Source organism: Flaviaesturariibacter aridisoli, assembly GCF_004343705.1.
GTDB lineage: Bacteria > Bacteroidota > Bacteroidia > Chitinophagales > Chitinophagaceae > Flavisolibacter > Flavisolibacter aridisoli.
Window position 1 is genome coordinate 1 of the sequence record NZ_SKFH01000023.1, and the last position, 57,358, is coordinate 57,358.

Below are 57,358 nucleotides of genomic sequence, written 5' to 3' on the forward strand. Positions count from 1 at the left end.
CCCCGAGATTGCTCTCAGGGCTTTTGTCGGGATGACTGGATTCGAACCAGTCCCGCCGCTGGCGGGATCCCGAACGAAGCGCCCCGCCGGCGGCGGGGCTACATCCCTTTTAACAAGCTTTGAAAAGCAGCTCCACCTTTGAATGCCTTGATCTGACGCTCCCGGAGCAAAGCAGCCTGCTTGTTGCTGAAACGCTCCACATATACCAACTGAAACGGTATCCGGTTTTTTGTAGATCGTTGGAAACCGGCATTATGAAATGCAAGTCTTGCCGCAACATCGGAGGTAGCGCCGATGTAAAAACGATTGTCTTTCAAACTTTGCAGGATGTAAACAAAATAGTCCACAACGCAAGTTCGATACCACCCGTTAAAATACCCTGTTGAAAAACACAGACCGAATTGGGAAAATTCCCATCAAAAAAACAAAGCCCCGAGATTGCTCTCAGGGCTTTTGTCGGGATGACTGGATTCGAACCAGCGGCCTCTTCGTCCCGAACGAAGCGCGCTACCGGGCTGCGCTACATCCCGATCGATGACCTTCGCCGAAGCGAATTTCACCCCGGCCCTGCTGGCAACGCACGTGTTGCAGGAACCGGTTTCGGAGCTGCAAAGTAAAGGAATTCAGGTAATTATTCCATAAAAAAAATTGCGTCGGCGCACCGAAATGAATTACCCGGCGCTGGCGGAACCCAAACCGGAAATCGCTTCGTCGAAACCCTCCCCTCCTTCTTATCTTAGCCGCGTCATGGAACTCCTTCTCCGGCAAGTGACCGTTGTCGACCCTGCGTCGCCGCTCCACCATCAGCTTACCGATATCGCTATCGAAAGCGGTCGCATCCGCAGTGGCAGCGACCTGCAACCACAGCCTTCCACGCACGTTGTAGACGAAGCCGGCCTTTTCCTGGCGCCCGGGTTCGTAGACCTTTTCGCGGACTTCTGCGACCCTGGCCAGGAGCACCGCGAAACGCTGGAGTCCGGCGCCGCTGCAGCCGCGGCTGGTGGCTACACCGATGTGCTGCTGGTGCCCAACACCACTCCCTGCGTGCACAACAAATCTTCGGTGGAATACATTACGCAGAAGAGCCGCAACCTGCCGGTGCGCCTGCATCCCATGGGTGCACTCACGCGCAACACCGAGGGAAAGGAACTTGCCGAGCTTTACGATATGCACGCCAGCGGCGCACCCGCCTTCACGGACGGCTGGAAGTCGGTGCAGTCCGGTGGCCTCCTGCTGAAGGCATTGCAATACGTGCTGGCCATCGATGTACCCGTGGTGCAGCTCCCCGACGACCGCTCCTTTCATCCCGGCGGCCTGATGCACGAAGGGATTGTTTCCACGCAACTGGGGCTGCCCGGCCGGCCCGCGCTAGCCGAGGAGTTGATGGTGGCCCGCGACATCGAGCTCGTACGCTATACCGGCGGGCGCCTGCACCTGACAGGGCTGTCTGCCGCCGGATCGGTGGACCACGTACGCCGGGCTAAGAAAGAAGGGCTGCCCGTCACCTGCTCCGTAGCACCGCTGCACCTGTTGTATACCGAAGAAGACCTGCGCGGGTACGATACCAACCTGAAACTGAACCCGCCCCTTCGCACCGCCGCCGACCGGGCGGCCTTACGCGCGGGCGTAACCGATGGCACCATCGATTGCATCGCCGGTCACCACCTGCCGCAGGACATAGATCACAAGATCGTGGAGTTTGAAGCGGCGGCGCCCGGCGCCCTGTCTTTGCAAACGGCATTCGCCGCGGTATGTACGGCACTGCCGGAATTGTCGGCGGAGCAACTCGTGGCCCTGTTCTCCGGTAACGCACGCCGCATCTTCGGACTGCCGGCTGCGGGCATCAGTGATGGAGGCACGGCCAGTTGCACAATCTTCCGCCGCGACGGTCAAACGACCCTCACCCGCGCCGGCAACCGGAGCCGCTCCGGCAACAGTCCATTTTTTGAACAATCCTTAACAGGACAGATCTTCGGCATTATTGCGCCGGGCGGCGTATTTTTGAACACTTTTTAATTGCTTATGGAGGCTACCCGAAAGAATGCGCACCTGCGCCCGGCACTTTTTATCGCGCTGGTCATGATTGCTGTTCACAGCTGGATCCACGTGAAGGGCCAGGCCCTCAACGGGGCGCTGCTGCTGGCCGCCACGCTCCCGCTCATTGTGGGAATCATCTACAATGTATACCAACACGCATCGGCGCACGCGGGCAACACCTTCGGCAATAATTTCGCCTACGGGTTCCGCATCACGGCCGTGATCACGGTGATCATGGTCATTTTTGTTGCCGTGTTTTTCAAGGCCTTTCCGCAATACAAAGACCTGCTGGTGGACGCCCTGCGGAATTCCGTGGACCGCAAAACCAGCGGCATGGACGACGAGACGGTCGACAAGGCTGTTCAAGAATGGGATGCGCACTTTACGCAGCGCATCGTTACGATCTACATTTTCCTGCACCTTATCTCCGGCACCGTGGCTTCGCTCCTCGCAGCGGCCATCGCCAGCCGGAAGACAAAAACGAACTAATACATGGACCTTTCCATCGTCGTCCCGCTGTTCAACGAAGACGAATCGCTGCCCGAGCTGACCGAATGGATCCACCGCGTTTGTGAAACCAACGGTTACGCGTACGAGATCATCCTCGTGGACGACGGCAGCACCGACCGCTCCTGGGAGGTCATTCAGGAATTGCGCGCTGCCAACCCGCATATCAAGGGCATCCGCTTCCAGCGCAACTACGGCAAGTCGGCGGCGCTCAATGAAGGCTTCAAGGCCGCCGGTGGCGACGTGATCATTACGATGGACGCCGACCTCCAGGATTCGCCCGACGAGATACCGGAACTGCGGCGCATGATCCTGCAGGATGGCTTCGACCTCGTCAGCGGCTGGAAGAAAAAACGCTACGACAACAAGCTCACCAAAAACCTTCCCTCCAAGCTGTTCAACGCCGCCACCCGCAAGATGTCGGACATCCAGCTCCACGACTTCAACTGTGGCCTCAAAGCCTACCGCCGCAAGGTGGTCAAGAGCGTGGAAGTTTACGGCGAAATGCATCGCTACATACCGGTACTGGCCAAATGGGCCGGCTTCCGAAAGATCGGCGAGAAAGTAGTGGAACACCGCGCCCGCAAATACGGTGTTACCAAGTTTGGTTGGGAGCGGTTTGTAAACGGGTTCCTCGACCTGCTGTCGATCTCGTTCGTAGGCAAGTTCTCCAAACGACCGATGCACTTCTTCGGGCTTTGGGGTACGATCTTCTTTGTGCTGGGCTTCCTGAACACGCTGTGGCTTATCATCGCCAAGATCGCCAACCCGGCGGAAGCTTCGCTTACCAACAAGCCGGGCTTTTTCCTTGCGCTGGCCTTCCTCGTGATCGGCATGCAGCTGTTCCTGGCGGGCTTCGTATCGGAGCTCGTTGCGCGCAACGCACCGGGACGCAATTCATACCTGATCGAAGAAAAAGCGGGGCTCTGATGGCGAACGTGCTCATCATCGGCCCGGCGCACCCCCTCCGCGGCGGCGGTATCACCACCTTCAACCAGCGGCTCGCTACCGAATTTCTGCGGGAGGGTCACCAGTGCTCCATTGCCTCGTTCTCGCTGCAGTACCCCAATTTCCTGTTTCCCGGCAAATCGCAATTCACCGACGAGCCCGCGCCGGAAGGGCTGCGCATCCGCCCGCTGATCAATTCCATCAACCCGCTCAACTGGCTGCGCGTGGGCCGGATGCTGCGCCGCGAGCGACCAGACCTTGTGGTCGTGCGCTACTGGATGCCGTTCTTCGGCCCGGCGCTGGGAACCATCCTGCGACTCATCCGCGGAAACGGGCAAAGCCGCATCGTGTGTATCGCCGACAACGTGATCCCACACGAGCAGCGCTTCTTCGATACGCCCTTCACCAAATATTTCCTCCCCTCCTGCGACGCTTTCATCACCATGAGCCAGCAGGTATACAACGACCTGCAGCAGTTCGCGCCGAAAAAGCCGGCACTGATCGTACCGCACCCCCTGTACGATTCCTTTGGCGACCGGCTTGGTAAGGACGAAGCCCGTGCGCACCTGGGGCTTCCGCAACAGGACCGCATCATCCTCTTTTTCGGCTTTATCCGGCATTACAAAGGCCTCGACCTCCTGTTACAGGCGATGGCGGAAGGCCCGCTTTGCGAAAGCGGCGTAACGCTGCTGGTGGCGGGCGAATTCTACGAAGACGAAAAAGAATACACGGCGCTCATCGACAAGCTCGGACTGCACGAACGCGTGATCCTGCACAACCGCTTTATGGCCGATGCCGAGATCCGCTACTACCTCTGCGCCGCCGACTTCGTGGTACAGCCCTATCGCAGCGCCACCCAGAGCGGCGTCACGCCGCTCGCCTATTATTTCGAGCGGCCGATGGTTGTGACCAACGTGGGTGGGCTGCCCGATCTTGTGCCCGACCACCGCTGCGGCATCGTGTGTGCGCCGGAGCCCCTATCGATCGCAGAAGCGGTTGCCGAATGCTACCGGCTTGGAGAAGATTTCTTTGTGCCGCAGATCCGTGAAGAGAAAAAAAAGTACGCCTGGAGCAAGCTGACTTCAGCGCTGTTCCGGATCGTTGGAATATCGTCCTGACGGAAGGGACGGTAAAGTGCTTCTGACTTTTTACATTTGATTTTTGCCTTCTATGATCTACCGCAGTAAAGCCCCTCTCCGCATCGGCCTGGCCGGCGGCGGCACCGATGTGAGTCCGTACAGCGACCTTTATGGCGGCACGATCCTCAATGCCACCATCTCGCTCTATGCCCATGCGAGCATCGAGCCCCTGGCCGAGCCGAAGATCATCCTGGAGACCAACGACCGCAGCGAGCGGCAGGAATTCGACTTTGCCGAAGGCCTCCCTATCAACGGCAGCCAGGACCTGCTCAAGGGCGTGTATAATGCCGTGCAGCGCGACTATGGCCGTATTTCTACGGGTTTCCGCCTCTCTACGTTTGTGGATGCGCCCGCCGGCTCCGGCCTGGGCACCTCGTCCACGCTTGTGGTGGCCATCCTGGGCGCCTTTGCCGAAATGATGCGCCTGCCACTGGGCGAATACGACATCGCCCACTATGCCTATGCCATCGAGCGCAACGACCTGCGCTGGGCCGGCGGCAAGCAGGACCAATACGCCGCCACCTTCGGCGGAGTAAACTTCATGGAGTTTTACAGCGGCGACAAAGTGATCGTCAACCCGCTTCGGATCAAGCAGCACTACCTGTTTGAGTTGGAAAACAACCTGCTGCTGTACTACACTTCCACCAGCCGCGAGTCGGCACGGATCATCGAGCAGCAGTCGCGCAACGTGGAAGACAACAACGCAGGATCCATCGAGGCGATGCATCAACTAAAGCAGCAGGCGCAGATGATGAAGGAAGCCCTCCTGATGGGCCGCATCCACGAGCTCGGCGAGATCCTCGACTTCGGCTACCAGCAAAAGCGACGCATGGCCGACGGCATCAGCAACCCGCTGATGGAAGAGATCTACGAAACCGCCCGCAGGGCCGGCGCCACCGGCGGTAAGATCTCGGGTGCAGGTGGCGGTGGTTTTATGGTCTTTTATTGCCCGGGCAACAGCAAGTTTAACGTACTTAAAAGCCTTGAGCGCTTTGGCGGAGTGCCCCGCTCCTACCAGTTTACCGAGCACGGCCTCAAGAGCTGGTGTATTTGACGAACCGGTAACGATTAACGCGGTAGCTTTGCCGCGAATTAACGCCCATGGAAAAGATCCGGAACATCATACAGGCCTCGATCGACGTAAAGCAGCAAGTGCTGCAGAACGAGGAGCTGCTGCAAACCGTTGCAGCCGTTGTGGAGGCGATCGTGCAGGCCCTCCGCAACGGGAACCGCATCTGGTTTTGCGGCAACGGCGGCAGCGCTGCCGATGCCCAGCACCTTGCCGCCGAATTCTCCGGCCGCTTTTACACCGACCGCAAGGCACTGCCCGCCGAGGCCCTGCACTGCAATACGTCGTATATCACGGCCGTGGCCAACGACTACAGCTACGAAGTTGTTTACGCACGACTCGTGGAAGGCATCACCAACAAGGGCGATGTGCTGCTTGGACTGTCCACCTCGGGCAACTCGGCCAACATCGTCCGCGCGTTCGAAAGCGCCCGCCAGGTGGGCCTGGTGACCGTAGCTTTCACCGGCACCGGCGGCGGCCTGCTCAAGGGACTCAGCGATCACCTCCTGAACGTTCCTTCCGTAGATACGCCGCGGATCCAGGAAAGCCATATCCTGCTGGGCCATATCATCTGCCAGCTGGTGGAAGAACACTATTTCGGCTCCGCCCCCGGCCCCCTGTCCCCCGAAGGGGGCACTAAGGCCGGCTAGACTTTATTACGACATACCTACCCGAAAGTTGACGGCGGCTCACGTAGTGAGCCTTCGTTTTTCAGAACCCGCAGCATTATGAATGTGCCCGAAATAGAAAACAACTCCAATCTAAGTGCCCCCTTCGGGGGACAGGGGGCCGCCATCATACTCGCCGGTGGGCTGGGCACAAGGCTGCAATCGGCCGTTCCCGATCTTCCCAAGTGTCTCGCACCCGTGGCCGGACGGCCGTTCCTGGGCTACCTGGTCGATCACCTGCGCCGCGAAGGCATCGAGCGCTTTGTGTTTGCCCTGGGCTACCGCTCGGAGCAAGTGCTGCACTACCTCGCTGAAGCATACCCTACCCTGCATTATACCTGGACGATCGAAGAAGAACCGCTGGGTACGGGCGGAGGGCTTAAGCAGGCGCTTTCGGAAGTCGATGCGGAGACCGTACTGGTAGCCAATGGCGACACGCTCTTTCGCGTGGACGCGACGGCGATGCTGCAGGTGCACCGGCAAAGTGATGCCGCATGTACGCTTGCACTCAAGCCGATGCGCGACTTCGACCGCTACGGAACGGTAACGCTCGAAGGCCAGCGGGTGACCGGTTTTTCCGAAAAGCAACCTTGTGCAGAAGGCCTTGTCAATGGGGGGGTATACCTGTTGGAGCGCGCCCGTTTCCAGGCGCAAGACCTTCCCGACCGTTTTTCTTTCGAACAGGAGTACCTGGCGCCGGCCGCTGCACGCGGGGAGCTTGCCGGAAGCGTACAAGATGCCTACTTCATCGACATCGGCGTTCCCGAAGACTTCGAACGGGCGCAACAGGAACTGGCCGCAAAACCGTTTTCACTCGGTGATATCGATTCGGATTGGACGCTCTTTCTTGACCGCGACGGCGTGCTCAACGACGAACGCGTGGGCTACTACGTGCTGCATCCCGGTGAGTTCCGGTTCAGTCCCGGCGTGCTGGAAGCGATGCCCCTGCTTGCCCAACGCTTCGGCCGCATCGTGATCATCAGCAACCAGCGCGGAGTAGGCAAAGGCCTCATGACCGAGCAGGACCTGGCCGATGTGCACGCACACCTGCTTGATGGCATCCGGGCCGCCGGTGGGCGAATCGACGCGATCTATTACTGCACCGAAAAAGACGACCGCTGCTTCTTCCGGAAGCCCAACCCCGGGATGGCCCTGCAGGCGCGCCGGGCGTTTCCTGAGATCGACCTGTCGCGCACCGTCATGGTGGGCAACAAGCCCAGCGATATGCGCTTCGGCCGCGCTGCCGGCGTGCATACCGTGTTTGTAACCACCACCAACCCCGATCAAGCCTTTCCCCATCCGGATATCGACGCCTCCTACCCGAACCTCCTCGCCTTCGCCGAGGCCCTGGCTGGGGAATCTTAAGAAATAATTTAAACCGTTTTACCGTTCTTAGTGCAGTTAAACCGGTTTCCGTGAAAAGATCTTTCCTCTTTGTTTTCCTCTTTATTCTACTCGGCTCCGCCACCGTGCACGCGCAAAAGATCACCCCGGGCGACCTGAAGCGCCTGCGCGCCCAGGAGGATACACTGAAGGACCTGGCCCGGCATATTTACACCGACACCCTCGCCTCGGGCCGCCTGCGCAGCGACAGCCAGTTCGTACGCACGCTCGTCCGCTCCCTGCAGGCCCGCAACTCGTTCTATTACCCCTTCGACGAAGTGCTCGGCGTATCGAAGCTCTATGCGCCCGACAGTACCTTCCGGATCTTTACCTGGCAGGTGACCATCCCCACCGTTCAGGCCCGCAAACGGGGCGCCATCCAGCTTCGCACCCCGGACGGATCGTTGAAGCTCATCCCCCTCCATGATGTAACCGAGTTCACCGAATTTGCCGAAGACTCCGTCCGCACCCGCGCCAACTGGATCGGTGCGGTTTACTACAACCTCATCAAAACCACCTGGAACGGCAAGCCCTACTATACACTTTTCGGCATCGACGACCGCGGTTTTTCCACGAAGCGCAAATGGATCGAGGTACTGACCTTCGATGAAGGCGGCCAGCCCCGTTTCGGTGGCGACTATTTCGATTTTTCGCAGGATACGGTACCGCGCAAACAACACGACCGCTTTCAGCTTGCCTATAAGCGCGAGGCCAACGTGACCGCCAATTGGGACGAAGACCAGAAGCTGATCCTGTTCGATCACCTCGTATCCGAATCCAGCCAGCCCGACCTGCCCTACACCATGGTGCCCGACGGCGATTCCGAAGGTTTCAAATGGGAAAAAGGCCGCTGGGTGCACATTGATAAAGTGTTTCACTACAAGGTGGACATGTCCGACGCCGATCCCCTGCTGGGCAAGCCGCCCGTGGGCGATCCCATTCTTGACAGCAAGGGCAACATCAACGAGGAAAAGCTGAAACAACGCAGCGAGCGCAACGGCGCCGGCAAGAAAAAAGACAACGAATAATTCCCTGATATTGAATCAATGACTGACGTCCCGGAGCTCTCTCCGGGACTTTTTTTGTCCGGGACCGTGCATTTTACAAAAGCGAATAGGAACGGTTGGCAGGCTGACTAACCGGTTTACATACGGAGCAGGCCGGTCTGTCTTGGGAAGACATCGGTTTGTCCCCGACGACGCAGATTTACACTGGTGAGACGCCTTTTTGTCGTGGTGAGACACATTTTTGCCCGCGACGACACCTTTTTGAGCAGGTGAGACGCCTTTTTGTCGTGGTGAGACACATTTTTGCCCGCGACGGAACCTTTTTGAGCAGGTGAGACGCCTTTCTGTCATGGTTAGACGCATTTCTGCCCGCGACGGAACCTTTTTGAGCAGGTGAGACGCCTTTTCGCCGTCGAAAATCCATTTTTACCCGTAGCGGGCCGTCACCAGAACGGCGAAGGATTTGCAATAGCACCGGCGACTAACTTTACCGCTATGGCAATGGAGATTGAACGGAAGTTTTTGGTGAACAAGGAGTTATGGGACCAGTGGCCGAAAGAGGCCCCGCACTACCTGCGGCAGGGCTACCTGTTCAAGGACCTCATCAAAACCGCACGGGTACGCGTGAGTGATGAAACGGGCTATCTTACGATTAAAGGCAGAACGGTGGGCATCAGCCGCGCCGAATACGAATTTGAGATCCCGAAAGACGAAGCCGAAGAACTATTGACGCGCTTTTGCGAAACGGTCGTTTCGAAATACCGCCACATCATTCCTTTCGAAGGAAAGCTTTGGGAAGTGGACGTGTTCCTCGCCGACAACGAAGGGCTCGTTGTGGCCGAGATCGAGCTGATCGAAGAGGACGAATCATTCGTCAGGCCGCCCTTTATCGGCAAAGAGGTGACCGGCGAGCGGAAATATTATAACTCGCAGCTCGCCGCCAACCCGTTCAAGAACTGGTAGTTCAGTGAGGTGCGCCAGCGACGTCTTCGGCGTCATTGCGAGCGTACGCCCGTCGCTTCGCACGAGAATATCATTCCCCCATTAAAAAAAGAGCGCACCTCTTTGAAGCGCGCTCTTTACCAATAGACCAATAAACTAATAAACCAATTCATCAATCATCCAGCTTCAGCACGGCGAGGAACGCTTCCTGCGGCACTTCCACGTTACCGATCTGGCGCATGCGCTTCTTACCTTCCTTCTGCTTTTCCAGCAGCTTGCGCTTGCGCGAGATGTCGCCGCCGTAACACTTGGCGGTTACGTCCTTGCGGATGGCCGAAATGTTTTCGCGGGCGAGGATCTTGGCGCCCACAGCGGCCTGGATGGCGATCTGGAATTGCTGGCGCGGCACCAGCTCCTTCAGCTTTTCGCAAAGCTTGCGGCCGAAGTCGGACGAGCGGGCACGGTGAATGAGCGCCGACAGGGCATCCACTTTATCGTTGTTGAGAAGGATGTCCATCTTCACGATGTCGGCCTCGCGGTAACCGATGGGGTTATAGTCGAACGAAGCGTAGCCGCGGGTCTGGCTCTTCAGCTTGTCGTAAAAGTCGAATACGATCTCGGTGAGGGGCATCTCGAAAATGAGCTCCACGCGGGTGGTGGTGAGGTAGCTCTGGTTGAGCAGGATGCCGCGCTTGCCGAGGCAAAGGGTCATGATATTGCCGATATACTCCGGCTTGGTGATGATCTGCGCGCGGATAAAGGGCTCTTCGATGCGGTCGGTCTTCACCGGCTCGGGCATCTCCGCGGGGTTATTCACGATGATCTTTTCGCCCTTCGTGGTGTAGGCGATGAAGCTTACGTTGGGCACCGTGGTGATCACGGTCTGGTTGAACTCGCGCTCCAGGCGTTCCTGGATGATCTCCATGTGGAGCAGGCCGAGGAAGCCGCAACGGAAACCGAAGCCGAGAGCCTGCGAGGTTTCCAGCTCGAACGTGAGCGAGGCGTCGTTTAGCTGGAGTTTCTCCATGCAGTCGCGCAGTTCCTCGAATTCGTCCGTATTGACCGGGAAGATGCCGGCGAATACCATCGGCTTCACTTCCTGGAAGCCTTTGATCATTTCCTGCGTGGGTCGGGAGGCCGTGGTGAGCGTGTCACCTACTTTCACTTCCTTCGCATTCTTGATACCGGTGATGATGTAGCCTACGTCGCCGGCGCGCACTTCTTTGGTGGGCGTCGGTTTCAGCTTCAAGATACCCACTTCGGTGGCTTCGTATTCCTGGCCGGTGCTGACAAACTGTACCTTCTCGCCGCTCCGGACGGTACCGTTGAGCACGCGGTAATACACGATGATACCGCGGAAAGAGTTGAATACGGAGTCGAAGATGAGGGCCTGCAGGGGCGCATCCGGATCGCCTTTCGGCGCGGGGATGCGCTCCACGATGGCTTCGAGGATACCTTCGATGCCGATGCCCGAACGGCCGGAGGCGAGCAGGATGTCTTCGGGCTTGCAGCCGATCAGCTCAATGATCTGGTCCTTGACCTCTTCGATCATCGCACCGTCCATATCGATCTTGTTGATCACCGGGATGATCTCGAGGTCGTTTTCAACAGCTAAGTAGAGGTTCGAGATCGTTTGGGCCTGGATGCCTTGCGTGGCGTCTACCAGCAGCAGGGCGCCTTCGCAGGCGGCCAGCGCGCGCGACACTTCGTAGGAAAAGTCTACGTGGCCGGGCGTATCGATCAGGTTGAGTACGTACTTCTCTCCTTTGTGAATGTGGTTGATCTGGATCGCGTGGCTCTTGATGGTGATGCCTTTTTCGCGCTCCAGGTCCATATCGTCCAGCACCTGGTCCATCATTTCCCGTTCGGAAATGGTATTGGTGGTTTGAAGCAGGCGGTCGGCCAGGGTACTCTTACCGTGGTCGATGTGGGCGATAATGCAAAAATTCCGGATATTTTTCATGCGTAAACAGCCCCTCGAACGGGGTTCGCAAAGGTAACGAAATGTGGTGGCTACCAATGTTTTTGCTGTTAATTCCTATCTTGACGCCGCCGTTATTCGACCAATACCGCGCTTACAGCCATGAAACAGGCCCTCAAACAGTTCCTTCAACGCCTGGGCGTATACGAACGCCTTAAGTGGAGCTTCCCCTTCGGGCTCTACCGGATCCTGTTTCAACCGCGGCAGTTGCAAGCGGCAGCGCGCGAAAAAGCCTTCTACCATTCCTTCCTGCGTCCCTGCCCGCTCATTTTCGACATCGGCGCCAACGACGGCCATAAGACCGAAGCCTTCCTGACGCTCGCCCAAAAAGTGCTGGCCTGCGAGCCCGACGCCCTCAACTTCCGCACCCTGCAACTGCGCTTCGCCGGCCGCCGGAAGCGCGTGTTGCTCGAACAAAAAGCGCTGGGCGCTTCTCCGGGAAAATTGCCGATGCAGGTGCATCACCCCGGCTCGGCCTTCAACACGCTCAACCCGCGTTTCAAGGCCATCACCGAAGCCGACGACGAAGCCCGCTGGAACGAAAAGATCGCCTTCAGCGGCAGCATCGACGTGGAGGTGACGACGCTCGATGCGCTGATCGCCCGGTACGGAAGACCGCATTTTATCAAGATCGACGTGGAAGGCTACGAGCTGGAAGTGCTGCGTGGACTGACCACGGCCGTGCCCTGCCTGAGCCTGGAGTGCCTCTTCCCGGAATTTAAAGAAGAACTCGCCGAAAGCCGGAAACTGTTGCGCGCCCTGGATCCCGCGCTTCGGTACAATATCGCCATGCACGAACGCCTGCTGTACGACCACTGGCTGAGCGACGAGGAACTGGACCGGTACCTGGAGTTCTGGACCGAGCCGCATTTTGAGCTCATGGTGCGGCTCCCCTCAGCCTAGGGCTTCGATCGCGTGTAGCAGGCAGCGTCCCGTAGAAATACGGACGGCCAGCGGCACCATGTTCCGGCGCATGGCTTCGTAATCGCCGGCATCCAGATTTTGGATCGCCGCCCCAATCTCCCCGATCGACGACACGGCAATGCCGATGCGAAAGCGTTGCACCAGCGCAGCAGCGGCACTATCGCGGTGACAGATCACCGGCAGGCCCGAAAGGAGGTATAGCGACAATTTATGCGGGGAAATGTACCGGGCGTAGTCACCGAGCGGGCCACCCAGCCCGCGGTCGTCGCTGCCGTCCCACAACAGTCCGAACGATCCTTCGATGCGACCGGGCAATTCCGGCGCGGGGAAAACACCGTAATAGCGGGCGTTGGGCATCCCGGCGAGCGCGTCGCCGCCGGGACCGTACAGGTGGAAGTGTAATTCCGGGTACGCCGCCAGGCGGGCCAGGAAGGGACTTTTGTCGAGGGCGCCGGCGAAACAAAGCTCCGGCCCGCAACGGCGTTCTCCCGGCGCGGGCTGCGCCAGGAAGTCGAAGAACCCGATGTCGCTGCAGCGGGCTGCAGGAATCTTTTGCTCCAACCAACCGCGCATCGCTTCGTTGTGTACAATAAATTCGGAAAAGCGCCGCAGGTATTTCAGCTCCTGTTCCAGGAGTCGCTGGTCGCCGTCTTTGATGCCGTTGATGTCGGTGAGAAAGCAAAGGAGGCGCAGGTCGCGGCGGTGCCGCGCCAGGTGGGCGAGCAGGCGGCGGTGCAAGCTGGCGTATAAAGGCCACTGAAACAGGATCGTAGCGCCCTGCGGCAGGTCGCGTTGCAGCCGCCAGGCGGCACGCAGGCGCCGCACTTTCGCCGCCGGGCCGAATGCGTATTCATCACCGAGGCGAAGGCCAACGTAGCCGGCTTGTAGTAATACGGTCTCGGCATCTTTGTTTCCCACCCCTCCATGAAAGAGCGGGCCGCGCACCAGGTGCTCCTGGAGGAAGAAATGATTATTATGAAATTCCCGGTCAGCCAAGTACGGATGGTTTTTGTTTGGGCCGCAGGGCGGCAAAGAGCAGCTCGCTTACTTCGAGGCGAAAAGCTTTCAATACCAGGATGAACCATAACAGGCAAGCCGGCAGCAGCGCCAGCAGGTAAGGCCAGGGGCCCAGGTCCAGCCGGCGCAGGCACCAGCCCGTTGCCAGGAACAGCGCGACGCTGGCCACCGCGGCTGCCAGTGTGCGTGCAGGAACCGGCACCAGCCCCCTGTGCAGGCGGCGTACGAATAACGCATTGCACAGCACCACCACCACTTCGCTCCCCACAAGCGCCCAGGCCATCCCGTAGCTGCCCCACCGGCGGCACAGCAGGAAGGCCAGCAGCAGGAAGGAGGCAGCGCCAGCCAGCAGTCCATACAAAACAAAGCGCTCCTGGTTGCGGGGCATCAGCACCTGCTTATTCAGGAACAACCCCAATGTGATCAGTAACGGGTATACCGAAAGTATGCGCAAATGCCCGGCAACGGAAGCGAAGCGCGGTCCGAAATAAACAGCGGTAAAGGAATCGGCCACGAGCCAGATCCCTGCACCGGCGGGCAGGGCCAGCAGTAGCAACCCTTCTGCCGACAGGCGCAAATTCCGCTGCAGCAGCCGCTCGTCGGCTTCCTGCAAAAGCGCCACCGTACGCGGGTAGAGCACCAGGAAGCTGTCGGTGATGAATGCCGAAAGTAGCCGCACGATCTTGAGCGCATAGGCATAGAAAGCCACCACGGCCGTGCCCGAAAGCACGCCGAGCAATACATTATCCAGGAGGAGCGGGATGCTGTATACAAGGCTTACGGCATACGTAACGCGCGTAATGCGCAGGTGCTTCCGCCACTGCAGCTTGCGGAAGCTGATACCCGTTTGCGCGAGCATACGCAGCACGTTCCAGGCGAGCACCACGATGGCCGTACCCGCGATCAGGGCGTAGTAGCGCACGTAGTGCTCCGGCTGCCGCACCAGCAGGAAGAGCGACAGGAGCGCCAGTGCCCGCACCAGCAGCGAGCGCAGGGTGATGTAGCGAAACTCCTCGAGCCCCCAGAAATACCACTCGCAGGCGAAGCCGTTGATCAGCAAAAACGAAAGGGAATAGAGCAGGAGGCGAACGTCGCCGATCCGGTCATACAGTAGATATACGGTAAGACCATAGAGGCAGGCGGAGGCAAGGGTGGTCAGCAGGTGGAGCGTGAGCAGCTCGGACACCAGTTGCTTCAGCGCGCTGCGGTCGTGGCGGCAACGGGCCACCTCCCGGATGGCGTGCGTGACAATGCCCGCTTCGGCCAGTACGATGAAATAATAGGTCAACCCGTCGATGAACTGCACACGGCCGAGGCCCGCGGGGTCGAGCACCCGCGACAACCAGGGTATGGACAGCAGGGGAAACAGCACCTGGCTGAGGCTAAGCAGGAAGTTAAAGGCCAGGTTTTTCTTCAGGCTCACGAAATAGGTTTTGACGCGGGGCCGCAGCCACCTCCCTGCAAACATATATATTTAGCCGCCGTTATGGTGGTCCTGTTGTACGATACCGAGCATTTTGAAACGCTGGAAACCCTGGTGCGGATCCTCGACGATGGCCACAACGAGCTGCACCTGGCCGTGCCGCAGGAGCTGCGCGCCCGGCTCGAAGCCGCGGGGATCCGGGAAGGCCGGTATCTGCAATGGCACCCATTGCCAGCTGACAACGCCGCCCATGCCGAAGCCCTGCAGCGACTGGTGCGCCGCGTGGGCGCGTCCCTCCTGCTGCTGGCGACGGTTTCCTTCCGCCACTACGCGTTTGCGCGACTGGCGCGCCGCCTGCCCTCCGTTCGCGTGCTGCTGGGCGTGCACGACGCCACCGACAGCTTCCGCCCCCAACGCGGCAGCGGCCTGCGCGGACTCATCCGGCGCTGGGGCCTTCGCCGGCTAACGCAACACGTATCCGGCTTTATCGTGCTGCTGCCCGAAATGAAGGCATACATCCGCGCCGAAAACTTCACCAGCAAACCGGTGTACGTTCTGCCCGGACGCTTATACGACGAAAAAAGCTATAGAGCTCCTTCCCTGCCGCTGCAGATCGTTCTACCGGGCTCCATCGATCCGGCCCGGCGCGACTATGGTGTGGCGGAGCGACTGGCTCAGCGCCTCGCCCATACCGGCGCCGGCGTTGGCCTGACGATTGTTGGTTCCCTCCCGGCCGGTGCCCCACCCGCGTGGTTCAGAGCCTATCCCGGGGTTGTTGAAGCGCGCTGCGACCGGTTCGTTCCGGCAGCCGATTATGCAGCCGCACTCGTGGCCTCCGGGATCGTTTGGGCGCCCCTGCCCATCGTCTTCCGACAGCCGGGCAGGGCAGACGAACAATACGGGCGCAGCAAAAGCTCCGGAACTTTTTTCGATGCCATCAGCGCGGGCCGTCCCCTTTTGTTGCCGGCTCATGTCCCGGTAACCGAAGCCTGGGCCGACTGCACACTCACTTACTTCGACGAGGCGCACCTGTATTACCTCCTGGTGGCGCTGGCTGCCAATGAGGCGGCCTTCCGGCGCCTGCAGGCCAACGGACGGCTGGCCGCGCAACAGTTTACGGTGGAGGCTGTCCGCGCGTCGTTCGCCGCACAATTGGCGGGTGGCCGCTAATTTTACGCTATGGCCAGATCGCGACCCAATTTCCAGAACGAGCTCAACACAGGTTTCGGCACCAGCAGCAGTGAGTCCGGCGGCCGCTTTTACCGGAAAGACGGGAGCGTCAACGTCGTGCGGCGCGGGGTACCCCTCTTCGACCGGTTAAGTTGGTTTCACACGCTTCTATCGATGGGCCGTTGGAAATTCTGGGGCTACCTGCTGCTCTTTTACGTGGTGATCAACCTGTTCTTCGCCCTGGTGTATTACCTGATCGGCGTGCAGCACCTCAACGGCGCGAAGATCGGTTCTCCGCTGGCCCAATTCGTGGAAGCCTTTTTCTTCAGCGCCCAGACCTACACCACCGTTGGCTACGGTCACGTAAGTCCCGATGGATTGCTGGTGAGCTCAATCGCCGCTTTTGAATCTTTTCTCGGCGTGATGACGCTGGCGCTCATGAGCGGCCTTTTCTTCGGTCGCTTTTCGATGCCACGCGCCTACCTGCGCTTCAGCAACGTGGCGCTCATTGCGCCATATAAAGACGGCCAGGCACTGATGTTCCGGATGGTGCCCGAGAAGAACAACCAGCTCACCGACGCCGAAGTGAAGCTGACGCTGGCCATTCGGATCCATGAAGGCGATAAGGAGCAGAATAAATTTTATGGACTGAACGTGGAGATACCGAGGATCAATGTGCTGGTATTCAACTGGACGGTGGTGCATCCCATCAACGAGGAAAGCCCTTTGTACGGCTATTCGCTGCAGGAGCTGAAAGCCATGCAGGCCGAGCTGCTTGTATTTCTCAAAGCCTACGATGAGGTTTTTGCCAACAACGTGATCACACGCACGTCCTACACGGCCAGCGAATTCATCCCCGACGCCAAGTTCAAGCACATGTACCACTCCGAAGGCGGCACCACCGTGCTTGATATCGACAAGCTCAATGATTTTGAATTACTGCCGAAAGCGTGACGCTTCGGTTGTCCAAATAAAAACGGATGCGCTGAGCATCCGTATTTCATAGCACGCGCCCGTATCCAGATTCATGCAACCCGTTTTCAGGCCGGCTGGAAGCGAAGAAACTTCTTTCGCTTGATGTAATACAGGAACAGGAAAAACAAGACGGGCACGAAGCTCAGGGCCTGCAACACGATGTTGTCGGCGCTCAGTCCCATGAAATACAGGATCACCTGCACCACCGCGCCTACCACGAGTTGGTCGTCCTCGATCACACAGCCCACCTTGAAGTAATAGGTCTGTTGCTGGAGCGATTTCAGCATATAGGGCGATGTATGATGGTAGCCGTCGGTCGCTACCAGCAGCGGCCGGTGCGGACCGACGGGAATCACCACGGGACGTTTTTTTTCCAGCGGGTAAATGGACATACCGTCCACCACCACCCGGACCTTCAGGAACCGGAGCAGGAACTGGTCTTTCCTGATCAGAACAATCCGGTATGGCTGCTGTACGTTGTTTATGACTGAAGGGATTTAATGATTTGTACGAAATCCTGTGCCACAAGCGAGGCGCCGCCGACCAGGCCGCCGTCCACATCGGGCGCTCCGAAAAGCTCGGCCGCATTGCCTGCCTTCACGCTGCCACCGTAGAGGATGGAGATCTCGTTTGCCGTGTCTTTTCCCCACTTTCCGGCCAGTACGGAACGGATATGAGCGTGCATATCCTGCGCCTGCTGCGCCGATGCCGTTTTACCGGTCCCGATGGCCCAGATGGGCTCGTAGGCGATGATCACCTGGCGCACCTGCTCGTCGCTGAGGTGGAACAGCGACTCTTCGAGCTGCTGCTGCACATAGGCATTTTCGCTGCCGCTCTCGCGGATCGCCAGGGCCTCGCCGCAGCAAAACAGGGGCTGGATATTGAATTCGAGGCAACGATCCACCTTTCGGGCCAGCAGCTCGTTGCTTTCCGCGAAATACTCCCGGCGCTCGCTGTGGCCGATGATGCAATAGCGGATGCCCATCGACTGGAGCATCTCCACCGACACTTCGCCGGTGTAGGCGCCGTTCACCTGATCGGAGCAGTTCTGGGCGGCGATGGCGTAGCCCGGCGTTTCGTCCACGTCGCTCTTGGCGAGCACGAGGTAGGGAAAGGGTACCGCGAAAAGCACCAACTGGTCGGGCGCCGGGGCTACTTTTTCCTGCAGCACGGCGTCGAGCAGGCCTTCCGCCTGTTGATAGGTCAGGTTCATCTTCCAGTTGGCGGCAGCGATCTGTTTGCGCATAAAGATTTAATGGGTCTATTGGTTAATTGGTAATGGGCCGTTCCGCTGCAAAATACTTTTCCTGCGCGGCCTTTCCTAAAATTGAATCCGGACAGATTTCTACGTCCAACAATTAGTAGCGGTTATGGACGGTTCGGAGGATCGCGGCTTCCCGGGCGGTCAGCTCCTGCCCTTTCATCTTTTTCCAATTGGCGATGTGGGCGAGGGCGCGGTCGATATCGTAGCGTTCTACACCGTCGTGGCCCCAGGAAAAAGAGGGCACGTATTTCGGCGGCATACCGGCGCCGAACAGGTTGCAGCTGGCGCCGATCATCGTACCTGTATTAATACTGGTGTTGATAGCCGTGCGGCTGTAGTCGCCCATGAACATGCCGCACTTGGTGCCGGCCTCGCGGATGCCGTTGGGTGTATACACCCGGATGACCGAGGCGTTGTTCTTTACATTGGAATTGGAAGTGCCCGCTCCGAGGTTGCACCATTCGCCCAGCACCGAGTCGCCGAGGTAGCCGTCGTGCGCCTTGTTGGAATGACCGAACAACACGCTGTTCTTGATTTCCCCGCCCACGGTGCAATACGGACCGATGCTGGTAGCGCCGTAGATGCGGGTGCCCATCTTCACAATGGCACCTTCGCCGATGGCGAGTGGTCCCCGCAGGGTGCTGCCTTCGAGCACCTGGGCGCCGTTGCCGATGTAGATCGGCCCCTCGGTGGCGTTGAGGATGCAATGATCCACCCGGGCGCCTTTTTCGATAAAGATCCGGGCGGCATTGATCATGCTCGTGGTGCGCGGCGCGCCCTGGCTTTTGCGCTTCGCCGTCAGCAGGGCATAATCCTGCTCGATGGCCCAGGCGTTGAGGCGGTTGATATCCCAGGGATAAATGATCTCCTTGAATTCGGATTGTACCTCCACGGACAGGTCCATCTTGATGCGGTTGGCGTCGAGCACCTGTTTGCGGGATATGCAGTAGATGAAATTCTCACGTTCCGGGAGGCTGAGAAATTCGCCGGGCCGCAGGGCCTGCACCTGGCGGGCGAGGGCCGCGGTGGGGAGGATGTTGCCGTGTATCAGGTAGATGATGTCCTTGCCGATGTGCTCGTCGATCATCAGGGAGCCATCGAGGTCCTTATAGTCGCCTTCCTGCCGGTCAAACGAAGGCCAGCCGAGGAGGCGCTCCCATTTTTCTCGGATGGTAAGGATGCCCACGCGAAAGTCCTGGATCTGCCGGGTAAGGGTGAACGGGAACAGCTGCTCCGGGCTACAAAACTCTTCCGTGAATACGATCTTTTCCATGCAGCAGTAAAAATAAAAAATCCCCTCTTGCGGAGGGGATGTATTCTTGAGAACCCGTTGGGTTACTTCTTGGCGTATTTCTTCTTGAATTTGTCGATACGGCCGGCGGTGTCCACCAGAACGTTCTTACCGGTGAAGAAGGGGTGCGAGGTATTGGAGATTTCCAGCTTGATCAGCGGATACTCGTTGCCATCTTCCCATTGAATTTTTTCTTTGGAACCGGCAGTAGAGCGGCTCAAAAAGCTGTGGCCGTTACTCATATCTTTAAAAACAACGTAACGGTAATTTTCCGGATGCAGACCCTTTTTCATGATATCTTTTTTTAGCGGCGGCTGTATTATTTAAAAAGCGACGCGCAAAGATAAGTATTTTTCTGCTTTCGCCCCAAAGAAATAGCCTGTTAATTTTAGCTGCGCATATTCTCGAACTGGAGCGGAATGTCGAGATTCCACCCTTTCGACGCCTGTATAACCGATTGAAGGTCATCGATTTTCTTGCCGGTAACCCGCACCAGGTCGTCGTTGATGGAGGCCTGTACCTTGAGTCCGGAATCCTTGATTTGCTTCACGATCTTTTTGGCGTCTTCCTGCTTCAGTCCGTTCGATACCCCCACTTCCTTCTTCCACACCTTTCCGCTCTGAAACCCTTCTTTCGACGTATCGAAGGCTTCCGGCGCAATGCCCTGCTTATGGGCGCGGCTGATGAGCACATCGATGAGCTGGGTCATTTGCATCTCCCCTTCCGTTTCGAGGTTGATCTTGTAATCCTTCTTGTTGAGGTCGATCACCACGTGGGCGTTCTTGAAATCGAAGCGGTTGGTGATCTCCTTGCGGGTCACATTCACGGCGTTGTCGAGCGCCTGGGCATCTACTTTGGAAACGATATCGAATGAAGGCATCGGGTTATGGTTTCAGACAAAGATAGGCGGTCCCAAAAAGTAAGCAAGTCGGAAGTGGGAAGTCGGAAGTCGGAAGTCGTGAAAGGCAGGGAATGACCCTTCCACTTACTTCCTACTTCCGACTTCCGATTTTAAAACTTGTACGAAAAAGCCCCTCGGGAACGAGGGGCTGTCGTATGCACATGAGAAACTATAGAATGTATTCGATTGGTTATTGCTGACCGCCACCGCCTACACGGTTCTGCTCGTCCTGGGCCGAGGAGCTGCGGCGGCGTTGCTGCGGGGCGCTCTGGCCCTTCGAGAAGCGCCAGCTGAAGCTGAGGCCCACGCGGCGGTTGTCCCACTGGCTTTCGATGCGGGTGTTGATGTTGCCGAACCTGGTGCCGCCCTTGAAGCGCTGGATGTAGAAGGGGTCGGAGATGTTCAGCTTGATGGAGCCCATGTTCTTCAGGACCTGCTTGCTCACGCCGAAGGAAACAACGCCCATCGGGTCGGCTACGATCAGTGCGTCGTCCACGGTACGCGAGCGGTAAAAGCCGCTGACCTCCAGGCCCCAGCCCTTGTTGAGGCGGAACTGTTGGCTCGTATTGGCCATGAAGGCGGTGGCTTCGACGCTCAGCGGCTGGTTGTCGATGATGCCGCTGAACTGGTTGTTGTATACGTTGGCGTACACCGAGGTAAACCAGACCTTGCTCAGTTGCATGTTCCAACTCACGGCCAGGCCGATGTTGCGGCGGGAGGCGATGTTCTCTTTCGTCTGGTAGGTCTTCTTGGCGGCATCGTCCTGTTTCAGCAGCGTGTTGATGATGTCGGTGGTCTTGCTGTAGTTCAGCACCGTATTCAGCGCGCCCTTGAAGTTGTGACTCAGCTCGATGTTGTCGGAAAACTGCGGCGTCAGGAAGGGGTTGCCCTGCTGGTACGTATACTGGTCGAGAATACGCTGGAAGGGGTTCAGGTCGCCGTAGCCGGGGCGCTCGAGGCGGCGGCTGTACGACAGGCCGAAGGTATTTTTCTCGTTGACCTTATAGCTAACGAAAGCGGTCGGGAACAGCTGCACATAGTCGCGGGCGACGCGCTTGGCCAGTTGAATCGAAGTACCCACAGAATGCGTGTGCTCAAGGCGCAGGCCAGCCTGGTAGCTCCACTTTTTGAGCTGCTGGCTCCAGTTGGCGTAGGCTGCGTTGATGTTCTCTTCATAAACAAAATGATCGCTGCGGGCGTCTACCGTATCCTTGAACGCGGTGTAATCGTACGAGCGGTAAGGCGCATCGTTGTCGGTTTTCACGTAGCTGCTCTTGGCACCGGCCTCGATCTTGCCGCTCTTGCCAATGGGTGTGGTGAAGTCGGCCTTGGCGCTGACGATGTCGATGTCCTGCGGCAGGAGGCCTTTCAGCAGGTAAGGATGACCAATCAGCACTTTGGCGGCCGTGTAGTTCTTATTGTCGGAAACCTGGTCGCTCGACGTGCGGTATTGCACATAGTCGGCGTCCATGGTAAACTCAGAGCCCTGCTTCTTCAGCTGGCGGCGGAAGTTGACGTTGGCACCAAAGTTTTTCCAGGTGTCATCGCTCGTCGACAGCGCTTCGTTGATGCGGACCACGCCGCCGTTCTCGTCGGTCAGCACCGAGGTTGAGGTCGTGTTGTTTTTGCGGGGGCTGTAGGAGCCGTTCACCATAAAGCCGACGGAGGTTTTTTTACTGATGCTGTAATCCAGCCCCACACGCGCATTGAGGTTATTGCTCGTAAAGTGCGGGTTGCTATTGGTTTCCATCGTCGTATCGATGTTCTTCACCGCGTCGTGAAACTTGCGGTTGATCTTCAGCTCATTGAAGCCTTCCCAATAAGAGGCGCTCAGGCTCGTGAAAAGGTTCACTTTTCCCTTACGGTAGTTGAGGTTGAAGCTGTTCGGCGACTTCGGGTAGCGGGCCTGGATATACGACAGGTTGATGGACCCGTTGAGGCCTTTCTGCAGGCCTTTCTTTGTGCGGAGGTTCAGCACGCCCGAATTGCCCGAGGCGTCGTATTTGGCCGAAGGCTGCGTCATGATCTCGATCTGGTCGAGTTGATTCGCCGGCATGTTGCGCAGCAGGTTCGTCAGGTCCTGCCCGCTGAGGTAAGTCTGCTTGCCGTCAACGAGCACGATCACGCCGGTCTTGCCCTTCAACGAGATATTGCCGTCTTGGTCAAGCGTCACACCGGGCGATTTTTCCAGCACATCGAGGGCGCTGTTGCCGGCGTTGGTGGGCGATGCGTCCACGTTCACCACCATCTTGTCGAGTTTCGCCTCTACGAGGGGTTTGCGCACGGCCACGGTCACGTTGGCCATTTCCTTGCTGCCGCGCTGCAGGGCGATCGCCGGCACATCCAGCACGCCGCTGGCATCGAAGGGCGCCGAAAAAGAGCGGCCATAGCCCACAGAGGTGACGGAGATGAGGTAGCGTCCTTCTTTGATATCAGTGAATTCGTACTGGCCGCCGTTGTCGGAAACCGCCAGCTTTGCCAGCGAAGAGTCTTTTGCACGCAGCAGCGAAATCGTAGCAGCGCCGAGCGGCTTGCCCTCCTGGTCTTTGACGGTTCCGGCGATGCGGGCGCCGCCCTGGGCCTGTGCGCTGGCTACGATCGCGGTAGTGGCCAATAATGTAAACAGTGTTCTCATGATCGATTGTTTTGGCTGTGTAAAGATGAACCCAAAGGTCCCCGATCACACAGTGGTTATTGGTTGAATTGTGATAAAGAGGTCTTTAATTGTTTTGAAAGGATACCGTTCATCAATTCGCACCTTTCACACGATTCGTTTCGTCGGAAGCGGCACCGGCACGGCGGCGCGGCGCGCCCTCTTTGAGCGGCTTTCCGAAGCGCCAGCTGAAGGCTACGGTAACACTGCGGGTGTCGCGGCGCTGCTGGAAGTGCGCTTCCGTAATCTGGAAGTTGATAGCGCCATCCACCTTGTTGGTGAAGAAGATGTCGCGCAGGTTGCACTTCAGGCTGCCTTGACCTTTCAGGATCGTCTTGCCGAAGCCGCCCGTCACCTGGCCCAACGGCTTGATCGTGATCTGTCCGTCTACACCACCGCTGCGGTACCAGCCACCCAGCTCCGCGCTCCAGCCCTTGCCGAGCACGAACTGGTTGTTCACATTCAGCATCACGATCGATGTGGCAGCGTTGAATTCTTCGCCGTCGCCGTTCATGCGGCCGCTGAACTTCGTGTAGTTGTAGTTGGTGAAAGCGCTCAGGTTCCACCAACTGCGCAACGGCAGTTGCGCGTTAACCGATACACCGGCGTTCTGGCGGCGGCCGAAGTTGCCGTTGCGGATAATCGTGGCAAGACCCAGTGTTCCATTGCTGTTGCGGCCCTGCTCGAAGGTTTCATTCATCAGGTCGCGGGTATCGCTGTAGCTGAGGGTCGTATTCAGCTTGTTCTTATAAGAGTGGCCCAGCTCGAAGTTGTGCGCAAACTCCGGACGCATAAAAGGATTGCCTTGTTGGTACGTATACTTGTCGATAAAGAACAGGAACGGGTTGAGGTCCTGGTAAGAAGGGCGCTCGATGCGGCGGCCGTACGAAAAAGTAAAGGTGTTCTTAGTATTGGCCGTGTAGCTCACAAACAACGTCGGGAAAAGGCTACCATAATCATTGCGGAAGGACGAGTCGGGGTGGCGTACCGGGTCGGGCGAACTGTGCTGGAGGCCGCTATAGCTCGTATGCTCGTAACGCAGGCCCGTTTGCAGGTTCCACTTTTTCCACTGGCGGCTCCAGTTGACATACGCGGCGGCAATCCGTTCTTCGTAGCGAAACGCGTTGGTTTTTGCCGTATCCGCCGCCTCCCCTACAGGCGTAACCTGGAAGTAACCCGCGCTGTTTTCAGTGCGCACATAGCTGCCCTTCAGCCCTGCTTCCAGCTTCGCACCGCTTTTAAGGGGTTGGGCGTAATCGGTCTTGGCCGAGTAGATATCAATGGTCACCGGGAGCTCGGCACGCAGCTGCTCACCGGATTGCTTTTGCCAGGAAGGATTATACGCATCGTTGAAAAATTGCTGGCGGGCACCGGTGCGATAGGTAATCAGGTCTATGTCTGCCGTCAACTCGCGGCCCGTAGAGTCAAATTGGTGGCGGAAGTTCAGGTTCACCGCACCGTTGCGCCAGGTGTTTTTCATCAGGCTTTCGGCAGACACAATCGAGTCGGTCACGTTTGCGGCGTTCTTGATGTAGCTGACGCTCGTGCTGCTGCCGTCTTCGGGGTTGCTGCCACCGGAAAAAACGATTCCAAAGGTGCTGCGCTTGTTGAGGAAGAAGTCCGCGCCCAGCTTTCCGCCCACGTAGTCATTCTGGCTACGCTGGCGGGTTTCCTGCTCAAATAAGGTCTTCAAAATGCCCGATTCGCGGAAGTAACGCTGGATGTCGAGGTTCTGGTAGCGCTCGTAGTGGCTGTGATTCAGGTTGGCAAACAGGTTGAGCTTGCCTCGGCGGTAGTTGAGGCCAGCGCTGTTGTTGGCGCGGTTGCGCATGCCGTGGGTGGCCGACAGCGAGATGTTGCCATTGAAGCCCTTGACGCGGTTCTTTTTCGTGCGTAAGTTGATGATCCCCGCGTTGCCGGCGGCGTCGTAGCGGGCCGAAGGCTGGGTCATGAGCTCGATCTGGTCGAGGGCGGTGGCCGGCAGGCTGCGTAGGTAAGCCGTCAGCTCGGCCCCCGACAGGTACGAAGGGCGGCCGTCAATATATACCTGTATGCCGGCTTTTCCTTTGAGGGAAATATTGCCGTCCTTGTCGAGGCTCACGCCCGGCGACTTTTCCAACACTTCCAGCGCGGTGGCGCCGGCATTGGACGGCGAGGCGTCTACGTTCACTACGGTGCGGTCGGCCTTTTGCTCTACTGCCGGGCGGCGGGAAATCACTGTTATCGCGGCCATGGTTTTGTTCGCGGGGGCCAGTTGCAGCGTGCCCACCGGGAGGCTTTGACCCGGTTGCAACTGCAGGGGCGCCGACCAGGCGGCGCTGTGACCCACCGCCGACACTTGCACCAGGTACTGGCCCGCCGGCACGGATTCAAAACGGTAGCTGCCATCGGCGCCGGCCACGGACAGCTTGACAAGAGCGGAGTCGCTGGCGCGGTGGAGCGTGATGCTCGCAGAACCGAGCGACTTGCGGGCGGCGTCGGTAACAGTTCCGTGAATAGAGCCCGGGCCGCTTTGGGCAAAGGCGGAAGCGGTAGCAAAGGAGAGGAGTATGGTGGTGTAAAGGGCTTTCATTGTCGAGTTATTTAATACTTGTTGTGAACAATTACATGACGAAAGTAGGTACTGTGTATACTATAGTACATTGCCTTGTCAGTGAACGGTAATTTTGAGGGGATGAACGGCGTTGGCTGGTGTGTGAAATGAGACGCAGGCACAGGCTGCCGGTTACAGTACGGCGACCCTTTCCGGATGGACGGCGCCAGCGCACTATGGCCGGAAGACCCGGTAGCAGCCTTTTTTAGAATGGCGGCCACGGGTTACATTTGGCGAATGACAGTTGATTTCCGGTCCGACACGGTGACCAAACCCTTGCCCGCCATGCTGGCAGCGATGATGCAAGCACCGGTCGGCGATGATGTGTACGGCGAAGACCCCTCCGTAAACCGCCTGGAAGCCTTGGGTGCCGAGATTTTCGGGATGGAGGCGGCCCTCTTCTGCCCTTCCGGCACCATGACCAACCAGATAGCTATTAAGGTGCATACGGTGCCCGGAGACGAGGTGATCTGCGATGGCAGCGCCCACGTATATCAATATGAAGGGGGCGGGATCGCCTTTAACGCCGGCGCTTCGGTGCGGCTGCTGGCCGGCGACCGGGGCCGCGTCAGTGCCGACCAGGTGGCTGCGGCCATCAACCCCGACGACGTACACAAGGCGCGCACAAGCCTCGTTTGCCTCGAGAATACCTCCAACCGCGGCGGAGGCTCCTGCTACCCCATAGAGGAAATGGCCGCGATTCGGGAGGTCTGCGACCGCCATGGCCTGATGCTGCACCTCGACGGAGCCCGTCTGTACAACGCCATTGTTGCGCGAAACGAAGACCCGAAAGACTACGGCCGCATCTTTCACAGCGTCTCGCTCTGCCTCAGCAAAAGCCTCGGCGCCCCGGTGGGCTCGCTGCTGTTAGGCCCTGCCGATTTTATCCGTAAGTCGCGCCGCGTGCGCAAGGTCTTCGGCGGTGGTATGCGGCAGGCTGGCTTCCTCGCTGCCGCGGGCATCTACGCCCTGGAAAACAACGTGTCGCGCCTCGCCGACGATCATGCCAACGCGTGCCGCATTGCCGAAGCCCTGTCGGGAAGTCCCGTGGTTGAAAGCGTGCTGCCGGTGGAAACGAACATCATCATCTTTAACGTGGCGGCGCCCGCTTCGGCTGCTGCAATCGTGGCGCAATGGAAAGAGGCAGGCATCCTGGCCTATGCGATCGCACCCATGCAGGTGCGCCTCGTGCTGCACCTCGACATCACGCCCGACATGGTGGCGTACACTATTTCCAATATTCAACAGCTGGCCGGGAAAGAACCATCCGCCGCGTAACTTCCTACTAATAGACGATTAGACCAATAGACCATTCACACTATGTTTCCCAAGATCAACCCGACCACAACGCCCTCCTGGCAGCGCCTGAAAGCACACGCCGCCGCACTCGAAGGCACCCATATGCGTACGCTGTTCGCCGGGGACCCGGAGCGCTTCCGTACGTTTTCGTTTTGCCTCGATGACCTGATGATCGATTTTTCGAAGAACCGGATCACTGAAGAAACACTTGCCCTGCTGCTCCAGCTGGCGCAGGATTGCAAGCTACCCGATGCCATCACGGCCCTCTTCGACGGCGACTTTATCAACGAAACCGAGGGTCGTTCCGTGCTGCACGTGGCTTTGCGCAACTTCAGCGGGAAGCCTGTTTATTCGGCGGGTAAAGACGTGATGCCCGCCGTGCAGCGGGTGCAGGAGCAAATGCGCGCTTTCACCGCACGTGTACACAGCGGTGCCCACAGCGGCTATACGGGAAAAAAGATCCGGCACATCGTCAACATCGGGATCGGCGGGTCCGACCTCGGACCGCTTATGGTCACCGAAGCCCTGAAGCCCTATTGGCAGGAAGGCATCGAAGCCCACTTTGTGTCGAATGTCGATGCCAGCCATATCGCCGAAGTGCTGAAGAAGGTCAACCCCGAAGAAACACTGTTCCTGATCGCTTCCAAAACGTTCACAACGCAGGAAACGATGACCAATGCGCAGACGGCGCGGCGCTGGTTCCTGGAGGCGGCCCGCGATGAAGCGCACATCGCCCAACACTTCGTGGCTCTTTCCACCAACGAGCGGGAGGTGACGAAGTTTGGCATCGATAAGGCCAACATGTTCGAGTTCTGGGATTGGGTGGGCGGCCGCTATTCGTTGTGGAGCGCCATCGGCCTCAGCATCGCCCTGACGATCGGCTACGAGAATTTCGAGGAGCTGCTCCGCGGCGCCTACTCGGTAGACGAGCATTTCCGCAGCACCGATTTTAAAGAAAACATCCCGGTGCTGATGGCCCTCGTCGGCCTTTGGTATACCAACTTCCACGGTGCGCAGACCGAGGCTATTCTGCCTTACGACCAGTACCTCCACCGCTTTGCGGCGTACTTCCAGCAGGGCAACATGGAGAGCAATGGCAAGCGCGTGGATCGTAACGGCGAAGAAGTGAGCTACGCCACGGGACCTATCGTGTGGGGCGAGCCGGGCACCAACGGCCAGCATGCCTTTTACCAATTGATCCACCAGGGCACGCTGCTCATCCCCTGCGACTTCATCGCCCCGGCGCGTTCGCACAACCCCATCGGCGACCATCATGCGAAGCTCCTGTCGAACTTCTTCGCGCAAACCGAGGCCCTGATGAACGGCAAGAACGAAGAAGAGGTCACCGGTGAGCTACGCGCAGCCGGCAAGAGCGACGAAGAGATCGCCCGCCTGGCGCCGTTCAAGATCTTCGACGGCAACCGCCCCACGAACTCCATCCTGTTCCGCGAGCTGACCCCGCGCACGCTGGGCAGCCTGGTGGCGCTCTACGAGCACAAGATCTTTACCCAGGGCGTCATCTGGAACATCTTCTCTTTTGACCAGTGGGGTGTGGAGCTGGGCAAGCAGCTCGCCAACCGCATCCTGCCCGAGCTCGATGGCGATGCGCCGGTAACGGGCCACGACTCCTCTACCAACGGCCTGATCAATGCTTATAAAAAAATGAGGTAAGCGATCGCAAACGCGGTTAGCACCGAACGAAAAAGGCCCCCGCTTCAGCAGGGGCCTTTTCTATAAATCAGGTTGTCTTACCATTTGTCCACTTCTTCGGAGGAAGCCGGCTCGGTCGAGGCCGCGGGTACTTCTACGGTGGGCTCGGTTTCGATCACGATCGGACTGCTGATGGCGATCGGCGCCGTTTCGTGGGCACCGTCGAACTCGTGCTCATCGTGGTCGTCGTAGGCTTCGTCGTGGTTGTAGGCGTCGAAGTCGAAGTCGGGCATGAGCTGGGTCTTCACGTGGTCCACCGCTTCATTGAGCGCTTTGATGAACTTGTTGAAGTCTTCTTTGTACAGGAAGATCTTGTGGCGGTCGTAGCCGTTGTCGTTGAAGCGCTTACGGCTTTCGGTGATCGTTAGGTAGTAGTCGTTGCCACGCGTTGCCCGCACATCAAAGAAATAGGTACGGCGCTTTCCGGCGCGAATCCTCTTGCTGTAGATGCTCTCCATCTTCTTGTCGTTGTTGTCGTACGCCACAATGAACTTTTTTACAGTTAGGAAAAGTTTGGTTTGGTTTTGTACTCCAAATATAATCCTTCTTTTCAATCATCCAAATTTGCTAAAAGGCGTCCCGATCGTCCTGCGTCAGCTGGCTTTTATACATTTCCGCATAAATACCGCCCCGCTGCAGCAGCTCGTTGTGTGTCCCGATCTCGGCTATCCGGCCCGAATCGAGCACCACGATCCGGTCGAAGCTAGCGAGGCTGAGCACCTTATGGGTGATGACGATGGAGGTCCGACTTTTCAGGTAGGCGTCGATATGTCCCAGTATCTCCCGCTCGGTGCGGGTATCCACGGCACTCAGGCTGTCGTCGAGGATGAGGATGGGCGTGTTGCGCACCAGGGCCCGGGCGATGGAAACGCGCTGTTTCTGACCGCCGCTGAGCGTCACGCCGCGCTCACCAACAAGCGTTTCGTAGCCCTTCGGAAAGCCCGATATTTCGCGGTGCACCGCCGCCGCAGCCGCCGCGGCCTCAATGTCCATCTGCGTGGCATCGACCGTACCGAAGGAGATGTTGCGTGCGATGCTATCGCTGAACAGGAAGCCATCCTGGGGCACATAGCTTACCTGGCGACGGAGATCGCTTAGCTGCAGGCGGGTGATCTCTGTCCCGTCGAGCAGGATGTGGCCGGCCGAAGCGTCGTAGAGCCGGAGCAGTAGTTGTACCACCGTAGTTTTACCGGAACCCGTGCGGCCCACGATAGCCACCTTTTGCCCCGCTTCGATGCGCAATGTAAAATCGTGCAGGGCCTGCAGTCCCGTATTAGGGTAAATGAAATCCACGTGGCGAAACTCGATGGCGCCGCTCAGCTCGTGCTTTTTTGTGCCTTCGCCGTCGGCGATCAGCGGCTCCGTTTGCAGGAATTCGTTGAGGCGTTTTTGCGAGGCCGCGGCCCGCTGGATCATCGAGGCGGTCCACCCGATGGCGCTCACCGGGAAGGTGAGCATGTTGATGTAGATCACGAACTCCACGATCACCTCCGACCTGATTTCACCTTGAATCACCGACAGCCCCCCGATCATGATCGTCAGGAGGGTGCTGATGCCGATGAACAGGGCCATCGACGGGAAATACAGCGATTCGATCTTGGCCAGGGTAGTGGCATCGCGGCGGTAATTTTCGCTGTTCTCTTCAAAGAAGCCGCGCATGGCACGTTCCTGCACAAAGGATTTGATCACACGAATGCCGCTGTACGACTGCTGTGCGTTGACCGTGATGGCCGACAAGGTCGCCTGCAGCGCTTCGCTCCGGCGGTGGATGATGGTATTGACGCGGTAGATGGTAAAGGCCAGGAGCGGCAGCGGCGACAGCACGTAAAAGGTGAGCTCTGGACTACGGCGATACATGAAATAGACCGTGAGGCCGATTAGCGCCGTGAGGTTGGTGAGGTACATGATCGCCGGACCGGTGAACATGCGCACGCGGCTCACGTCTTCGGCCATCCGGCTCATGAGGTCGCCGGTACTGTGGCTCTTGAAAAAGCCCGCATCGAGGCGCTGGTAGTGACTGTACACCTCGTTCTTCTGGTCGTACTCGATGTGACGGCTCATCACGATGATGGTTTGCCGCATAAAAAACATGAACAGGCCACGGAGCAGGGCCAGCAGCAGGATCGTGATCCCCGCCAGGGTGACCACCCCCGAGAGGCGGAAGTGGTGCCCGCGCACGTAGGCGATAAAGCGCTGCACCAGCAGGTCGTAGCGCCCCTCTCCCGCCGCGTCGGCCGCCTGGTGGCCGAGCCGCTCCTGCACATACTTGATGATAAAGCCGGTGACCTGGGGCGCCAGGATGCCGAAGTAGTTCGAAACGAGGATAAAGAATATGCCGGCCATCAGGCGCCAGCGGTACTTGAAGAAATATTTCCGAAGGTGTTTCAGGTGCTTCACACGAGGCGTTTGCGCAAAGGTAGGGTCAGGGCTTGCGGAAAATGCCGGCGGCGGCGAGGTGCCCGGCGATAATACGCCCGTTCTCAGCGGTCAGCTCCCGCATCGGTCCCTGTCCGTACGATTCGGTCTGCAAGGTGCTCAGCAGCTCACGCGTAAGTAGGTTGTAGGTATTGCATTCCCAAAGATGCCTGGTATTGGTCACCGTTACGGGCACGGCTACTTCCTGTTGCGCCTGCTGCACATAGCCCTCCAGCCGCTGGTGCTGGTAGGTTTCCACCCGCTGCGGCAGCGGGTACACCGATCGTTCTTCGCCCCGGAGCGCTACCACTACCACTGCATCCACCGAATCGGCGCGCAGGACCTGGTAGGCGGAATCCCAGCTGCTGCCGGCAAACCGGTTGCGAGCGTACAGGCTACCCGAAGTCCAGGCCGGGATGCCGGACTGGCGCAGCTTGCCGGCCAGCTCTTCTTCCATTTCAAAACGCATGGTACTGTCTTTGCCGGGCGTCACGCAAAAAACGACCAGCTTTTCGGGTTGAAATGGTGCGGCACCCGGCTTTTGCCAGGCACTACTGATATGGGTAGCGGCAGCACAGCCAACAAGGAAGAACAGGAACAGCAACGGTTTTACAAGACGCATAATCTGATTTGTCCGGTAAAACTAGCCGTAAGAAAAGCCCTGCGGAATGAGCGCCGTCAGCAGGAATACCGACAATGGTCAGTAGGCGTTCTCCTCCCCTTTGATCACGTTGTAAACGGTCAGGAAAATAATGCGGATGTCGAGCCAGAAGTTCCAGTGCTCCATATACCAGATGTCGTGCTCGATTCGGCCCTGGATGTCGCGCAGGTCTTTCGTTTCACCGCGGTAGCCGTTCACCTGCGCCCAGCCGGTGATGCCGGGCTTGAGAAAATGCCGGATCATGTATTTGTTGATCACCGTCCGGTAGTCATCGTTCATTTTGAGCGGGTGGGGCCGCGGGCCGCAAATGCTCATTGTGCCGAGCAGCACATTGAAGAACTGCGGCAGCTCATCGAGGGATGTTTTACGGATAAAGCGGCCGACGCGGGTGATACGGTCGTCGTCTTTGGTGGCCTGCTTGAATTCGGCATCTTTCTCGGCTACTTTCATGGAGCGGAACTTGAACACCTTGATGATCTTCTTGTCGCGACCCAGCCGGTTTTGTGTAAAGAATACGGGCCCTTTCGAGTCGATGCGGATGATGAGCGCAATAAGCGGCACCAGCCAGCTGAGCAGGAATACAATGACCAGCAGGCTGAACGTCAGGTCGAAGGCGCGCTTCTTCACCTTGTTGACCAGCTCGGTCAGCGGCTCGCGGCGCAGGCTCAGCACGGGCACGTCTTCGAGGAAGTCCACATGCATGGCTCGGTTGATGAACAAGTTGTAATCGAGCACAAAGCGCACCCGGATAAAGTTGTCCTCTGCGGTCTCAGCGAGCTCGTACAGGTACTGGTTGTCTTTGGGCAGCAACGTTGAGTAGATCTCCGAAATGTCATTATTGATGGCATAATCCAGGCAGTCCTTCAGGTTGCCGAGGATGGGATAGAGCGACAGCTCCTGCACCTTATTGTAATCTTCAAAGTAGCCGTGGATCTGGAGCTCGCGGTTGTTTTCGGTAAGCATATCGGCTACGCGCTTGCCGATATCGTTGTAACCGAGGATCACCACGCGCCGCACCGATTGCTCCTCGAAGTGCACATAGCGGCTGATCCAGATATAGACCAGGCGGGTGAACAGGAGGATGGCACCGAAGCCCAGCAGGAAGTGCGTGAGAAAGGACCGCGAGAAGCTGTGATTACTGAAAAAAACGTACAGGATGCCGGCCTGCAGGAAAAGGAACCAGGCTTTGGCGGAGTTCTTAATGAAAATGTCGGCTTTGAAAAACGTCCGCGGACTATAGAGCGAAAAGGTGAAGCAACAAAAGATCCATACGACGTTCACCAGTATGAAAAACAGCAGGTAACCCCGACTCAGCGGACCGGAGCGGTCTTCCGAGAAGAGGTAAAGCACGTAAGCAATGTTCAGCGCTGCCAGGTCCAGGAATGAAAAAAGAAACTGGAAGGCACTTATTTGTCGTCGGTTCATGGTTGGGGTTCGGTTTCCTTATACTCTGGCACTCAGATTGCAACATACCAGCTGAAGGCAATTATTCTGTTAAAATTTTCGTGCCGCGAGGCAAAGTATTCATTCACCGTCCAACATTTAAAGCCATGAAACTCACACCGATCCTCTGTGCCGGCGTTTTAGTATCCGCCGTACTCGCATCTTCCTGCAGCAAAAAAAACAACGATGATGTGCCGGCAGGGCCCAGCAGCTCCGATTCGGCGCACGTCACGTACAAGGTAATGGCCAGCAACGCCGACTCCGGGCTGATCCGCTTCACAACGGTTCAGGGAGCCGGCAAACAGGTGGCGTTCAAGGGCAACTCCACGAGCCGGGTGGAAGTGTATAAGTACAACTTCCAGCCGTCCAACTTCCTGGCAACCGGCGGGTATGAACTGACTACCGTCGCCATACAGCCCGGAACCTACCAGAATGCTGAATTCAACTACCAGCTCATCCCCTCCCGCGACCCGGCCCTTCGTCTTACCGGCACCTGGAGCGGCAGTGGCACGTCGGTACCGGTTGAGGTCAACATCGACCAGTTTGTGGAAATCGCCACAAAAACCCCATCGGTAACACTGGAGGCCGGCAAGACCTATACGGCATTGCTGAACCTCGACCTGAAGCAACTCCAGGCCGGCATTTTCCCCGGCGACCTGACGAGCGCCACACGCACCAATGGTAAAATCGTCATCGCCTACTACTCCAACCCTTCCCTGCTGCAGGAGTTCATCAACAATATCAACAACGTGATGCAGCACCAGGTGACATTCACCGCGCAGTAAGCAAGCATCGATAGAGAAAAGGCGGACCGAAAGGCCCGCCTTTTTTATGGTTTCCGGCTCTATCAACCAATAAAGGTCTCCAGCGATTCCAGAAGACCGTCCGACGCAAAGGGCCGGATGCGGGCGCTGCCCCGCAGCTTGCCCTGCAGAAAATCTTCAATCCGCGCGCGCAACTCCTCGCTGCTTTCCGCCATATGCAGGTAGCCCTGCTGCACAAAAGCCCGGGCCGTGGCCACCTGGTGGTCATCGCGGGTTTCGTGGTGACGGGCGAGGCGCGGAAATACGATGAGCGGCTTCTCAAGCTCCAGTACATTCAGGATAGTGCCGATGCCGGCATGGCAAACCACGAGATCAGCATCGAGAAGGTGCTGGCGGAAGGCCGCGGGCGGTATGAACAAAAGCGTTTCGATGTGGCGCGCTTCGAAGGGATGACCGGGCGTTGTTTGTGCCGTGAAGCGCAACGCGGGAAAATGGAGCGCCAACTCATCAACGATAGTAAGCAGGCGTGCAAACGGCTCCTGCGAGCCGATGGTAACAAATACATTCATAGTACGGATCCTTGGTAGATGACGCGGCCGCCGGCCAGGTGCGGCCATTGGGTATAGACGCGGTCGCAGAATTTGAGGGCAATGCGTCCGCTGAGCGAGATCTTTTCGGCGTGGCAGATGCTCTCGATCCAGATGGTACGCGCACCGAGCAGCTTGCCGGCCAGCAGGCCCAGCACACCGGGAGCGGCGCCGGTAGAGATCACCACCTGCGGGCGGCTGCGCCGCAGCACTTTGGCTATCCGTAAAAATACGGGCAGCACTTTCAGCTTATTCCAGCGGCTCACCTCCGGCACCAGTTGAAAAGGATAGCCTTTCACGGTGGCCGCAAAGCCTTCGTTGGTGGAGCAATACACTACGTCGTGGCGTTCGAGCAGGGGCCGCAGGCGCACCAGCTCGATCCAATGACCACCGCCGGAGGCGATGGCTACAATGCGTTGTTTTTTTGCCGTCGGGTTCATATCGTGGGGGTCAGGACGCCGGTGGCCGGCGCCGCATGGGTCGAATAATACAGGTATTTGATGGTGCGGATGCGGGCCTCCCAGCTGTTGGAACGGGCGAGCGCCACGCGCTCCTGCACTTTTTCGGGCCGGTCTTCAGCGCAGGCCCGGCGGCAGGTGGCCACAAAGTCTTCGTTCACGCACTTGTATACCAGCCCTTCGTCAAACTGCCAGCTCCGGATGTTTGGAATGTTGGTCACCACCGCAGGCTTGCCCATGGCGAGGTAAAGCCAAAGCTTGTTGGGGGTAGCTCCCTTGTTCAGCTTGCTTTCATCGTAGGGAGCAATGCAGCAATCGACATCCTGCAACGCGTGGTACAGGTCCGGGCCGGTCTTGGCGCCGAGCAGTCGCGCATTGGGATGGCGGCTGAGCCGCTCTTGGTTGGCGGGACTTGCCGGGCCGATGAAGTGGATGATGAACTCCTGCAGCAGTGCGTCGATCAGGTCGTAATCGAGGTTGTAGTCCAGGTATCCGACAAGGCCCAACACGGGCAGGCCCTCACGGCGCCTGAAGGCGGACAACTGGAAATCGACCAGCGGTGCGCCCAGCGGCACCACGTGGGTGGCCGGGTTGTAGCGCCCGATCTTTTCTTTCATGTAGTCGGACGTAACCACGCAAAGCCGCGCCCGGCTTGCTACGGCGCGTTCCGTACTCGTATGGTAACGGTTGATAAAAAACGGGTTGAAGTTGCCGAAGCCCACATTGTCGTCGGCACAATAGAAAATCACGTTGTCGAAAAAACGATGAATGCCCGGCGCGGTATAATCGAATGACACCACCAGCTCGAAGGGAACACCCAGGGAGCGGATCTGGCCCAGCAGCCAGCGGTGGTAGCGCTCATTGATCAATGGGGTGCGGTAGCGCACGCGGTAGTCGAGCCAGTAGTACGGGGTGATCACGAACACGTTGGGCTCTGCCTCGCGCACTTCGATACGCGGACGACCCGTGCGGTTTTTTTCCACGAAATAAACGGGACCGTCTTTCCTGAGCTCCTGGGCCACCTGGTGGCGCGCACGCGGCGGCTCATCCCAGCAGGTGACCGTTGTGTAGATGAGGTAGTTAGGCTGTGCCATGGACGGATCTTATTTTATTACTGTGTTACCGGTACCTGTCTGCGTCCGCGGCGCTGGCGCAGCGTATGAACAAACCCTTCCAGGCGACCGCGGAATATGTTGTAGAATTCGCCGGACTTCTTCCGGTCCAGCGTGATCATCATCTTGAGCAGGGGCGCCATCATGCCGCGCAGGATCACGAAATAGGGTACGTCGTAAACGGCATAAACCATACCCATGCCGCGCTGGCGTGCGCGGATCACTTCGTGACTGCGCGTCTGCACCGGGATGTAGTTGTGATTGACGCGGATGCCGGCTTCGTAGTATACCCGCATGCCGCGCTGCATGGCCCGAAAGGTCAGCTCGCTGTCTTCTCCACCGCCAATGAATTGGCCGATGCCCACATTGTCGAGGAAGCCGCCGAGTTCTTCGAAAGCGGAGCGCTTGTAAACCTGTACGTACGTGACGTAACCGACAGACCGGAAGGAAAAAACCTCTCTACGGTTAAGCACGCCAGACAGGTCGTGCGGATAGGGATTTTGCACCCAGTTGATGATGAGCAACTCCGTCTCGGGCTGCCGCTCAAAGTGAAGCTGCGCACCCTTGAGCGCGCCGGGCTCGAACCAGCAATCGTCGTCGGGAAAGCAAAGCACGTTAAAACGTGCAGCGCGCGCACCCAGGTTGCGGGCCTTCGACTGGTTGGCCTCCTCCATGCGCAAGTGAACAATCGGAAGACGGGCGTTGTATTCTTCAATAAGGTCGTCAAGCAAGCCATCGCGGTTCTGGTCCACAATGATCAGCTCGTACAGAGTCGGCGGCTGCAGAAGGATAGAATCGAAAAGGCGGCGCAGTTCGTCCTTTCGCCGGTACGTTGCTACGACCGCGGAAATACCATTCATATCGGACTGTTTTGTTAGGGAAAACCGGCACAAGCCTGAGTTTCCGTTATTCAACTCACAAATAGTGCTCCGGAATCGCGGCAAAGCGGTAGCCTTCGCCGGAAAAATGCGCAAGCAGGCGCGGTAATGCATAACGCAGGTTGGAACCGGCCGATTCGTTGTCATGAAACACCACAATGGCGCCTGGTTTCAGTCGATCCGCCACGTTATGGTAGCATTGCTCCGGGGATGTTTGCGCATCAAAATCCCCACTCAGGATATTCCACATCACCACCTGCAGCCCATACGCTTTGCGCAGGCGTCGTACCTGGAAGGGGGTAACGTGCCCATGGGGCGGGCGAAACAGTTTCGACTGAAGCAGCTTGTCGGCCGACTCCACGTCGCGGTAGTACTGCTTGTTGGGTGTGCGCCAGCCGTCGGGATGATCCCAGGTGTGATTGCCCACGCTGTGCCCTTCCGCACGCAGCCGTGCAAAAAGCCCGGGGTAACGCTCCGCCTGCCGGCCAAGGCAGAAAAAGGTGCCTTTCGCATCGTGCTTCCGAAGCTCGTCGAGCACGAAGGGTGTCAGTTCAGGGTGCGGACCATCGTCGAAGGTGAGATAAACGTTCTTGCCCTGGGCCGATAGTTCCCAGGTGCAACGCCCGTAGAACCGGCGCATCCAGCTTGGCTTTTGTACGATGTAATTCATGGTCGGTTTCGGTTTCAGGCGTGCAGCAGCCGGAGCCCTTCTTCGGATTGTCGCTCTTCAAGCGCCGGCGCCTCTTCGCGTTCGAGGAACAGGCACCAATACACCAGCGAGAGCAAAACGAAGTACAGGTGCTTTTCCCGGAAGAAGGAAGCCTCGGTGATATTGTTGATCAATACGATCAGGAACAAAAAATAACAAACCGGCTCTTCGAAGGGAACCCTTCGGAAGAGGCTCGTAATCGTACGCAGCAGGAAGAACACGAAGAGACACAGCCCCAGCACGCCCGTCATCACCAGGATGTCCATATAGCCGTTGTGCCCCTGTCCAGGCCACCACTCGAGCTCGTGGATATGGTTGTACGGGCTGAAGCCTTCTTCGGGCATCCAGTAGCCTCCCGATCCAAAGCCGGTCGCGAGGCGGTCCTGTGTTTTGAGGTCACTCATCATGATTTCCCAAACACCGGTGCGGCCCGTGAACGTGAGGTCGCGGTTGTTGACACCCAGCGACGCCGTAGATTCGCCGAAGATCGTGTTCAGGTGCGGCACGATCAGGCCTGCGGCGATCACGACGAAGAACAGCGGCTTCAGCAGGAACCGGAGCCGGTAGCAGATAAAGATCAGGATGACACCCGACAGCGAGGTCATACTGTCGCACTTGAATAGCTGGAATACGATCATCGCGTCGAGCGCCAGCAGCGCCACCAGGGGCAGCTTTTCGCGCTCCACGAAGTTGATCACGATAAAGGCAAAGGCAAGGAACTGGCCCATGTTGTTGGGCGAGGTGAACATCCCCTGGATCCGGCTCGAATCTTCCCCATACCAGGAAGACTGCACGGGGAAAACAATCATAAAGGCCAGGTTACACAGCACAACGAGGATGGCCACTTGTTTCAGCGAACGGAAAAGTCCTTCCCTGCCCAGCACGTTGACCATTACAAAGGCCTGGACAAGCGTGAGCAGGGTGCGCACGGTAAAGTGAGTGCTGATGGTTTTCATCCCCGCCGGCGCCCAGGTGGTAGAGAGCACGAGGTAGGCCACAAAAAGGAACAGGGGTCCGAAGCCCCTGAAGGAGATGCGGATCTGGTCGGAAATAAACAGGTACAGCAGCGACACGCAGCCCAGGGCAAAGGAAACCGCGTTCAGAACGGCATCCACCGACGGTGCCGCTACCACGGTCTGGATGAGCACAAGGAATGGGAATACAAACAGGAAAAGCTGCACTTTTCCCAGCAGGAAATTAACTGGTTTGCTGGTGATCAGGTTCATGGACGGTAGTATCCGTTTTCAAACAAGGATCGGGCCATTGCTTAGGCGGCTGCCGGCAGCGGGCCCGTGCGTGCTTTCGCGTTGCGGGCGGTCAGCAGCCGGATGCTCGTTTTTTCCGCATTGAGGTATACCTGCTGGTACCGGCCGCTGGCCAGTGCCGCCACGATCGCCTTCGGCGAGCAGTAGTCCTCATAGTAGCGCTTCACGTTTGCAACCATGCCGGCAATGCGCTCTTCATCCAGCGACAGGGCTTCCTGCAATTTTTCGGTGAAGTTGCCGTTGTGAAACACGATGGCGTTGAGGCCGTCCTGAAGCGCGGGTGCAAACAGGCGGGCGTACTCCTCGTGAATGATAGGAATGGTGCCTACCGACATGGCCTCGTAAATGTTGTGCGACAGCGGCATGAACACTCCCGGGCAGGCAATGAAAAACGCATACTGGGCAATGATCCCGCGGAGGTCGCGCTGGTCGATGACGAAGTTTTTCTTGTCTACGATGTCTACGACACCATCGGTTGCGCCGGCGCGAAGGGCGTCTTCGCTCTGCGGGAAGCGGCACTGTTCCAGCGCGCACACCTGCTCGCTGATGGCCAGGCGGTCGAGCATCCGGAAGTTGCCGGTGCTGGAGAAGATCTTGTAATCGTTGGCGTCGAAGTTGCCGGCGAAGAACACCGAGCGCTTGCGTGCAGAGTCGTCGTAGGGCGCATTCCAATAGCCGTACTTGTACATATACGGGTGCATCCCGATGGGAATATGGTAGTGTGCCTCCTGTTCAGCCGGCCACTCGCGAAAGTAATCATTGGAGATGGTGGCGCCGCCGGCCCGGCCGGGGCGGTCGCTGAACACCAGCGCGCCCTGCGGCACCCTGGACGAAAAGCGCACCTGGCGCTCTTCGACAATGAACCGGGAATAATCATCACCCAGGCTCAGCAGGAATGGGATGTTCTCGTTGAGGTATACCTGGTAGCCTTCCGCCTCGAAATATTTGACGAGGATGTAGAGGTAGCGAACGTAGGAATTTCGATGAAGATCGATCCAGACGGCCTTCTCCCCCGCTATGCCGGCGCGGTCGCCGCGGCGCAAGAGGTACTGACGAAACAGGTCGACGTCTTTCAGCTTTTTACGCATCTTTCGCTTTACGCGAAACAGGAGTCGGTTGATCTTTTCCATGGCGAACGGTTGGTTGAGAAGGCCTTAGCGGCGTGAGGGGATCAGTTTCAGGGCATTGCGGTAAAAAGTAGCCGGGCGGCAGTAGTCGCTGTCGAACACCCCGATGCTGTGCTTACGGAAGTAGTTGACCAGCATTCCGAATACGAGGAGCTCGGCGAGCGGCCAGCACAAAGCGGCGCCTACCACGCCCCAGGAATGGGCAACAGCGAGTAGTAATGCGACATTGAATACAAAACCGATCAGCATAAATCGAACATAGGGTGCTTCGAGCTTCAGGTTGAGCATCACCTGCTGACCAAGCGCCAGGTTGAGATTCGAGAACAGCAAACCGAACGAGAAGATCCGGAGCAGGTTCACGGCACTGCTGAATTCCTTGCCGAAGATGAAGGCGATCGCCGGCTCAGCTAAAACGAACGTTCCGAGCGACATCAGGCCGGTGATGGCGAATACATAAGGCATGATGCGGCGCACCCGCTCGAGCCCTCCTTCTTTCGAGCCCAGAAATGCCTGCCCGATAAAGGGAAACAGCACCGTATTGAGCGGCATCGATACGATCGATTGTACAATAACCACCGTGCGGAGCCCGGCTGAATAAAGGCCCGTATCGTGAATGCTGAGCAGCGTTCCGGTAAGAATGATGTTGGAGAGATGCGCCTGGTTGCGGATCAGTTCCATCAGGGAAATATGCCGGATGTCGATCAGTGTTTCTTTGATCGTTCGCAGGCCCGACCAGGACAGTCTGATGTTGTAGCGTTTCAGCGCATAGCGCATCGAGAAGAAGGAAACGCCGATGTGGGCCAGGCTCGTCACCAAGGGGTGATAGATGTAATCGCTGCGTTCCCGAACCATCAATACGATGGCTACAGAAAAAGTGAGTTTGGAGAAAAAGCTGAAGATGGCGAATTTCTTCGTTTCCTGCATGGCGTGGTATACCCAGCTGGGATTGATGACCCATCCCAGGCAGTAAAGAAAAGCGAAGAGACAAACGAGCTTTTCCGAGTTCAGTTGCTGCATTACCGCAACCAAAACGCCGAAAACCACGGCGCAGGCGGCCATGATATAAAACTTGGCCACCATGATGCGGCTGACGATTGCATTGATCGCCGCCTGATCATTGCGGTGCTGAACGATGGCCCGGATGCCGTACACATCGAAGCCCGCGTTGATGAACAGCACGAAGTAATATACGTACGCGAAGATGTAGTTGATCAGTCCGTAATTACCGGGCCCGATGATGCGTGAGATGATGGGAAGGGTGATGATCGGAAGCACGTAGTTACCGATCTGCAGCAGGGAAAGCGACAGAAAATTGACGAGGGTCCTGCGCTTTCCCTGCGCAGCGGTACTGGTGGATTGTTCGGTATTCATTGGGGTTTAGCTGGCATCGGTATAACGGTAATACGGATAAATGCGCGGCATGGCTTCCTCCTGGAGTTGCGGTTTCTGCTGGGGCATATCGGCGATGAGCACATAGCCGAGTGAGGACAGCGAGCTGCTCACTGTATGTTGCATCCGGGCTACTTTGTAGTCGCTTGCGGGCTCATCCACGAGCACCGGCTCACGGCGAACCGCGGTGCGGGACGTGCGTACATTTTGGTGGCTGGCGAGGAAGGTCTTGATCAGGGAAATTTCATCGTCGCGGATGACGGCCGGCTGGTTGAGCCAGTGGAGCAGGCCGATGACGCCGCTCATGTGGCGCACCAGTTCTTTCTGCTCGTCCTGGAGGCGCACGAATACCAGCCCGGGAAACAGGGGCTCGAGTTCGGTCTTTTTCAGGAAGCTCCAGGGCGATTGCGTCATGCGTAACGGGAGGTAGGTTTCAAAGCGTTTTTTTGTCAGGGCGGCGGCAACTTTTTTCTCGCACTTCGGACGGGTGCACAGGGCGTACCATTGCCCTCCTTGGGGTAAAAAGGTGTTCATTTCAAAGGTTTTATAGGTTAGCATCAACCCGGAAAGGCCGGGAAATCAAAACGAGCTTGGTGCTCTCAGGTGGTGTGGTTGGTGTTGGTCAGGCCTTCCCGATCTGCGGACGGCGCTTCTTCAGGAGGGGTTTGCGAAAGGTAGACTGCAGCTGTTGAAACAGCACGGAAAACGCATTTTGAGAACTGGTAGAACTACGGTGCTGGCTGGAACCGTATCCGAGACCCGGGCTCGCACCCAGGAAACCGCGGGGCCGTACACCGTTGAATACAACAAACAGGTTACCCAGGGCTTTCACGGGATGGGTTTCATCCAGTTTTCGGATAAGGGATTTCGGTGTCCAGGCATGCCGCACCACGTACAGGGTCAGATCGCTCCATTCTGCCAGAATGTAGGCATCGGTGGCGGACCCCACGGGGGCTGCATCGAGGACGATAAAGTCAAAGGTCTCTTCAAGATAGTCGAACAAGTTTGCCAGCTTGCCGTTCAGGAGTAGCTCCGTTGCCTGGGTTTCTGTCGTTCCGGCCTGCACCACAAACAGGTTAGGGTACTCGGTTCCTTTGATGATCTCGTAAGGTTCCTTTTCGTTCTCCAGGAAGTCGGCAAGTCCGGCGCTGCCTTCCTGTGTAAACAGACCGGTGCGGAAACCGCGCAGATCCGACTTTAACAAAACAACTTTCTTGCCAGAGAGTGAAAGATTCCAGGCTAAATGTTCGGCCAGGAAGGTTTTCCCTTCACCCTTCATGCTGGAGGTAACCAGGATCTTTTTCTTGCCGGCGTTTTTGCCGAAAAGGCCCGCTGCCACACGCAATTGACGCAGTTGTTCCCCGATTGCGGGCTGGGGCGCTGTGGCGTGACTGTCACCCTGGGTCAGCTCACCAAGCACGGGAAGGCCGCTCAGCGTTTCGAGCTCCTGGCGGAACAGGATCTTCTGGCTGGCAGACTCGCGCAGGGTTACATAACCGATGCCGGTCATCAGGGCCAGCAAGAGAGCAGCCCCCAGGATGAAGGGCTTGTTGGGGCTTACCGGTAACAGGGTGGCCCGTGCGGTTTCCACCACCTTACTGTCAGGGATATTCGACGCGGAGGCGATGGCCGTCTCTTCGCGTTTTTGCAACAGGAAGGAGTAAATGCTGTTCTTGATCGACTGCTGGCGGCTCACGTCGAGGAGCTCACGCTCTTTTTGCGGGATGCTCTGCAGCATATTGTTGTAGGTCGAATTCGTAGAGCTCAGGTCGCGTTGGCTGGCCTGCAGGCCACGGCGCTGGCTGTTGATATTCTCCAGGATGCTGGGACGCATCGAGGCGAGCTGCTCATCGAGGGCAAGCATCGAAGGGTGATTGTCGCCGGTGGTTTTGCGGAGGCGGTCACGCTCCAGCTCCGTCTCGTAAAGTTTTTGCAGCAGGCCCGACAGCAGCGGATCTTCAACGCCCAGCGTCGATGGCGCTACGATGCTGTTACCTTCCTTGGAACTAACATAGCGCTCCACCTGCTCCAGCACCGCCAGCTTCATGTTGATCTCGGCGAGGCGTTGATCGTTTTCGCCAACATTCTTCAGATAAAGCTTGCCCTGCTCGCTGAGGTCCACCACGTTGTTGCGCGATTTGTAGGTCTGAATCTGTTGTTCCACAGAGCTCAGCTCCCGTTGAACGATACGCATACGGTCGTCCACAAAAGCGATCGTGTTGCGGGCGATGGTGTTCTTGTAGTCGATGCTCGATTCGTTGTAGTCGCGGATGAGTGTGTTGAGGATGTCTTCCCCGCGCTCCGGTACTTCGTCCTTCAGCTTGAGACGTACAATGCTCGACAGTTTGCCGGCAGCGGTCACCTCAAGGCGCTTGGCCAGGCCGGCCGTAATGTTGCGGGGATCGTCAAGTCGGAAAAAAAGCGGGTGTCCGGCCATCTTACGGAAATGCGGGTTCAGGCTGAATTGCAAAACCCCGTAGGGTGTGACCACCGGCTGGTGCAGAGGATAGGTTTTACCCTCCAGCAGTACGGTTTGCGCACGACTGTCGTATTCGAAAGCGATCGCCGGTGTCTCGGTGAGGCGCGCAGGGTCGGGTGCGGAAACAAGGATTGGCGAAGTGGTATAGGCCGAGCGGTCGGAAATGGCGCCCTTCTCGTAGATCGGCGCGTAGAGGTGGAGGCTGCGCACCACCTCGTCGAGCAGGTTACGGGACTGGAGCACGACCACCTCGTTTTCCACGATCTTTTTCGAGCTGAGGAGGTTCAGCGACTCCGACACCGTCAGCTCCTCGGATCCCTTCTTCTCGTCCTTGATAAGGAGGGTCGCATTGGCTTCGTAAAGTGGCGTGGCATAGCGGAGGTAGGCAAGAGCGCCGAGCCCGAAAAGGATGGCCAGGAATACGAACAGCGGCCAGTAGGGCAAATAGCGGAAAGAAAGCCCTTCCGCGAAGGAGGTGTTTTTCGTTTTTGGTCGGTTTAGCATTGTCGACGGTTTTACCGGGTCAACCGGTCCAGTATGATTGTTACAAAGGACAGGCCACTTAAAATAATTGGTAAAAGTTGTCGCGTATTCGTCGCGGCGCCCACACGGGCTTTATTGGGCTCTGCATAAAGAACATCCCCGTTATGTAAGTAGAAATACGGAGAGCTCAGCAGTTCTTTTGAGTTTAGATCAATACGGGTGAGCATTTTCTGCCCCCCCTCATCACGGATCAGCAGCAGGTTATCGCGGCGTCCGTAAATAGTTAGGTCACCGGCAGCACCGAGTGCTTCGAGGATAGAAATTTTTTCGCTAGGCACCGGAACCACCTGTGGATGTTCGACTTCACCGAGTACCGTCACTCGAAAATTGAGGAAGCGGATGGACACAACGGGCTCGAGTAGCAGTTTTCGTTCCAAGAGCTGGTTGCGGATTTGGTCGGTAAGGTCCCTTTTGGTAAGCATTCCCGCTTTGATCTTCCCCAGCATCGGGAACTGAATATTGCCCTCCGGGTCTACGAGGTACCCGGTTACCTCTATGGCGTTCGTACCATTAAGGGCAGTTGAGGAGTTATTGTTGAAAATCGTTGTGGCTTCCGGGTTGGGACTGCTAACCTGTATGGCCAGAATATCGCCCGGATGAATGAGTTGCTGATCGGGCGCCGGGCTGGCAACAATTAGGTCTTTGGGTACATCTACGAAATAGGCCGTCTTACGGGTATTGACACAGGATGTTGCTGTAAGGAACAGCAGCCCCATCAGGAGCAGGAATAGTTGGTTGCTGATGCGCATGGTAGTCGGACGCGGCGGTTACAGCCGGTCACGGCACTACGCACAATTCATATGCCAGCAGAGTTTTGGCTGTTTGTAACGTCCCCCTTACCTTAGCACCGGAGAGATGGCAGAGCGGTCGATTGCGGCGGTCTTGAAAACCGTTGTCTGTAACAGGACCGGGGGTTCGAATCCCTCTCTCTCCGCCCTTGCCCGCCTTTGCACTTCGTGCTTCGGCGGGCTTTTTCTTTTGTGCCCAGCTCCTATTGGCGGGCTTCGGCGGACGTAGTCCGCTGGGGCAATTCCTACCGAAACAGGCGGCTTACTTGCTTTCCTTCAGCACCATATCGATCGTGATGGCGGTCGCTACGATGTTCATCTTGTTGCGGTCTTCGGCATATTCGGGCGCGATACTCACATTGTATTTATCTGCCGACGTAAAGAATTCCTTTGCCAGCCCCGCCCACTTCTTGCTGATGGTGCCGATGGCGGCGCCCGACGTATCGGTAATGCGGAAGTTCCAGGCCTTCCAGTCGCCGCTGATCTCGGAGATCATTTGGCCCGACGTATCGAAAATGTGGAAGCGCGGTTTGAGGATGCTGAATTTCTGTTTAATAAAACCGATATCCGACCCATTGCCATCGCGGATGGCGATCTTTGACAGCCAGAAGGTCCAGCCGCGGTGAATGCTGGCTACAACCTGATCGTTAGTATCAGTAATGGCCAGTTGAAAGGGCATCATTTTCTTGTTCAGGATCAGCCGCAGGAACTTGTGGAAGCCCGGCACGTGCTGGCGAACAGTACCAATGGGAAAGCCATTCTCGTCATACACCTTGTACTCGTTGTGAAACTTCAGAAACTGTACCTTCTCATCTATAAAATATTCGTTGGTGGAGAAGAACGGGGGAAAAAACAGACTCATAGCGGTGGTTTGTGCCAAAGATAAAAGCAATGGCGCACATCAGCGGACCTGAGAAAAGCCGGACTCCGTCCGTCGGAACCCGCGCCATCTGCAGCCGGGTACAAAAGAAAAAGCCCGCCTTCGCACTTCGTGCTTCGGCGGGCGGTGGCGGAGAGGGGCGGATTCGAACCCCCGATACAGTTGCCCGTATTCCAGTTTTCGAGACTGGCCCATTCAACCACTCTGGCACCTCTCCGGTTGGGGGTGGCAAAAGTACGAATTCCCGGCAATTAAACAAGCATTTTTTTGCAGCAATTATTTTCCTTCCCGAGTTGCCGGCGGGGCTTGAACGATCGACGGGTGCCAGCGTCGAAAATAATCCGGCCAATCGGCTTCCCGCGGAAATTGTTGATTTTCGGCAACGAACCTGCTTTATCCGCTTCGATGTTCCACCGCAGGCCCTTTGTCCTGGAAGAGGCAGCCTTCCCTCCCGGTTCACTACGTATTATTTTCGAGTGGCCAACTGTGTCAGGATCAACCGTTAAGTTGGCCTCCAGCACAGCTCGGTGAGCAAAGCTTTTTCTTTTTGGCACAGAGAATGTTGTCATTCAAGGGTGGCCGTTATGGTTGGAAAACGAGCGGTCACAAGGCTTTCCTCATTCCACCTATCGTTCCTTCCCCCTTTCAATAAGTACGTTCTCCTGGTCAGCGTTCAGGCCAGCCGGGAAAGGCAGTGGCATGCCTCCCGCTTCGGTTTTGTTCCTGACACATATACCGTTTGCTAACCTAACAAAACTTCCGACATGAATAACACTATTCTCGTGCTTGGCGGAGACGGCTATTACGGATGGCCCATCTCGCTGAAGCTTGCCGTTGCCCATCCCGGTACAAAGATCCTGATCGCCGATAATGAATGGCGGCGCAATACCGTACGCAGGGTCGGCTCCGACAGCCTGATACCGATTGCAACAGCAGCCAGACGCATTGCCGCCTTTCGCGAATTATATGGCCAGGACAACCTGCACTACCTGAAGATCGATATCAACTCCGAGGCGCTCGAGGACCTGATCCGTGAAGAGCAGCCACATACCATTTACCACATGGCCCAGCAATGCTCCGCTCCCTATTCTATGCTGGGCCTGGCCGAATCCATTTACACGATCAACAACAACGAAGGCAATAATATGCGACTGCTCTGGGCAGTGCGCAAACACGTTCCCGACGCCCACATCATCAAGATGGGCTCTATGGGTGAATACGCCACCAATGGCGGAATCGATATTGCCGAGGGGTATTTCAATCCGGAATTCAACGGCCGCAAAGCGGTCAATCCACTGCCGTTTCCCCGCCAGTCGGATGACGTCTACCACATTTCGAAGATCAACGACAGCAATTACATTTCCATGGCCTGCCGGAAATGGGGCCTGCGCATCACCGAAGTGATGCAGTCGACGCTTTTCGGCGTTTATACCGAGGAAATGCAGGATTGTGCCGACCTCTACACGAGGTTCGATTACGACGATATCTTCGGCACGGTGGTGAACCGCTTCCTGACCCAGGCGCTCACCGGTCACCCGCTAACTGTATACGGCAAAGGCAATCAAACCACGGGGATCATGCCTATGAAAGATGCCGTTCACTCGCTGGAGCTCATCGCCGGCACGGTGCCCGCCAAGGGGGTGCACAAAGTGGTGAACCACGTAACGAAAGCCAACTGCACCATCAATGAACTGGCCGAAGGCGTCAAGCAACTGGCCGAGTCGCTCGGATTTGCAGTAACCATCAACCACGTGTTTGACCCGCGCAGCGAGGCCAATTGTGTGAAGCACGACATCCGCGTGATCACAGAACATATCGACAATCATCTCACGGCCTCCACGGTTGAAGATGTGCTGCGGGAAACCTTTGGCATTATTGCCCGCCACCAGGAGCGCGTCGATACCGCCGCTTTCACCCACCACATCCACGCCTTCCAGGGCCTGTATGCAGCACAACCAGCCACTGAAGAAGAAACTGCTGACCTGGTTACGAACGAAGAGAACTGGCGCGCCTTCCGTCAAAACAATTTTCCCGGCGACCCGATCAACCTCAACCCCGGCACGCTCGGCAGCGTTTCCGCCGCGGTAGGAAAAGTACGCCACAGCGCCGCCTTCGAGCAGGTTGTCCGCAGCCCGCTTGGACTTTACGAGTACGGCCGCACCAACCTGATGGCTGTGCGCGCACTGGCCCGGCAGATCTGGCCCTCAAAGGGATACCAGCTGGCTGTAACGAACGGCACTTCGCAAACGATAAACCTGCTGGCGCTGGCGCTCCTGCGTGCTTTCGGCAAAACCAAGTCAGGCAGGATCCGGGTGGTCACCACGCGGCACGAGCACCCCGGCGGCATCGGTGTATTCGAGCAGCTGCCGGAGTTCGAGGTTTATTACCTGGATGATGAAGTGATGCAGGATGAAGACCACTTCCGTTCGGCCATCAGTTGCCTGAAGCCCCAGGTCTCGCTCCTCTCCCATGTATTTTACGCCAGCGGCAACACGGCTCCGTATTCCTACTGGAGCTCCGTTATCCGCGAGGAAGCGCCTGACTGTAAGCAGATCCTTGACGTCTCGCAATCCATCGGCCTTTATGAATTGCCCTTCGGTTCCGCCGACATCCTCCTGGGCAGCCTGCACAAATGGGTCTTCGGACCGCATGGCAGCGGCCTGACCTGGCTCAAAGACGATCTGCGCGACTGGATCGGCGGACTTTTCTGGAACGGCATCGACGGGAATGCTGACCCGGCTACGGCACGCCTCAACCAGCAAGGCGGCCAGGATTTTCTCCAGTATGCAGAGATACTCGAATCGCTTCGTCTCTACCACAAAACCGGCTCCGAACTGGTTTGGAAGCGATCTGCTTACCTCTCCGCGCAACTACGGGAGCTCCTGGAAGACGTGCTCACCAGGTACGGGATACAGCATACGATCGTGACCAGGAATGCGGATGCACCAATGTTGTCCATCGGCTTCGAGGATTTCCGTCCGTACGATTTGTACTGCGAATTGAATGCAAAAGGTATCCATTGCAAATGCATCATGAACTACAAGAAAGACGGGAAGGAGTACCATATCCTTCGCTTCGGCCTGCCGTATTACGAAACAACCGACCGGCTTCGCTATGCAGCACAGGTTTTTGAATCACTGCTGAAAGAGCAGCAAAAGGTGGTGCGTATGGCGGTTACCGAGCCGGCAGATCAGGCAAAGAAGGAAGATTCCATTTCGGCAGTAGCCTGACGCGGTGCGGCAAAGCATCCATTTAATAACAACGAAAAAAGAATCCATGAAAGTACTGTGTGTTGCCTCCGGTGGCGGCCATGTGGTGGAACTGTTGCGGTTGCAGCCCGCTTTTGAAGAACACGAGCTCATCTATATGTCGACCCTGGACAGCTATGCCAACGCCTTTAAGGGGTATGCGTACCATACGATTCCCGATTTCAGTCAGTGGAACGTGTATAAGATACCGAAAGCGTCATTCGTGCTGTTCCGGCTGTTCACGCGCATCCGGCCCGATGTAGTGGTCACCACCGGCGCGGCGCCGGGCGTGCTGGCCTTGTTCATCGGGTGGCTGCTAGGCGCGAAGACGATCTGGGTTGAAGCCTCCTGCCACACGGAAAAGATATCCGTCAGCGGCAAGATCTGCGCCTTCTTCGCCAGCCGTGTGTACACGCAGTGGCAACACCTCGCAACAAACAAATTCGTTTACTCCGGAAATGTGATCAAATGATATTCGTAACCGTAGGCAGCCAGCTGCCGTTCGACCGCTTTATCCAGGCCTTTGATGAACTGGCTCCCGAGCTGCCCGCAAGCCAGGAGGTTATCGCCCAGGTATTTGACATGAAATACGAGCCAAAACATATAAAAACGCTCGAATACATCAACCCGGGCAATTTCAAGGAGTATATATCAAATGCCGACCTCGTCGTAAGCCACGCAGGCACCGGGACGATCATCTCGGTATCGCAACTGAATAAACCGCTGATCGTGTTTCCCCGGCTCGGCGAGCTTCGCGAAACCCGCAACAATCACCAGGTAGACACCTGCCTGATGCTCGAAAAAACCTGTGGTCTGCAGGTAGCCTATAACGCGGCACAGTTGAAAGAGAAGATCTTCGACTTCCTGTGCGGACGGCTACCGGTAATGGAACAAATACCAGCCCATGCCTCCCCCGAGTTGCTGCATTCGTTGCGAAGCTTTATCAATACGGGGAAAAACCTGGCGGTAGGTCACTAAGTGTTCCCGCACGGGATCGCGACCAGAACGGCAAGTGATGGGAATGCTGTCAATGCAACGGCGGCTACTCCCCTTCGCTTTCCTTCTCGCGTACCAGCACCAGGTTATTCAGGTCTACCTGCATCGGCAGCAACCCGATCCGCACTACGGCGCGCTTGCCGCGTAGTTCCAGCACCTCACCGATCTGGAGGTTCTTTTTCATCTTCACTTTGTCACCCACGCGTATCTCACCGGCCAACTCCTCGTACCTGGCGTTGAGCTGCTTTTGCTTTTTACTCACCACCTTCTGCTCGTTATTTTGCTTGAACAGCAGGGCCGCCATTTCCTTGAACACCTGGTTCTTGTCTTCGGCCTTCCGCCAGTCGAGGGTGATCTGGCGTAGCTTACGCTCCATATCCTTCAGGTAGGCAATCCGCTCCTCGGAAACACGGTTCTGCTCCTTAAGCACTTCCACCTGCTGGCGGTGCCGCTCGCGGTCCATCACCTGCTCCATCTCGCGCTTCAGGCGCTCGTTTTCTTTTAACAACTTTTGCAGGTCGCGCTGCTTTTGCTCGACCACCTGCAGGTCCTGCTCGGTGCGGTTCAGCAGCTTATCGAGCTTGAAATGCTCGTTGTCCACGAGGCTGCGCGCCCGGTCGATGAGGCGCCGGTCGAGGCCGATGCGCTCCGCGATCGAAAAAGTATACGAAGAGCCCGGCTTGCCGATGTTGAGGCGATACAGCGGCATCAGCTTCTTTTCATCGAAGGCCATTGCACCATTGAGGATGCCCTTCGTTTTGTTGGCCATCACCTTCAGGTTCAGGTAGTGCGTCGTTACGATGCCGACGGCGTGCTTGCGGGCGAGCTCCTCCAGGATCACCTCGGCGAAAGCGCCTCCCAGGTTGGGGTCGGAGCCGGAGCCCAGTTCGTCGATAAAGAAAAGCGTGCGCCCGTTGGCCACTTCCATGAACGACTTCATGTGCAGCAGGTGACTGCTATAGGTACTGAGCTCGAACTCGATGCTTTGCGTGTCGCCGATATGAATGAGCAGCTGCTTGAAGATGCCAAAGGTGCTCGACGGATGCACAGGCACCAGCAGGCCGCTTTGCACCATCAGCTGCAGCAGGCCCACCGTCTTCATGGTAACGGTCTTGCCGCCCGCGTTGGGCCCGGAGATCACCAGGATGCGGCGGTCTTCCCCAAGCTGCAGGTCCATGGGAATGGTCGACTTGCCGGAGCGCTCATTGTATAACAGCAACAACGGGTGCCGCGCGTTCACCAGGTTGATGTGCGCCTTTTCCTGGACTACCGGGTATTCGGCGTGCAGGGCGATGGCCAGCTGCGCCTTGGCGTAAATAAAATCGTACTCACCGGCCACGGCATGATAGGTGGTCAGCAGCGGGGCATAGATCGAAAGGTCTTTGGTCAGTTGCTTCAGGATGCGGTACACTTCCTTGCGTTCGTCGCTTTCAAGCTCGTACACCTGGTTGTTCAGCTCCACGGTCTCATCGGGCTCGATGAAGGCGGTGCGTCGGCTGTCGCTCTCCCCGTGCAGGATGCCACCGACGGTGCGCTTCTGCTCGGCCAGCACGGCGATTACGCGGCGGCCGTTCATGAAGCTTTCCTCGATATCGGCCAGGTAGCCGTTCTTATTGAGCTTGCTCACGATTCGGTCGAACACACGGCGCAGCTCCTGGCGCTTGCGGTAGAGGCTCATGCGGATCTGCGCCAGCTCGGGCGAGGCATTGTCCTTTACGCTGCCCGTTTCATCGATGACGTCGTTGATGAGTGCCTGGATCGCTTTCTCGTAATAAGTGCCGTCGATAACGGTGGCAAGCCCCGGGTAGGCGGTGCGGCGTTCCGTGTCGAACCAACGAAAGAGGCGCTCCATTGTTTCGGCAAGCTTTCGGATTCCCACCAGTTCCTCGCCCCCGAGCATAGAACCCGGGATGGCCAGCAGGCGCAGCTCGCGGCGCAGGTTAAGCACATAGTCGTTGGGAAAATGAATCGCGTTTTGCGTGATCTGCTTGAATTCGTGCGACTGCAGCAGCTCGCGCTCAATGAGCTCCCTATTGGTGTGTATCTGGAGGTCATGGGCTTTCTCGCGGGCATATTCCGTCCGGCAGCGCTCGTGCAGGAGGCTGCGGATCTTGTCGAATTCCAATTGAACCGGGGCGGATTCCGGGTATAATTTCATGTAGCTGGCTTCCTTACTTTTTGAACGGGCAAAGGTAAGACAGCCGGACGTCCGCTCTTAAAGGAAAGCCAAAGAGCGGCGAAAACCCTTGTTAAAAAAGCCGTTTTGTGCTTTATTTGTCGCTACGCCCTTGAATTTTGCGATATAAGTGCGAATCCTCATGAATCATAAATTGTTTTCCGGTATCCTGCTCGTCCTCTTCGGGGCGCTGGCGGGCTGTGTGGCAGAAACCCAATCGAACAAAATGAGCGCATCCATCTACGATACAACGCCCACGACGGAACGGACCGATACGGCCACCTTCGCTACCGGCTGCTTCTGGTGCACGGAGGCCGTTTTTGAGCAACTGAAGGGCGTGCTTAAAGTAACCTCCGGGTACTCCGGTGGCAAGCGCCCCAACCCAACCTACGAAGAGGTGAGCTCCGGGTCCACGGGTTATGCCGAATGCGTTCAGGTGGTCTATGAGCCCGACGTTATTTCGTACGACGAGCTGCTGCAGGTGTTCTTTGAGGTGCACGATCCCACGTCACTTAACAAGCAGGGCGCCGACGAAGGTCCGCAATACCGCAGCGCCATCTTTTACCACGACGCTGCGCAAAAGGACAAGGCCCAGTACTACGTGACGGAGCTCAACAAAAGCGGCGCCTACAACAAACCGATCGTTACGGAGGTCTCTCCCTTCGGGCGCTTCTATCCCGCGGAAGACTACCACCAGGATTACTACCAGAACAACAAATACTCGAACCCCTACTGCGCCGCCGTGATCCGGCCGAAGCTGGAAAAGTTTCAGAAGGTGTTTGCGAAGAAGTTGAAGAACTAGCGGGCAAGTTTGTTGTTTGAAGTTTGTAGTTAACTCACTCCCGCCCCGTGCGGGATTTTTCATTGAACGAGTATCCAACTACAAACTACCAACTACAAAGCGCAAACCTACCTTCAGTAACTTCCGGGCATGAAAGCCCTCCTCCTCTCCCTGGCGCTGCTTTTGTCCGCTTCCGCGTTCGCGCAGACCGATTCCTTTTACCTGCTGAAGCCCGCGCGTGTTTTCGATGGCGAGGAGCTGCACAGCGACTGGGTGGTGCTGGTACATGGTGCCACGATCGAGCAGGCGGGCCCGATGCGCTTCAAGCTTCCCGCCAATACAAGAGTGATCGAGCTACCCGGTGCAACCCTTCTGCCGGGACTGATCGAAGGCCATTCACACCTCTTTTTGCATCCTTACAACGAAACGAGCGGGAATGACCAGGTGCTGCGCGAAAGCCGCGCGGAACGCACTGCCCGTGCCGTGGGCCATGCCCGCGCCACCTTGATGGCCGGCTTTACCACCGTGCGCGACCTCGGTACCGAAGGCGCGGCTTACGACGACGCCGGCCTGAAAAAAGCCATTGAAAAAGGTGTCGTGCCCGGCCCCCGGATGATCATCGCCACCCGCGCCATCGTAGCGCGCGGCGCCTACGGCCCCAGCTATGGCAATCCCGACCTCGACCTCCCGCAAGGCGCGGCGGAGATATCAGGCACCGCCGAAATGGAGCGCGAAGTGCGCACGCAGGTCAGCAAGGGCGCGGATCTCATCAAAGTGTACGCCGACTACCGCGCAGGCCTCGGCGGAACAGCCGTGCCCACGTTGAGTGTCGAAGAAATGAAAACAGCAGTGGTCACCGCCCGCTCGCTGGGCCGGCCGGTCGTTGCCCATGCCTCCACGAATGAAGGGATGCTGCGGGCCATCGAGGCGGGTGTGCGCACCATCGAGCACGGCGACGAAGCGACCTTCGAAACGCTTCTGCTCATGCGCAACCGGGACATAGCCCTATGCCCCACCCTCGCCGCGGGTGATGCCACCAGCCAGTATGCCGGTTGGAAAAAGGGCAGCGACCCCGAACCGGCACGCATCACCGCCAAGCGGGCATCGTTCGGCCTCGCCCTGCGCGCCGGAGTACCGATCTGCATGGGTGGCGACGTGGGCGTGTTTGCGCACGGCGACAATGCCCGCGAGCTGGAGTTGATGGTGGATTATGGCATGAAGCCGCTGCAGGTCCTCCGCTCGGCTACCTCGGTCAATGCCGATGTGTTTGGCTGGGGCGACCGTATCGGGCGGATCCGCAAAGGGTTACTGGCTGATCTCATAGCCGTGGATGGCGATCCATCCGTTACGATCGGCGCCGTTCGCAACATCCGCCTCGTGTTGAAAAATGGAGTGGTATACCGCCAATAAATTTCTTTTCCTAACTTGTTGTTCTAACCAGCTACATATGAAACGATTACTGCTACTGCTTTGCGGAATGCCCTTGCTTTCGATGGCCCAGCAAAAGGGCATACAGTTCATCCACGCCGCCAACTGGCAGGCAGTGCTGCGACAGGCGAAGGCCGAAAACAAGCTCATTTTTGTAGATGCGTACACCACCTGGTGCGGGCCCTGCCGCTACCTGAGTTCCGAGATCTTTCCGAAAGAGGAAGTAGGCGCTTTGTACAACCAACGTTTTATCAGCGTCAAAATGCAACTGGACACGACGGCGCAGGACAACGAATACGTGCGGCAGTGGTATCCCGATGCCGGCCGGATGATGCGCGACATGAACATCAACGTCTTTCCGACGCTGCTATTTTTCGACGCCGACGGCAAGCCGATCCACCGCGTGGCCGGCGCTGGCGATGCAGAGCGCGTACTCGGGTATGCCCGCACAGCCCTCGATACAAGTAAGCGCTATTATGGACTGAAAGCGCGGTACGAATCCGGCCACCACGATGAGCAAACGCTGCGCGACTTTTTGCGCAGCGCCGTTATGGCTTACGATTACCCCGCCGGAAGCAAGGCTTTGCAAGACCTGTTGCGCGTGCCGAACTTCCGCCTGGAAAAGGAAACTGCGGAGCTGGTTGAAGTACTCACACGCTCTACCAATGATGAAGCCTTCCGGATCGTCGAAGCGGACCCGGCGCGCTTCGACAGCCTCGTTGGAAGGAAAGGCGCCGCGCAGCAATTTGTGCGCGACGTAATTACCTACGAGATGATGGATGCCTCGGTCCGCACCCGCATGGGACCTGAATTTGCCCAGGAGACTGCGCGGCTGCGCACCCGGTTCGGTGCAGTAGCCGACGAGTTGGCCGCACGCGCCGCCATGCTTTATTACCGTTCCGCCGCTGACTGGGACCGCTTCGCCACGGCGGCAATTGCTTATTTCAAGCTGGCCGGCAATAACGTGAGTGCCGGCATGCAAAATGAAATTGCCTGGTCCTTCTTTGAACACATCACTGATAAGGCGATGCTGAATGAAGCATTGGCGATCAGCAAAGCTTCGCTTTCCGTAAACGAGCCGAACTATATCGATACCTACGCTAACCTGCTGCACAAATTGGGACGCACCCAGGAAGCGATCGAATGGGAAACAAAAGCCATGGCCATGGTTTCCGAAGACCAGAAAGGATCTTACCGCAACAACATTGATAAGTTCAAAAAAGGCGAAAAAACCTGGTAAAAGGGTTCGTAGCCTACTGGTCTATTCGTTTATTGGTCACAAAAACGCGGCGCCCGACAGCGCCGCGTTTTTTGTGCGGCAGGTAATGGCCTGCGTTGTATGGAACTATTTTACCACCAGGCCAAAAGACTAGTGGACCAATAAACTACTCCGCTCAGAGGGCACCTTTTGTACTGGGAAGCTGATTGCTGAGCGGATCTTTCTTCACCGCCATCTTCAACGCTTTTGCAAATGCTTTGAAGATCGCTTCGATCTTATGGTGCTCATTGTCTCCGCGGCATTCGATATGGAGGTTGCACTTCGCTGCGTCGGAGAACGATTTGAAGAAGTGGTAGAACATTTCCGTGGGCAGGTCGCCGACGCGCTCCCGCCGGAATACGACATTCCACACAATCCAGTTGCGCCCTCCGAAATCGAGCAGCACCTTGGCCTCAGTTTCATCCATAGGCAGCGCAAAGCCGTAGCGCTCGATACCGCGCTTGTTGCCCAACGCTTTGGCAAAGGCTTCCCCCAACGCTATTGCCGTGTCTTCCACGGTATGATGCTCGTCGATATGCAAGTCGCCGCGCACCTCGATGCGTAGGTCCATGCTCCCATGCCTCGCCACCTGGTCGAGCATATGATCAAAAAAGCCGAGACCCGTGCGAATAGTGGATTGACCCGTTCCTTCGAGGTTGACGCTGATGTCGACCTGCGTTTCCGAAGTGCTCCGGTGGTGTGTGGCGCTCCGCTCCCGCTTGCGCAGGAATTCATAAATGTCTTTCCAGTGCTGCGTTTCCAGAACGATCGCTTTCCCCAATGCATCGGCCCCATCGGTTACTTCAGCGCCACCGAGCGCCGGGTTGTTCTTCAACCAGATCGCGCCGCAACCCAGGTTCTTTGCCAGTTGCACGTCGGTGATGCGGTCGCCAATGACGTAAGAGCCGGCGAGATCGTAGGCCGGGTTGTTGAGGTAATGGCCAAACATACCCGTGCCCGGCTTGCGGGTGGGCAGCTTGTCGTCGGGCATGCTGCGGTCGATCAGTTCTTCCCGGAACAAAACCCCTTCGTTGGCGAAGGAACCCATAACCAGGTTGTGCACTGGCCAGAA

50 protein-coding genes and 3 tRNA genes (1 of these 53 cut by a window edge) are annotated in these 57,358 nt (G+C 57.4%); 22 read left to right on the forward strand and 31 right to left on the reverse strand.

All coding sequences use genetic code 11. From position 1 onward, the window contains the following. Positions 1 to 98: 98 nt before the first annotated feature. Both E0486_RS12635 and E0486_RS12640 read right to left on the reverse strand, forming a co-directional pair. A complete protein-coding gene (locus E0486_RS12635) occupies positions 99 to 347 on the reverse strand; it encodes a GIY-YIG nuclease family protein (RefSeq protein WP_165917320.1) in 249 nt (82 codons plus the stop codon). Positions 348 to 456: 109 nt separating this feature from the next. Next, positions 457 to 530, reverse strand: a tRNA-Pro gene (locus E0486_RS12640). 217 nt (positions 531 to 747) lie between these two features. Between E0486_RS12640 and E0486_RS12645 the strand changes: the two genes are divergently transcribed. The 9 genes from E0486_RS12645 to E0486_RS12685 all read left to right on the forward strand — a co-directional run bounded on the left by E0486_RS12645 (position 748) and on the right by E0486_RS12685 (position 9,721). Next, the gene (locus tag E0486_RS12645; protein ID WP_131852546.1) at positions 748 to 2,016 is read left to right on the forward strand and encodes a dihydroorotase; all 1,269 of its coding nucleotides are present in this window, start codon (positions 748 to 750) and stop codon (positions 2,014 to 2,016) included. Positions 2,017 to 2,022: 6 nt separating this feature from the next. Next, positions 2,023 to 2,526, forward strand: a complete 504-nt coding sequence (locus E0486_RS12650) for a DUF4199 family protein (RefSeq protein WP_131852547.1) — start codon at positions 2,023 to 2,025, stop codon at positions 2,524 to 2,526. Between the two features lie 3 nt (positions 2,527 to 2,529). After that, positions 2,530 to 3,474: a glycosyltransferase family 2 protein gene (locus E0486_RS12655; RefSeq protein ID WP_131852548.1), complete on the forward strand. Its 945-nt coding sequence runs from the start codon at positions 2,530 to 2,532 to the stop codon at positions 3,472 to 3,474. Further along, positions 3,474 to 4,610 carry a glycosyltransferase gene (locus tag E0486_RS12660; protein WP_131852549.1) on the forward strand — a complete coding sequence of 379 codons (1,137 nt, stop codon included), beginning with the start codon at positions 3,474 to 3,476 and terminating at the stop codon, positions 4,608 to 4,610. Before E0486_RS12655 ends, E0486_RS12660 begins: the two co-directional genes overlap by 1 nt. A 52-nt stretch (positions 4,611 to 4,662) precedes the next feature. After that, positions 4,663 to 5,685 (forward strand): GHMP family kinase ATP-binding protein, encoded by a 1,023-nt coding sequence (locus E0486_RS12665; RefSeq protein ID WP_131852644.1) that lies wholly within the window; start codon positions 4,663 to 4,665, stop codon positions 5,683 to 5,685. 47 nt (positions 5,686 to 5,732) lie between these two features. Continuing rightward, positions 5,733 to 6,350: a D-sedoheptulose-7-phosphate isomerase gene (locus E0486_RS12670; protein WP_131852550.1), complete on the forward strand. Its 618-nt coding sequence runs from the start codon at positions 5,733 to 5,735 to the stop codon at positions 6,348 to 6,350. Between the two features lie 78 nt (positions 6,351 to 6,428). Then, entirely contained in the window at positions 6,429 to 7,733 is a 1,305-nt protein-coding gene (locus E0486_RS12675) for an HAD-IIIA family hydrolase (RefSeq protein ID WP_131852551.1), read from the forward strand. Positions 7,734 to 7,783: 50 nt separating this feature from the next. Then, entirely contained in the window at positions 7,784 to 8,779 is a 996-nt protein-coding gene (locus E0486_RS12680) for a hypothetical protein (RefSeq protein WP_131852552.1), read from the forward strand. Positions 8,780 to 9,253: 474 nt separating this feature from the next. Continuing rightward, positions 9,254 to 9,721 (forward strand): CYTH domain-containing protein, encoded by a 468-nt coding sequence (locus E0486_RS12685; RefSeq protein ID WP_131852553.1) that lies wholly within the window; start codon positions 9,254 to 9,256, stop codon positions 9,719 to 9,721. A 151-nt stretch (positions 9,722 to 9,872) separates the two neighbouring features. Here the strand turns inward: E0486_RS12685 and lepA are convergent, their stop codons facing one another. Next, positions 9,873 to 11,663 (reverse strand): translation elongation factor 4, encoded by a 1,791-nt coding sequence (gene lepA, locus E0486_RS12690; RefSeq protein ID WP_131852554.1) that lies wholly within the window; start codon positions 11,661 to 11,663, stop codon positions 9,873 to 9,875. A gap of 120 nt (positions 11,664 to 11,783) precedes the next feature. Between lepA and E0486_RS12695 the strand changes: the two genes are divergently transcribed. Then, complete coding sequence (locus E0486_RS12695; protein ID WP_131852555.1) at positions 11,784 to 12,584, forward strand: FkbM family methyltransferase; 801 nt, start codon at positions 11,784 to 11,786, stop codon at positions 12,582 to 12,584. Here the strand turns inward: E0486_RS12695 and E0486_RS12700 are convergent. After that, complete coding sequence (locus tag E0486_RS12700) at positions 12,576 to 13,601, reverse strand: glycosyltransferase (protein WP_131852556.1); 1,026 nt, start codon at positions 13,599 to 13,601, stop codon at positions 12,576 to 12,578. The genes E0486_RS12695 and E0486_RS12700 overlap by 9 nt on opposite strands. Next, positions 13,594 to 15,045 carry an oligosaccharide flippase family protein gene (locus E0486_RS12705; protein WP_165917321.1) on the reverse strand — a complete coding sequence of 484 codons (1,452 nt, stop codon included), beginning with the start codon at positions 15,043 to 15,045 and terminating at the stop codon, positions 13,594 to 13,596. Before E0486_RS12705 ends, E0486_RS12700 begins: the two co-directional genes overlap by 8 nt. Before the next feature lie 63 nt (positions 15,046 to 15,108). Here E0486_RS12705 and E0486_RS12710 point away from each other — a divergent pair, with 63 nt between their 5' ends. Continuing rightward, positions 15,109 to 16,215: a glycosyltransferase gene (locus tag E0486_RS12710; protein ID WP_131852558.1), complete on the forward strand. Its 1,107-nt coding sequence runs from the start codon at positions 15,109 to 15,111 to the stop codon at positions 16,213 to 16,215. Positions 16,216 to 16,224: 9 nt separating this feature from the next. Next, positions 16,225 to 17,169, forward strand: a complete 945-nt coding sequence (locus E0486_RS12715; protein WP_131852559.1) for an ion channel — start codon at positions 16,225 to 16,227, stop codon at positions 17,167 to 17,169. Between the two features lie 86 nt (positions 17,170 to 17,255). Here the strand turns inward: E0486_RS12715 and E0486_RS12720 are convergent, their stop codons facing one another. From E0486_RS12720 to E0486_RS12750, 7 genes are all read right to left on the reverse strand, one after another. Continuing rightward, the gene (locus E0486_RS12720; protein ID WP_131852560.1) at positions 17,256 to 17,549 is read right to left on the reverse strand and encodes a hypothetical protein; all 294 of its coding nucleotides are present in this window, start codon (positions 17,547 to 17,549) and stop codon (positions 17,256 to 17,258) included. Between the two features lie 122 nt (positions 17,550 to 17,671). Next, on the reverse strand, positions 17,672 to 18,436 hold the full coding sequence (gene tpiA / locus E0486_RS12725) for a triose-phosphate isomerase (RefSeq protein WP_131852561.1): 765 nt from the start codon (positions 18,434 to 18,436) through the stop codon (positions 17,672 to 17,674). Positions 18,437 to 18,548: 112 nt separating this feature from the next. Beyond that, the gene (locus E0486_RS12730) at positions 18,549 to 19,727 is read right to left on the reverse strand and encodes a putative sugar nucleotidyl transferase (protein ID WP_131852562.1); all 1,179 of its coding nucleotides are present in this window, start codon (positions 19,725 to 19,727) and stop codon (positions 18,549 to 18,551) included. Between the two features lie 62 nt (positions 19,728 to 19,789). After that, positions 19,790 to 20,038 carry a type B 50S ribosomal protein L31 gene (locus tag E0486_RS12735; protein ID WP_131852563.1) on the reverse strand — a complete coding sequence of 83 codons (249 nt, stop codon included), beginning with the start codon at positions 20,036 to 20,038 and terminating at the stop codon, positions 19,790 to 19,792. A gap of 95 nt (positions 20,039 to 20,133) precedes the next feature. Next, the gene (locus tag E0486_RS12740) at positions 20,134 to 20,625 is read right to left on the reverse strand and encodes a YajQ family cyclic di-GMP-binding protein (RefSeq protein WP_131852564.1); all 492 of its coding nucleotides are present in this window, start codon (positions 20,623 to 20,625) and stop codon (positions 20,134 to 20,136) included. Between the two features lie 211 nt (positions 20,626 to 20,836). Then, a complete protein-coding gene (locus E0486_RS12745) occupies positions 20,837 to 23,281 on the reverse strand; it encodes a TonB-dependent receptor domain-containing protein (protein ID WP_131852565.1) in 2,445 nt (814 codons plus the stop codon). Positions 23,282 to 23,393: 112 nt separating this feature from the next. Beyond that, positions 23,394 to 25,871 carry a TonB-dependent receptor gene (locus E0486_RS12750; RefSeq protein ID WP_131852566.1) on the reverse strand — a complete coding sequence of 826 codons (2,478 nt, stop codon included), beginning with the start codon at positions 25,869 to 25,871 and terminating at the stop codon, positions 23,394 to 23,396. 258 nt (positions 25,872 to 26,129) lie between these two features. On the opposite strand from E0486_RS12750, the gene E0486_RS12755 reads away from it, so the two are divergent. Together E0486_RS12755 and pgi are read left to right on the forward strand one after the other, a co-directional pair. Continuing rightward, positions 26,130 to 27,170 carry a threonine aldolase family protein gene (locus E0486_RS12755; protein WP_131852567.1) on the forward strand — a complete coding sequence of 347 codons (1,041 nt, stop codon included), beginning with the start codon at positions 26,130 to 26,132 and terminating at the stop codon, positions 27,168 to 27,170. Positions 27,171 to 27,212: 42 nt separating this feature from the next. Next, entirely contained in the window at positions 27,213 to 28,862 is a 1,650-nt protein-coding gene (gene pgi / locus E0486_RS12760) for a glucose-6-phosphate isomerase (RefSeq protein ID WP_131852568.1), read from the forward strand. Between the two features lie 77 nt (positions 28,863 to 28,939). Here the strand turns inward: pgi and E0486_RS12765 are convergent, their stop codons facing one another. From E0486_RS12765 to E0486_RS12780, 4 genes are all read right to left on the reverse strand, one after another. Then, positions 28,940 to 29,386, reverse strand: a complete 447-nt coding sequence (locus E0486_RS12765) for a DUF3276 family protein (RefSeq protein ID WP_131852569.1) — start codon at positions 29,384 to 29,386, stop codon at positions 28,940 to 28,942. Positions 29,387 to 29,468: 82 nt separating this feature from the next. Beyond that, a complete protein-coding gene (locus E0486_RS12770) occupies positions 29,469 to 31,298 on the reverse strand; it encodes an ABC transporter ATP-binding protein (RefSeq protein ID WP_131852570.1) in 1,830 nt (609 codons plus the stop codon). 25 nt (positions 31,299 to 31,323) lie between these two features. After that, a complete protein-coding gene (locus tag E0486_RS12775; protein WP_131852571.1) occupies positions 31,324 to 31,938 on the reverse strand; it encodes a hypothetical protein in 615 nt (204 codons plus the stop codon). A 78-nt stretch (positions 31,939 to 32,016) separates the two neighbouring features. After that, on the reverse strand, positions 32,017 to 33,402 hold the full coding sequence (locus tag E0486_RS12780) for an undecaprenyl-phosphate glucose phosphotransferase (RefSeq protein WP_131852572.1): 1,386 nt from the start codon (positions 33,400 to 33,402) through the stop codon (positions 32,017 to 32,019). A 125-nt stretch (positions 33,403 to 33,527) separates the two neighbouring features. Between E0486_RS12780 and E0486_RS12785 the strand changes: the two genes are divergently transcribed. Then, positions 33,528 to 34,205, forward strand: a complete 678-nt coding sequence (locus E0486_RS12785; protein WP_131852573.1) for a hypothetical protein — start codon at positions 33,528 to 33,530, stop codon at positions 34,203 to 34,205. Between the two features lie 62 nt (positions 34,206 to 34,267). On the opposite strand, the gene E0486_RS12790 is transcribed toward E0486_RS12785, so the two are convergent. The 11 genes from E0486_RS12790 to E0486_RS12840 form a co-directional block, all read right to left on the reverse strand. Then, positions 34,268 to 34,753 carry a glycosyltransferase gene (locus tag E0486_RS12790; protein ID WP_165917322.1) on the reverse strand — a complete coding sequence of 162 codons (486 nt, stop codon included), beginning with the start codon at positions 34,751 to 34,753 and terminating at the stop codon, positions 34,268 to 34,270. Continuing rightward, complete coding sequence (locus E0486_RS12795; RefSeq protein WP_131852575.1) at positions 34,750 to 35,211, reverse strand: oligosaccharide biosynthesis protein Alg14; 462 nt, start codon at positions 35,209 to 35,211, stop codon at positions 34,750 to 34,752. Before E0486_RS12795 ends, E0486_RS12790 begins: the two co-directional genes overlap by 4 nt. Then, positions 35,208 to 36,323 carry a glycosyltransferase family protein gene (locus E0486_RS12800; protein WP_131852576.1) on the reverse strand — a complete coding sequence of 372 codons (1,116 nt, stop codon included), beginning with the start codon at positions 36,321 to 36,323 and terminating at the stop codon, positions 35,208 to 35,210. The genes E0486_RS12795 and E0486_RS12800 overlap by 4 nt, the downstream gene beginning before the upstream one ends. A 17-nt stretch (positions 36,324 to 36,340) precedes the next feature. Then, entirely contained in the window at positions 36,341 to 37,201 is an 861-nt protein-coding gene (locus E0486_RS12805; protein WP_165917323.1) for a glycosyltransferase family 2 protein, read from the reverse strand. Positions 37,202 to 37,256: 55 nt separating this feature from the next. Beyond that, a complete protein-coding gene (locus E0486_RS12810; RefSeq protein WP_131852578.1) occupies positions 37,257 to 37,889 on the reverse strand; it encodes a polysaccharide deacetylase family protein in 633 nt (210 codons plus the stop codon). A 14-nt stretch (positions 37,890 to 37,903) separates the two neighbouring features. After that, positions 37,904 to 39,154 (reverse strand): O-antigen ligase family protein, encoded by a 1,251-nt coding sequence (locus E0486_RS12815; RefSeq protein ID WP_131852579.1) that lies wholly within the window; start codon positions 39,152 to 39,154, stop codon positions 37,904 to 37,906. A 41-nt stretch (positions 39,155 to 39,195) separates the two neighbouring features. Further along, positions 39,196 to 40,323, reverse strand: coding sequence for a glycosyltransferase (locus tag E0486_RS12820; RefSeq protein WP_131852580.1), 1,128 nt, complete (start codon positions 40,321 to 40,323; stop codon positions 39,196 to 39,198). Positions 40,324 to 40,347: 24 nt separating this feature from the next. Beyond that, entirely contained in the window at positions 40,348 to 41,691 is a 1,344-nt protein-coding gene (locus tag E0486_RS12825) for an oligosaccharide flippase family protein (RefSeq protein WP_131852581.1), read from the reverse strand. Positions 41,692 to 41,697: 6 nt separating this feature from the next. Continuing rightward, a complete protein-coding gene (locus E0486_RS12830; protein ID WP_165917324.1) occupies positions 41,698 to 42,243 on the reverse strand; it encodes a transcription termination/antitermination NusG family protein in 546 nt (181 codons plus the stop codon). An 88-nt stretch (positions 42,244 to 42,331) separates the two neighbouring features. Beyond that, complete coding sequence (locus E0486_RS12835; protein WP_131852583.1) at positions 42,332 to 44,692, reverse strand: GumC family protein; 2,361 nt, start codon at positions 44,690 to 44,692, stop codon at positions 42,332 to 42,334. An 11-nt stretch (positions 44,693 to 44,703) separates the two neighbouring features. Next, positions 44,704 to 45,480, reverse strand: coding sequence for a polysaccharide biosynthesis/export family protein (locus tag E0486_RS12840; RefSeq protein ID WP_131852584.1), 777 nt, complete (start codon positions 45,478 to 45,480; stop codon positions 44,704 to 44,706). Positions 45,481 to 45,580: 100 nt separating this feature from the next. Between E0486_RS12840 and E0486_RS12845 the strand changes: the two genes are divergently transcribed. Next, positions 45,581 to 45,665, forward strand: a tRNA-Ser gene (locus E0486_RS12845). A 116-nt stretch (positions 45,666 to 45,781) separates the two neighbouring features. Here the strand turns inward: E0486_RS12845 and E0486_RS12850 are convergent. Continuing rightward, on the reverse strand, positions 45,782 to 46,381 hold the full coding sequence (locus tag E0486_RS12850; RefSeq protein WP_131852585.1) for an LURP-one-related/scramblase family protein: 600 nt from the start codon (positions 46,379 to 46,381) through the stop codon (positions 45,782 to 45,784). A gap of 145 nt (positions 46,382 to 46,526) precedes the next feature. Then, positions 46,527 to 46,616 (reverse strand) — tRNA-Ser (locus E0486_RS12855). A 547-nt stretch (positions 46,617 to 47,163) separates the two neighbouring features. On the opposite strand from E0486_RS12855, the gene E0486_RS12860 reads away from it, so the two are divergent. Genes E0486_RS12860 through E0486_RS12870 form a run of 3 tightly spaced genes read left to right on the forward strand, consistent with a single transcriptional unit; the run spans position 47,164 to position 50,625 of the window. Beyond that, positions 47,164 to 49,629 carry an aminotransferase class V-fold PLP-dependent enzyme gene (locus E0486_RS12860; RefSeq protein WP_131852586.1) on the forward strand — a complete coding sequence of 822 codons (2,466 nt, stop codon included), beginning with the start codon at positions 47,164 to 47,166 and terminating at the stop codon, positions 49,627 to 49,629. Positions 49,630 to 49,675: 46 nt separating this feature from the next. Next, positions 49,676 to 50,119: a glycosyltransferase family 28 protein gene (locus E0486_RS12865; protein ID WP_131852587.1), complete on the forward strand. Its 444-nt coding sequence runs from the start codon at positions 49,676 to 49,678 to the stop codon at positions 50,117 to 50,119. Then, positions 50,116 to 50,625 carry a glycosyltransferase gene (locus E0486_RS12870; RefSeq protein WP_131852588.1) on the forward strand — a complete coding sequence of 170 codons (510 nt, stop codon included), beginning with the start codon at positions 50,116 to 50,118 and terminating at the stop codon, positions 50,623 to 50,625. Before E0486_RS12865 ends, E0486_RS12870 begins: the two co-directional genes overlap by 4 nt. Positions 50,626 to 50,689: 64 nt before the next feature. Here E0486_RS12870 and E0486_RS12875 read toward each other — a convergent pair whose 3' ends face one another. Then, on the reverse strand, positions 50,690 to 52,801 hold the full coding sequence (locus tag E0486_RS12875) for an endonuclease MutS2 (protein ID WP_131852589.1): 2,112 nt from the start codon (positions 52,799 to 52,801) through the stop codon (positions 50,690 to 50,692). Positions 52,802 to 52,961: 160 nt separating this feature from the next. Between E0486_RS12875 and msrA the strand changes: the two genes are divergently transcribed. The 3 genes from msrA (at position 52,962) to E0486_RS12890 (ending at position 56,268) form a co-directional block, all read left to right on the forward strand. Continuing rightward, a complete protein-coding gene (gene msrA, locus E0486_RS12880) occupies positions 52,962 to 53,621 on the forward strand; it encodes a peptide-methionine (S)-S-oxide reductase MsrA (RefSeq protein WP_131852590.1) in 660 nt (219 codons plus the stop codon). A 129-nt stretch (positions 53,622 to 53,750) separates the two neighbouring features. Continuing rightward, positions 53,751 to 55,010 carry a metal-dependent hydrolase family protein gene (locus tag E0486_RS12885; RefSeq protein ID WP_131852591.1) on the forward strand — a complete coding sequence of 420 codons (1,260 nt, stop codon included), beginning with the start codon at positions 53,751 to 53,753 and terminating at the stop codon, positions 55,008 to 55,010. 37 nt (positions 55,011 to 55,047) lie between these two features. Further along, on the forward strand, positions 55,048 to 56,268 hold the full coding sequence (locus E0486_RS12890; RefSeq protein WP_165917325.1) for a thioredoxin fold domain-containing protein: 1,221 nt from the start codon (positions 55,048 to 55,050) through the stop codon (positions 56,266 to 56,268). 154 nt (positions 56,269 to 56,422) lie between these two features. On the opposite strand, the gene hisB is transcribed toward E0486_RS12890, so the two are convergent. Continuing rightward, positions 56,423 to 57,358: the 3' portion of a bifunctional histidinol-phosphatase/imidazoleglycerol-phosphate dehydratase HisB gene (gene hisB / locus E0486_RS12895; RefSeq protein WP_131852593.1), read on the reverse strand. Its footprint extends 222 nt past the window's final position; only the last 936 of its 1,158 coding nucleotides appear in the window; its start codon lies off the right edge, out of view; its stop codon occupies positions 56,423 to 56,425.

What these genes read in the sequence shown, in the direction of transcription:
- E0486_RS12745 (WP_131852565.1), bottom strand. Translation starts at nt 23,281, where the DNA reads ATGAGAACACTGTTTACATTATTGGCCACTACCGCGATCGTAGCCAGC.
- E0486_RS12675 (WP_131852551.1), top strand. Translation starts at nt 6,429, where the DNA reads ATGAATGTGCCCGAAATAGAAAACAACTCCAATCTAAGTGCCCCCTTC.
- E0486_RS12730 (WP_131852562.1), bottom strand. Translation starts at nt 19,727, where the DNA reads ATGGAAAAGATCGTATTCACGGAAGAGTTTTGTAGCCCGGAGCAGCTG.
- E0486_RS12830 (WP_165917324.1), bottom strand. Translation starts at nt 42,243, where the DNA reads ATGAACACCTTTTTACCCCAAGGAGGGCAATGGTACGCCCTGTGCACC.
- E0486_RS12820 (WP_131852580.1), bottom strand. Translation starts at nt 40,323, where the DNA reads ATGGAAAAGATCAACCGACTCCTGTTTCGCGTAAAGCGAAAGATGCGT.
- E0486_RS12825 (WP_131852581.1), bottom strand. Translation starts at nt 41,691, where the DNA reads ATGAATACCGAACAATCCACCAGTACCGCTGCGCAGGGAAAGCGCAGG.
- E0486_RS12870 (WP_131852588.1), top strand. Translation starts at nt 50,116, where the DNA reads ATGATATTCGTAACCGTAGGCAGCCAGCTGCCGTTCGACCGCTTTATC.
- lepA (WP_131852554.1), bottom strand. Translation starts at nt 11,663, where the DNA reads ATGAAAAATATCCGGAATTTTTGCATTATCGCCCACATCGACCACGGT.
- tpiA (WP_131852561.1), bottom strand. Translation starts at nt 18,436, where the DNA reads ATGCGCAAACAGATCGCTGCCGCCAACTGGAAGATGAACCTGACCTAT.
- E0486_RS12785 (WP_131852573.1), top strand. Translation starts at nt 33,528, where the DNA reads ATGAAACTCACACCGATCCTCTGTGCCGGCGTTTTAGTATCCGCCGTA.
- msrA (WP_131852590.1), top strand. Translation starts at nt 52,962, where the DNA reads ATGAATCATAAATTGTTTTCCGGTATCCTGCTCGTCCTCTTCGGGGCG.
- E0486_RS12790 (WP_165917322.1), bottom strand. Translation starts at nt 34,753, where the DNA reads ATGAATGTATTTGTTACCATCGGCTCGCAGGAGCCGTTTGCACGCCTG.
- E0486_RS12750 (WP_131852566.1), bottom strand. Translation starts at nt 25,871, where the DNA reads ATGAAAGCCCTTTACACCACCATACTCCTCTCCTTTGCTACCGCTTCC.
- E0486_RS12875 (WP_131852589.1), bottom strand. Translation starts at nt 52,801, where the DNA reads ATGAAATTATACCCGGAATCCGCCCCGGTTCAATTGGAATTCGACAAG.
- E0486_RS12735 (WP_131852563.1), bottom strand. Translation starts at nt 20,038, where the DNA reads ATGAAAAAGGGTCTGCATCCGGAAAATTACCGTTACGTTGTTTTTAAA.
- E0486_RS12780 (WP_131852572.1), bottom strand. Translation starts at nt 33,402, where the DNA reads ATGAACCGACGACAAATAAGTGCCTTCCAGTTTCTTTTTTCATTCCTG.
- E0486_RS12710 (WP_131852558.1), top strand. Translation starts at nt 15,109, where the DNA reads ATGGTGGTCCTGTTGTACGATACCGAGCATTTTGAAACGCTGGAAACC.
- E0486_RS12805 (WP_165917323.1), bottom strand. Translation starts at nt 37,201, where the DNA reads ATGAATGGTATTTCCGCGGTCGTAGCAACGTACCGGCGAAAGGACGAA.
- E0486_RS12810 (WP_131852578.1), bottom strand. Translation starts at nt 37,889, where the DNA reads ATGAATTACATCGTACAAAAGCCAAGCTGGATGCGCCGGTTCTACGGG.
- pgi (WP_131852568.1), top strand. Translation starts at nt 27,213, where the DNA reads ATGTTTCCCAAGATCAACCCGACCACAACGCCCTCCTGGCAGCGCCTG.
- E0486_RS12775 (WP_131852571.1), bottom strand. Translation starts at nt 31,938, where the DNA reads ATGCGTCTTGTAAAACCGTTGCTGTTCCTGTTCTTCCTTGTTGGCTGT.
- E0486_RS12795 (WP_131852575.1), bottom strand. Translation starts at nt 35,211, where the DNA reads ATGAACCCGACGGCAAAAAAACAACGCATTGTAGCCATCGCCTCCGGC.
- E0486_RS12840 (WP_131852584.1), bottom strand. Translation starts at nt 45,480, where the DNA reads ATGCGCATCAGCAACCAACTATTCCTGCTCCTGATGGGGCTGCTGTTC.
- E0486_RS12650 (WP_131852547.1), top strand. Translation starts at nt 2,023, where the DNA reads ATGGAGGCTACCCGAAAGAATGCGCACCTGCGCCCGGCACTTTTTATC.
- E0486_RS12800 (WP_131852576.1), bottom strand. Translation starts at nt 36,323, where the DNA reads ATGGCACAGCCTAACTACCTCATCTACACAACGGTCACCTGCTGGGAT.
- E0486_RS12890 (WP_165917325.1), top strand. Translation starts at nt 55,048, where the DNA reads ATGAAACGATTACTGCTACTGCTTTGCGGAATGCCCTTGCTTTCGATG.
- E0486_RS12835 (WP_131852583.1), bottom strand. Translation starts at nt 44,692, where the DNA reads ATGCTAAACCGACCAAAAACGAAAAACACCTCCTTCGCGGAAGGGCTT.
- E0486_RS12670 (WP_131852550.1), top strand. Translation starts at nt 5,733, where the DNA reads ATGGAAAAGATCCGGAACATCATACAGGCCTCGATCGACGTAAAGCAG.
- E0486_RS12660 (WP_131852549.1), top strand. Translation starts at nt 3,474, where the DNA reads ATGGCGAACGTGCTCATCATCGGCCCGGCGCACCCCCTCCGCGGCGGC.
- E0486_RS12645 (WP_131852546.1), top strand. Translation starts at nt 748, where the DNA reads ATGGAACTCCTTCTCCGGCAAGTGACCGTTGTCGACCCTGCGTCGCCG.
- E0486_RS12695 (WP_131852555.1), top strand. Translation starts at nt 11,784, where the DNA reads ATGAAACAGGCCCTCAAACAGTTCCTTCAACGCCTGGGCGTATACGAA.
- E0486_RS12815 (WP_131852579.1), bottom strand. Translation starts at nt 39,154, where the DNA reads ATGAACCTGATCACCAGCAAACCAGTTAATTTCCTGCTGGGAAAAGTG.
- E0486_RS12655 (WP_131852548.1), top strand. Translation starts at nt 2,530, where the DNA reads ATGGACCTTTCCATCGTCGTCCCGCTGTTCAACGAAGACGAATCGCTG.
- E0486_RS12885 (WP_131852591.1), top strand. Translation starts at nt 53,751, where the DNA reads ATGAAAGCCCTCCTCCTCTCCCTGGCGCTGCTTTTGTCCGCTTCCGCG.
- E0486_RS12755 (WP_131852567.1), top strand. Translation starts at nt 26,130, where the DNA reads ATGACAGTTGATTTCCGGTCCGACACGGTGACCAAACCCTTGCCCGCC.
- E0486_RS12715 (WP_131852559.1), top strand. Translation starts at nt 16,225, where the DNA reads ATGGCCAGATCGCGACCCAATTTCCAGAACGAGCTCAACACAGGTTTC.
- E0486_RS12685 (WP_131852553.1), top strand. Translation starts at nt 9,254, where the DNA reads ATGGCAATGGAGATTGAACGGAAGTTTTTGGTGAACAAGGAGTTATGG.
- E0486_RS12850 (WP_131852585.1), bottom strand. Translation starts at nt 46,381, where the DNA reads ATGAGTCTGTTTTTTCCCCCGTTCTTCTCCACCAACGAATATTTTATA.
- E0486_RS12740 (WP_131852564.1), bottom strand. Translation starts at nt 20,625, where the DNA reads ATGCCTTCATTCGATATCGTTTCCAAAGTAGATGCCCAGGCGCTCGAC.
- E0486_RS12665 (WP_131852644.1), top strand. Translation starts at nt 4,663, where the DNA reads ATGATCTACCGCAGTAAAGCCCCTCTCCGCATCGGCCTGGCCGGCGGC.
- E0486_RS12860 (WP_131852586.1), top strand. Translation starts at nt 47,164, where the DNA reads ATGAATAACACTATTCTCGTGCTTGGCGGAGACGGCTATTACGGATGG.
- E0486_RS12865 (WP_131852587.1), top strand. Translation starts at nt 49,676, where the DNA reads ATGAAAGTACTGTGTGTTGCCTCCGGTGGCGGCCATGTGGTGGAACTG.